46 protein-coding genes and 1 other annotated feature are annotated in these 43,133 nt (G+C 30.7%); of the genes, 38 read left to right on the top strand and 8 right to left on the bottom strand.

The features are described from left to right. Positions 1 to 419 precede the first annotated feature (419 nt). The 5 genes from B5G32_RS06665 (at position 420) to B5G32_RS06685 (ending at position 4,584) form a co-directional block, all read left to right on the top strand. Complete coding sequence (locus tag B5G32_RS06665) at positions 420 to 1,820, top strand: TrkH family potassium uptake protein (RefSeq protein ID WP_087936221.1); 1,401 nt, start codon at positions 420 to 422, stop codon at positions 1,818 to 1,820. A 5-nt stretch (positions 1,821 to 1,825) separates the two neighbouring features. Next, positions 1,826 to 2,491 carry a potassium channel family protein gene (locus tag B5G32_RS06670; protein ID WP_087245533.1) on the top strand — a complete coding sequence of 222 codons (666 nt, stop codon included), beginning with the start codon at positions 1,826 to 1,828 and terminating at the stop codon, positions 2,489 to 2,491. A 17-nt stretch (positions 2,492 to 2,508) separates the two neighbouring features. Then, positions 2,509 to 3,081 carry a TetR/AcrR family transcriptional regulator C-terminal domain-containing protein gene (locus tag B5G32_RS06675; protein WP_158093985.1) on the top strand — a complete coding sequence of 191 codons (573 nt, stop codon included), beginning with the start codon at positions 2,509 to 2,511 and terminating at the stop codon, positions 3,079 to 3,081. Between the two features lie 106 nt (positions 3,082 to 3,187). Next, complete coding sequence (locus tag B5G32_RS06680) at positions 3,188 to 4,009, top strand: MBL fold metallo-hydrolase (RefSeq protein WP_087936223.1); 822 nt, start codon at positions 3,188 to 3,190, stop codon at positions 4,007 to 4,009. Further along, complete coding sequence (locus B5G32_RS06685) at positions 4,009 to 4,584, top strand: histidine phosphatase family protein (protein WP_087245527.1); 576 nt, start codon at positions 4,009 to 4,011, stop codon at positions 4,582 to 4,584. The genes B5G32_RS06680 and B5G32_RS06685 overlap by 1 nt, the downstream gene beginning before the upstream one ends. A 103-nt stretch (positions 4,585 to 4,687) precedes the next feature. Here B5G32_RS06685 and B5G32_RS06690 read toward each other — a convergent pair whose 3' ends face one another. Then, the gene (locus B5G32_RS06690) at positions 4,688 to 5,377 is read right to left on the bottom strand and encodes a YoaK family protein (protein WP_087936224.1); all 690 of its coding nucleotides are present in this window, start codon (positions 5,375 to 5,377) and stop codon (positions 4,688 to 4,690) included. Positions 5,378 to 5,526: 149 nt separating this feature from the next. Between B5G32_RS06690 and B5G32_RS06695 the strand changes: the two genes are divergently transcribed. Further along, positions 5,527 to 5,799, top strand: coding sequence for a hypothetical protein (locus B5G32_RS06695; RefSeq protein ID WP_087297546.1), 273 nt, complete (start codon positions 5,527 to 5,529; stop codon positions 5,797 to 5,799). 56 nt (positions 5,800 to 5,855) lie between these two features. Here the strand turns inward: B5G32_RS06695 and B5G32_RS06700 are convergent, their stop codons facing one another. Beyond that, the gene (locus B5G32_RS06700; RefSeq protein ID WP_087297545.1) at positions 5,856 to 6,260 is read right to left on the bottom strand and encodes a MerR family transcriptional regulator; all 405 of its coding nucleotides are present in this window, start codon (positions 6,258 to 6,260) and stop codon (positions 5,856 to 5,858) included. 232 nt (positions 6,261 to 6,492) lie between these two features. On the opposite strand from B5G32_RS06700, the gene B5G32_RS06705 reads away from it, so the two are divergent. Together B5G32_RS06705 and B5G32_RS06710 are read left to right on the top strand one after the other, a co-directional pair. Next, positions 6,493 to 7,374, top strand: a complete 882-nt coding sequence (locus B5G32_RS06705; protein ID WP_087936225.1) for a LysR family transcriptional regulator — start codon at positions 6,493 to 6,495, stop codon at positions 7,372 to 7,374. A gap of 101 nt (positions 7,375 to 7,475) precedes the next feature. Beyond that, the gene (locus B5G32_RS06710) at positions 7,476 to 8,222 is read left to right on the top strand and encodes a carboxymuconolactone decarboxylase family protein (RefSeq protein WP_087936226.1); all 747 of its coding nucleotides are present in this window, start codon (positions 7,476 to 7,478) and stop codon (positions 8,220 to 8,222) included. A 15-nt stretch (positions 8,223 to 8,237) separates the two neighbouring features. Here B5G32_RS06710 and B5G32_RS06715 read toward each other — a convergent pair whose 3' ends face one another. After that, on the bottom strand, positions 8,238 to 9,551 hold the full coding sequence (locus tag B5G32_RS06715) for a replication-associated recombination protein A (RefSeq protein WP_087936227.1): 1,314 nt from the start codon (positions 9,549 to 9,551) through the stop codon (positions 8,238 to 8,240). A 119-nt stretch (positions 9,552 to 9,670) separates the two neighbouring features. On the opposite strand from B5G32_RS06715, the gene B5G32_RS06720 reads away from it, so the two are divergent. The 4 genes from B5G32_RS06720 to B5G32_RS13805 are packed head-to-tail and all read left to right on the top strand — an operon-like array spanning position 9,671 to position 13,858. After that, positions 9,671 to 10,504, top strand: coding sequence for a DUF5685 family protein (locus B5G32_RS06720; RefSeq protein ID WP_087303830.1), 834 nt, complete (start codon positions 9,671 to 9,673; stop codon positions 10,502 to 10,504). Further along, the gene (locus tag B5G32_RS06725) at positions 10,505 to 11,107 is read left to right on the top strand and encodes a J domain-containing protein (RefSeq protein WP_087303829.1); all 603 of its coding nucleotides are present in this window, start codon (positions 10,505 to 10,507) and stop codon (positions 11,105 to 11,107) included. Positions 11,108 to 11,120: 13 nt separating this feature from the next. Beyond that, complete coding sequence (dnaK, locus tag B5G32_RS06730; RefSeq protein WP_087936228.1) at positions 11,121 to 12,884, top strand: molecular chaperone DnaK; 1,764 nt, start codon at positions 11,121 to 11,123, stop codon at positions 12,882 to 12,884. 44 nt (positions 12,885 to 12,928) lie between these two features. Next, positions 12,929 to 13,858 (top strand): GNAT family N-acetyltransferase, encoded by a 930-nt coding sequence (locus tag B5G32_RS13805; protein ID WP_158093986.1) that lies wholly within the window; start codon positions 12,929 to 12,931, stop codon positions 13,856 to 13,858. 74 nt (positions 13,859 to 13,932) lie between these two features. Here B5G32_RS13805 and B5G32_RS06740 read toward each other — a convergent pair whose 3' ends face one another. After that, positions 13,933 to 14,529 (bottom strand): LexA family protein, encoded by a 597-nt coding sequence (locus B5G32_RS06740; protein WP_087245870.1) that lies wholly within the window; start codon positions 14,527 to 14,529, stop codon positions 13,933 to 13,935. Between the two features lie 138 nt (positions 14,530 to 14,667). Between B5G32_RS06740 and B5G32_RS06745 the strand changes: the two genes are divergently transcribed. After that, positions 14,668 to 15,573: a Y-family DNA polymerase gene (locus B5G32_RS06745; RefSeq protein ID WP_087936229.1), complete on the top strand. Its 906-nt coding sequence runs from the start codon at positions 14,668 to 14,670 to the stop codon at positions 15,571 to 15,573. A gap of 34 nt (positions 15,574 to 15,607) precedes the next feature. Next, positions 15,608 to 15,874: a hypothetical protein gene (locus B5G32_RS06750; protein ID WP_087245866.1), complete on the top strand. Its 267-nt coding sequence runs from the start codon at positions 15,608 to 15,610 to the stop codon at positions 15,872 to 15,874. A gap of 132 nt (positions 15,875 to 16,006) precedes the next feature. Here the strand turns inward: B5G32_RS06750 and B5G32_RS06755 are convergent, their stop codons facing one another. Beyond that, complete coding sequence (locus tag B5G32_RS06755) at positions 16,007 to 17,359, bottom strand: MATE family efflux transporter (RefSeq protein ID WP_087245864.1); 1,353 nt, start codon at positions 17,357 to 17,359, stop codon at positions 16,007 to 16,009. Between the two features lie 216 nt (positions 17,360 to 17,575). On the opposite strand from B5G32_RS06755, the gene B5G32_RS06760 reads away from it, so the two are divergent. The 4 genes from B5G32_RS06760 (at position 17,576) to B5G32_RS06775 (ending at position 21,391) form a co-directional block, all read left to right on the top strand. Next, the gene (locus B5G32_RS06760; RefSeq protein ID WP_158093987.1) at positions 17,576 to 18,322 is read left to right on the top strand and encodes a prepilin peptidase; all 747 of its coding nucleotides are present in this window, start codon (positions 17,576 to 17,578) and stop codon (positions 18,320 to 18,322) included. Between the two features lie 77 nt (positions 18,323 to 18,399). After that, positions 18,400 to 18,636 (top strand) — a binding site (T-box leader). Between the two features lie 119 nt (positions 18,637 to 18,755). Next, positions 18,756 to 19,730, top strand: a complete 975-nt coding sequence (locus B5G32_RS06765; protein ID WP_087936232.1) for an ABC transporter substrate-binding protein — start codon at positions 18,756 to 18,758, stop codon at positions 19,728 to 19,730. Between the two features lie 15 nt (positions 19,731 to 19,745). Next, positions 19,746 to 20,612 carry an ABC transporter permease gene (locus B5G32_RS06770; protein WP_087936233.1) on the top strand — a complete coding sequence of 289 codons (867 nt, stop codon included), beginning with the start codon at positions 19,746 to 19,748 and terminating at the stop codon, positions 20,610 to 20,612. Continuing rightward, positions 20,606 to 21,391: an ABC transporter ATP-binding protein gene (locus B5G32_RS06775; RefSeq protein WP_087936234.1), complete on the top strand. Its 786-nt coding sequence runs from the start codon at positions 20,606 to 20,608 to the stop codon at positions 21,389 to 21,391. The genes B5G32_RS06770 and B5G32_RS06775 overlap by 7 nt, the downstream gene beginning before the upstream one ends. Positions 21,392 to 21,450: 59 nt before the next feature. Here the strand turns inward: B5G32_RS06775 and B5G32_RS06780 are convergent, their stop codons facing one another. Then, on the bottom strand, positions 21,451 to 22,200 hold the full coding sequence (locus B5G32_RS06780; protein ID WP_087244940.1) for a MurR/RpiR family transcriptional regulator: 750 nt from the start codon (positions 22,198 to 22,200) through the stop codon (positions 21,451 to 21,453). A 106-nt stretch (positions 22,201 to 22,306) separates the two neighbouring features. Between B5G32_RS06780 and B5G32_RS06785 the strand changes: the two genes are divergently transcribed. From B5G32_RS06785 to trhA (B5G32_RS06820), 8 genes are all read left to right on the top strand, one after another. Then, entirely contained in the window at positions 22,307 to 22,591 is a 285-nt protein-coding gene (locus B5G32_RS06785; RefSeq protein ID WP_087244941.1) for a ParB N-terminal domain-containing protein, read from the top strand. Further along, positions 22,560 to 23,285: a 16S rRNA pseudouridine(516) synthase gene (locus B5G32_RS06790; RefSeq protein ID WP_239386219.1), complete on the top strand. Its 726-nt coding sequence runs from the start codon at positions 22,560 to 22,562 to the stop codon at positions 23,283 to 23,285. Before B5G32_RS06785 ends, B5G32_RS06790 begins: the two co-directional genes overlap by 32 nt. Before the next feature lie 51 nt (positions 23,286 to 23,336). Next, entirely contained in the window at positions 23,337 to 24,770 is a 1,434-nt protein-coding gene (gene pepD, locus B5G32_RS06795; RefSeq protein WP_087936235.1) for a beta-Ala-His dipeptidase, read from the top strand. Positions 24,771 to 24,779: 9 nt separating this feature from the next. Next, positions 24,780 to 25,904 (top strand): 23S rRNA (uracil(1939)-C(5))-methyltransferase RlmD, encoded by a 1,125-nt coding sequence (gene rlmD, locus B5G32_RS06800; RefSeq protein ID WP_087936236.1) that lies wholly within the window; start codon positions 24,780 to 24,782, stop codon positions 25,902 to 25,904. A 102-nt stretch (positions 25,905 to 26,006) separates the two neighbouring features. After that, positions 26,007 to 26,858, top strand: a complete 852-nt coding sequence (locus B5G32_RS06805) for an undecaprenyl-diphosphate phosphatase (RefSeq protein WP_087936237.1) — start codon at positions 26,007 to 26,009, stop codon at positions 26,856 to 26,858. A gap of 38 nt (positions 26,859 to 26,896) precedes the next feature. After that, a complete protein-coding gene (locus B5G32_RS06810; protein ID WP_087936238.1) occupies positions 26,897 to 27,379 on the top strand; it encodes a GNAT family N-acetyltransferase in 483 nt (160 codons plus the stop codon). Continuing rightward, a complete protein-coding gene (locus tag B5G32_RS06815; RefSeq protein ID WP_087936239.1) occupies positions 27,376 to 29,133 on the top strand; it encodes a MutS-related protein in 1,758 nt (585 codons plus the stop codon). The genes B5G32_RS06810 and B5G32_RS06815 overlap by 4 nt, the downstream gene beginning before the upstream one ends. A 16-nt stretch (positions 29,134 to 29,149) precedes the next feature. Beyond that, entirely contained in the window at positions 29,150 to 29,797 is a 648-nt protein-coding gene (gene trhA / locus B5G32_RS06820; protein WP_087936246.1) for a PAQR family membrane homeostasis protein TrhA, read from the top strand. Positions 29,798 to 29,835: 38 nt separating this feature from the next. On the opposite strand, the gene B5G32_RS06825 is transcribed toward trhA (B5G32_RS06820), so the two are convergent. After that, on the bottom strand, positions 29,836 to 30,390 hold the full coding sequence (locus tag B5G32_RS06825; protein ID WP_087303814.1) for a DUF1836 domain-containing protein: 555 nt from the start codon (positions 30,388 to 30,390) through the stop codon (positions 29,836 to 29,838). Between the two features lie 129 nt (positions 30,391 to 30,519). On the opposite strand from B5G32_RS06825, the gene trhA (B5G32_RS06830) reads away from it, so the two are divergent. The 4 genes from trhA (B5G32_RS06830) (at position 30,520) to B5G32_RS06845 (ending at position 33,115) form a co-directional block, all read left to right on the top strand. Then, the gene (trhA, locus tag B5G32_RS06830; protein WP_087298179.1) at positions 30,520 to 31,170 is read left to right on the top strand and encodes a PAQR family membrane homeostasis protein TrhA; all 651 of its coding nucleotides are present in this window, start codon (positions 30,520 to 30,522) and stop codon (positions 31,168 to 31,170) included. 72 nt (positions 31,171 to 31,242) lie between these two features. Further along, positions 31,243 to 31,749, top strand: a complete 507-nt coding sequence (gene lspA, locus B5G32_RS06835; protein ID WP_087244963.1) for a signal peptidase II — start codon at positions 31,243 to 31,245, stop codon at positions 31,747 to 31,749. Further along, positions 31,725 to 32,645, top strand: a complete 921-nt coding sequence (locus tag B5G32_RS06840; RefSeq protein WP_087936240.1) for an RluA family pseudouridine synthase — start codon at positions 31,725 to 31,727, stop codon at positions 32,643 to 32,645. The genes lspA and B5G32_RS06840 overlap by 25 nt, the downstream gene beginning before the upstream one ends. Before the next feature lie 2 nt (positions 32,646 to 32,647). Next, positions 32,648 to 33,115: a deoxycytidylate deaminase gene (locus B5G32_RS06845; protein ID WP_087244965.1), complete on the top strand. Its 468-nt coding sequence runs from the start codon at positions 32,648 to 32,650 to the stop codon at positions 33,113 to 33,115. Positions 33,116 to 33,246: 131 nt separating this feature from the next. Here the strand turns inward: B5G32_RS06845 and rnhC are convergent, their stop codons facing one another. Further along, on the bottom strand, positions 33,247 to 34,155 hold the full coding sequence (gene rnhC, locus B5G32_RS06850; protein ID WP_087244966.1) for a ribonuclease HIII: 909 nt from the start codon (positions 34,153 to 34,155) through the stop codon (positions 33,247 to 33,249). A gap of 96 nt (positions 34,156 to 34,251) precedes the next feature. Here rnhC and B5G32_RS06855 point away from each other — a divergent pair, with 96 nt between their 5' ends. The 8 genes from B5G32_RS06855 (at position 34,252) to B5G32_RS06890 (ending at position 43,002) form a co-directional block, all read left to right on the top strand. After that, positions 34,252 to 35,025 carry a CvpA family protein gene (locus B5G32_RS06855; RefSeq protein WP_087936241.1) on the top strand — a complete coding sequence of 258 codons (774 nt, stop codon included), beginning with the start codon at positions 34,252 to 34,254 and terminating at the stop codon, positions 35,023 to 35,025. Positions 35,026 to 35,029: 4 nt separating this feature from the next. Then, on the top strand, positions 35,030 to 37,339 hold the full coding sequence (locus tag B5G32_RS06860) for an endonuclease MutS2 (RefSeq protein WP_087936242.1): 2,310 nt from the start codon (positions 35,030 to 35,032) through the stop codon (positions 37,337 to 37,339). Next, positions 37,339 to 39,111, top strand: a complete 1,773-nt coding sequence (gene uvrC / locus B5G32_RS06865; RefSeq protein ID WP_087297828.1) for an excinuclease ABC subunit UvrC — start codon at positions 37,339 to 37,341, stop codon at positions 39,109 to 39,111. The genes B5G32_RS06860 and uvrC overlap by 1 nt, the downstream gene beginning before the upstream one ends. A gap of 33 nt (positions 39,112 to 39,144) precedes the next feature. Beyond that, positions 39,145 to 39,348: a helix-turn-helix domain-containing protein gene (locus tag B5G32_RS06870; protein ID WP_087244970.1), complete on the top strand. Its 204-nt coding sequence runs from the start codon at positions 39,145 to 39,147 to the stop codon at positions 39,346 to 39,348. A gap of 65 nt (positions 39,349 to 39,413) precedes the next feature. After that, positions 39,414 to 40,562 carry a M15 family metallopeptidase gene (locus tag B5G32_RS06875; RefSeq protein WP_087936243.1) on the top strand — a complete coding sequence of 383 codons (1,149 nt, stop codon included), beginning with the start codon at positions 39,414 to 39,416 and terminating at the stop codon, positions 40,560 to 40,562. A gap of 2 nt (positions 40,563 to 40,564) precedes the next feature. Continuing rightward, the gene (murI, locus tag B5G32_RS06880) at positions 40,565 to 41,350 is read left to right on the top strand and encodes a glutamate racemase (protein ID WP_087297826.1); all 786 of its coding nucleotides are present in this window, start codon (positions 40,565 to 40,567) and stop codon (positions 41,348 to 41,350) included. 262 nt (positions 41,351 to 41,612) lie between these two features. Beyond that, positions 41,613 to 42,497, top strand: coding sequence for a GerMN domain-containing protein (locus B5G32_RS06885; RefSeq protein WP_087297825.1), 885 nt, complete (start codon positions 41,613 to 41,615; stop codon positions 42,495 to 42,497). 34 nt (positions 42,498 to 42,531) lie between these two features. Further along, positions 42,532 to 43,002 (top strand): metallophosphoesterase family protein, encoded by a 471-nt coding sequence (locus tag B5G32_RS06890; RefSeq protein ID WP_087936244.1) that lies wholly within the window; start codon positions 42,532 to 42,534, stop codon positions 43,000 to 43,002. Positions 43,003 to 43,133: the final 131 nt, after the last annotated feature.

Genomic DNA, 43,133 nt, shown 5'->3' on the forward strand with positions numbered 1-43,133 from the left:
TCATCAAACCTCCAATAAAAAGTGAGGTTTATAGTATAACAGGATTATTTGATAATGTCCCAACATGTTGGGACATTATCAATCTTGATACATTGAGACATTATCATATTTGAATCAGACAAAATAAGATAAAACCTATTGTTTTGGTTGACAAAAAAGTTAACTGTGTTACAATGGAGATCGAATAAGTGGTGGAGTCTGTCATAAAGCTAATACGCTTTATTTATTCGAGAGTTTTACTTTATATGTGTAAAATAAAATATCTTGACAGATTCTTTTAGGAATCTGTTTTTTTATAAACAGATTTGAAGGGAGTTGTCATATAGGAAAAGATATGTGTTGAAATAGATTATTTTATAATTGTTTTATAAAAATATATGATATTTTATATCAAATGTTAATATTTATGGAGGAGAAAGATGGAAACGGTTGATTTTCATAAATCAAAGAAAAAGAAAGTCTTTTCACCTATGCGACGTATTGCTTTTAGCTTTTTTATGGTAATACTGGTAGGTTCTTTGTTATTGGCTTGTCCATTTTCAAATCAAGGAGCAGTTGCTCCATACATTGATCATTTGTTTATTGCAACATCAGCGACTTGTGTAACTGGCTTGGTGCCAGTTGTTGTCGCTGATCAATATACACTCATTGGACAACTTATTATTATTTTGCTTATTCAAATTGGTGGATTGGGATTCTTGACCTTATTGAATATGTTCATTTATGCTTTAAGGAAAAGGTTAACATATACAAATAAAATTATTATGCAGGAAGCATTAAATCAGAATTCTATGGCTGCCATTGGCGTTTATATTAAAAGAGTTATTAAATATACAGCTTTTTTTGAAATTGTTGGCGCATTATTATTATGTATTGTTTTTGTTCCTGAATTTGGTCTTGTGAAAGGAATTTATTATGGATTCTGGCATTCAATTTCAGCTTTCTGTAATGCTGGTTTTGATATTCTTGGTCCTAATTCTTTGATTCCTTATCAAACAAATGTTCTAATGAACTTGACGATTGCTGGTTTGATTATTGCTGGAGGTTTGGGATTTGTTGTTTGGATTGATTTAAGAATGTCTTGGCGTCACTATAAAGAAAATTTTAAATTTTTTAGGATAAAGACATTTTTCTCATCATTATCTCTTCATACAAAAATTGTTCTTTTCGCAACAGTCTCATTATTGCTAGGGGGAACATTAGTCATTTTATTCCTTGAATATAATAATCCAGGAACATTAGGACCACTATCATGGGGTGATAAAATTTTAGCAAGTTTCTTCCAGTCTACGACAACGAGAACTGCTGGATTTGCTTCTGTTGATATGGCCTCTTTACATGATTCGACAAAATTATTTATGTCTATTCTCATGTTTATTGGTGGTTCACCAGCAGGAACAGCTGGGGGAATTAAAACAGCTACTTTAGTCATTGCATTAATGTATTTACATTCTTTACAGAATGGTTATGAAGTTGTCACAATGTTTAAACGTCGTATTGATGATCAGGTCGTGAAACGTTCATTGACTATTGCTATATTAAGTTTCTTTGTTTGTTCGTTGGGATTATTTATATTGTCGATGAATGAAGGTGCAGATTTTATTGATTTAATCTTTGAAGTCTTCTCAGCATTTGGAACAGTTGGTTTATCTGCATCACTCACACCAACTTTGACTGTCATAGGAAAAATAGTTATTATTATATTAATGTATATTGGACGTATTGGGCCAATGACAATGGTATTAGTCTTTGCAAAGAAATATAAACAAAAGAAAGGAAAGGACATCGTTTATCCAGTTGGTGATGTTCTGATAGGATAGGGAAAATGAAAAGTAAACAAGTTGTAGTATTAGGGTTAGGTGTTTTTGGTTCAACAATTACCAAAACATTATCACAGTATGGTTGTGAGGTTGTGGCAGTAGATAAATGCCCTGAATGTGTACAAAGAGTTTCAGAATTTGCTACAAAGGCAGTTATTGGAGATATTACTGATAAAGATTTTTTGATTGATTTAGGAATCGAAGAATTTGATGTTGGTATTGTTGCTATTGGTAATCATTTAGAAGAAAGTCTTTTAGGTGTTTTGAATTTAAAAGAAATTGGTATTCCATATATTATCGCAAAAGCTAAGAATAAAAGATTTAAATCTATCTTAGAAAAAATTGGTGCTGATCGTATTATTCGTCCTGAAAAAGAAATGGGAGAAAGACTCGCACGAACATTGCTTAGAAAGAACATAACTGATTTGGTTGAACTTGATGAAAATTATAGCTTAGTGGAAATGAAAGTACCACAGGCATGGGTTGGACATACGTTATCTTCTTTAGATTTAAGAAAAAAATATGGAATCAATATTTTAGGACAACGTGATATGGAAACACAGAAAATTGAACTTTATGTTAATCCGGAACATGTCTTACGTGTAAATGATCATTTCTTAATGGTCGCCGAAACTGAAAAAATTGAAAGGTTTGATTATTTAATTGTTTAATGTTGGCAGGTGAATATATGTCTATTGATGTAAAAAGAATATTAGGAACAGCTTTGTTAGAATTGACTCAAAAAAAGCCTTTAGAATCTTTGACAGTATCGCAAATTTTAAAAGAAACAGGTGTCAGCAGACAAACATTTTATAATCATTTTAAAGATAAGAATGATTTGATTTGCTATGTTTATGATACATTTATTGTTCCTGATTTTCATGATCAGAATATGAATATTGATTTTCATGATTCACTATTAGTGACTTTTGAAAATATAAAAAAATATCACTGGTTTATGAAACAGGCGTGTCAAATGGAAGGGCAGAACTGTTTAAAGGATTATATTGTTGATCATTGTCAAGCTTTTGATTTAAAGTGGCATCAGGAGCTTTATGGCAAAGAACCTATGCCAGATGCTTTAAGGTTTGCAACAATCTATCATGCTCATGCATCTAGCAGTATGACATTATCTTGGATTCTTTCTGATATGCCAGTTCCATGTGAAGAGATTGTTCAAATGATTGTTGAGATGCGAGGACTAGGCATGGATAAATTATTTCAAGATAGTGACAATTCAATTCATCCTTATCAGAAATAGACAAATTCATAGAAATGTCCATTTTTAGACAAAACAAAAAATATATAAATAGAAATCTCCTTCTTTTTATACTAAAATAAAAGTATAAAAGAAAGGAGATTTTTTGATGAGAAATATAGTTAAGAATAATAAAGGGCAGGCGGTTGCTCCTGCTTCCATTCCTATAACAAAGGAAGCCTTTTATAGTGACCAGGAAACACGTATTTATTGGCTAGGTGGTGCAGGCATTATGATACACAGTTATCAGACAAATGTTATGATTGACCCTGTATTAGAAGGATTTGATATACCTTTGTTGTATGAAGTGCCTATTTTATCACAGGATGTTCCACAATTAGATGGTATATTGATTACTCATATAGATAATGATCATTTTTCTCGACCTACTTGCCGTCATGTACAAAATGTTTGTCAAAAATATTATGCTCCTAATTATGTTGCAGATGTTATGAATGAAGAAGGATTTCAAACTGAAAAGCATGATATTGATGATGTTTTTCAAGTACAGGATTTATCTGTTCAATTAACTCGAGCACAACATAACTGGCAAAATGGTTCGAAAAAATGGCAATATCGTTATTGGGAAGAGAAAGATTATTGTGGTTATTGGTTAAAAACGCCTGATGGAACAATTTGGTTACCTGGTGATTCACGTTTATTAGATGAACATATGCATATGCCTGAACCAGATGTTATATTATTTGATTTTGCTGATAATGATTGGCATATTACTTTGGATGGAGCAATTCAATTGGCTAATACATACCCTCAAGCTCATTTGATTTGTATACATTGGGGTAGTGTTGATGCTCCAGATATGACACCATTTAATGGTAATCCTGAAGATTTATACCAAAGAGTCATCAATCCTGATAGAATACATGTGTTGGCTCCAGGTGAAGCATTTGTTTTAAAGGGTGAACATTAATGAAAACATTATACCTCATGCGTCATGGTGAAACCTTGTTTAATGTTCTTCATAAGATTCAAGGATGGTGTGATTCTCCATTGACATCGAAAGGAATTCAACAAGCCCTTTTAGCAAAAAAATGGTTTGAGGAACATCAGATTCATTTTGATCATGCTTATAGTTCAACAAGTGAAAGATGTTGTGATACATTAGAATTAATAACGTCCATGCCATATCAGCGATGTAAAGGACTTAAAGAAAATAATTATGGCTTACTAGAAGGAGAACATGATTATTTGGCAGAAAATGATCCTCAAAAATGTGAAACCTATTATTTGCAATTTGGTGGTGAATCTAATAATACTTTAAAAGAGAGAATGGTTGATACATTAACTGCCATCATGGAAAAAGAAGATCATTATTCTGTTTTGGCAGTAAGTCATGGTGGCGCCTGTTTTAATTTTTTAAGAGCATGGCAAGATCCAACAGAAGAATTAAAAAAAGGATTTGGAAATTGTTGTATTTTTGTATATGAATATGACAATCATCAATTTTATTTAAAAAATGTGATTAGACAAGACGATAAGTCATAAGAACTCTATGATGAATTTAAGTTGAAATAACAGTAAAAAATATATATTGAGATTTCATTGAATATAGGTAATAGTGATAGATATGAAAAAAGATGATTTGGTGTCAAATCATCTTTTCTATATGTTGAATTGGATAAGCATATTTTTCAATATATATTAAATATCCTAAATTAATGGAAACAGGAATCATTAAAAACCAAATGGCTGCTAAAGAAAAAATGGACCATAGAAGATACGACAAAGCAACACCACAATGAAAACCTAATAAAGTGCCACCAAAAAAACAACCTTTTTTGAGTTTTTCTTGTTTGATTGTGGTGTCCTGTATTAAAAAATATTCTGTCAATGATACAACAGTCTGTTTGATATTATTGGTTGAAAAAATAGTAGAACTTGTATATCCCATAGCGCCTTTGAAAATACACCATTGAAATGCTGTAACAAAAAAACAAGGATACAAAGCAATGATTGGCGGTATGTCTTCAGGAATAAATCCCAATATAACAATACATATCATTTCAAGATATAAAACAAGGTGTTTAAGATTCCATTGAGATTTATATGTTAAAACTGTGGCAATCATTATTGCTAGAATATATATAAGAAGGGCACCTATTCGCATTAAAGATTCCACATAATTAGCTCCAAATATATTTTTGATCAGTTCAATTAAATTGGCAGTTTGTGCAGATCCAAAAATATTCATTCTAGCAAAAATAGCATATCCACCTAAGAAACCACCTATCATAGCCATCAAAAAATGAAGAATAGCATCTTGATGATCTTTTTTCATTGATAACACTCCCTTAAATGCTTTTTTATTATATCACTCGACATCTATTTGACAATATATATTGATAAAAAATAAAAAAAATTTAAGTTTTTTATTGTTGAAAGGGCTTTTATTTTATATAATAGAAATATGAAAAGAGGCGAGGTTAGGTGTATTATATTTCACCATATGCTTTATATAAACTCGTAAAGCAATTGTTTCATGATGTCAATGATGTTAATGATATGACATTATATGCTTATCGTGAAAACAAATGTTGGAAAATTGGTTTTTCTAATGAGTATATTGATCAAATTCCTGATGATTCTATAAATATCAGTTATGAATTTAAAGATGGATTTTTAAAAAATAGTCCACAGCAGGCAACTGAGGAAATTATGAAAAGTTTAAGGCGTTATGAACAAGATCGTATATCTATATAAAAGCATAAGGAAAGCTGGTAAATGAAATGTTATCAGCTTTTTTATGTGAAAAAACATCATAGTGATTTGTTTTCATCACTATGATGTTTATTTTGATTATAAGTTTTGAGCGCTTTTTGATAATATTCACATTTATAATCAATTAAATCAAGTTGTTTTTGTAAATCTTGCATTTGTTTTTCAACAGTTTTTTTACGTTCTACAAACAATTCATAACGTTGTTGTAAAGAAATATCGCCTTGTTTGACTAATTCGATGAAATGCTTTATTTCTTTGATAGACATACCCGTGTTTTTAAAGCATTCAATAATTTCAAGCATACGAATATCATCCTCTTTAAAAATACGATAACCGGAATCTTTACGTTCAATATAAGGAAGCAACCCTTCTTTATCATAATATCTTAAAGTGGAAACAGGTAAATTCATGATTTTAGAAACATCACTGATAGAATAATTCATATGTTTTCATCTCCTTGTTTTTTATCATAATGTTTTTGAGTATAAAATGCAATATATCTTTATAACATAAGAAAGTATGAAATGATTTTTTGATACTTTCTCCTGTGTTATAAAGCCAATAAAGCCAATAAAGCCAATAAAGTCAATTGAAATCATTTGCGTAGTTATCCATCAAAAGAAAAGGTATAAAAAAGTTATTTTTTTTAGTACAATAGTAAAAAGGGGGCTTATCATGGAAATTAGAATATTGAGATATTTTTTAACAGTTGCAAGAGAAGAAAATATTACACGTGCAGCAGCAGTATTGCATATTACACAACCGACTTTATCAAGACAGCTTATACAATTAGAAGAAGAATTGAATACGCAATTATTAATTAGGGGAAAAAATAAGGTTACCTTAACAGATGCAGGCATGTTGTTAAGAAGAAGAGCAGAAGAAATTATTAATTTAGCTGATAAAACTGAAAAGGAATTTTTAGCGGCTGATGAATTAATAGCAGGGGAGATTTTTGTTGGTGCAGGAGAAATTAATGCTATGCATCAGTTAGGAGAATTTATGATGGATTTTCATCGTCGCTTTCCGCGTATTCAATATCATTTGTATAGTGGCAATGCTGATGATGTTAAACAGAAAATTGATCAGGGATTTTTAGATATAGGGTTACTTACAGAACCAGTTGATATTGAAAAATATGATTTTGTACGTTTAAAATATAAAGAAGCATGGGGTATTATTGCACCTTTAAATAGCGAAATCGCTAAAAAAGAGTATGTAACACCTGAAGATATACAAAAATTACCACTCCTTATAGGACATCGTTTAATTGTCCAAAATGAACTGGCACATTGGATGGGATTGGATATTAGTGATTTAAATATTGTTGCGACTTATGATTTGATATATAATGCTGCTATTTTAGTAGAGAAAGGGTTAGGATATGCGTTGTGTCTAGACAAAATTGTATATATGTCAAATCAATCATTGGTTCGTTTTGTTCCTTTAAAACCAGCCTATGAAACTGGAGCGGTTATTGTATGGAAAAAACATCAAGTTTTTTCGGCTACAGCGACGCGTTTTATTCAAGAACTTTATACATATTTTCATAAATAAATATTTCATGCTTAAAAAGTATGGCTACAAATACATAATAAGTATTAGACAGGTTATTTTTAAAGTTTTAAAATAAAATTATCAAGGAGGAAAATTTATTTATGAGAGATATTGAAAAAGCAAAAGAATTATATCAGTCATTGCATAAAAATCATTTTTGTCCTCATGACTTAGCATACGAGGAAATGATGATTCATTATATTTATGGTGATGTTTATCAGCATGGTAATCTTGATTTGCGTCTTAGAGAATTGATTTTAATTGTTGTTAATACAACGAATATGACTTTAGAATCTTTAAAAGAACATGTTTATGCAGCTTTAAAGGCTAATGTGACTCCAGTTGAAATGAAAGAAGCCATTTATCAATGTACTCCATATATTGGTGTAGGCAAAGTGAAAGAAGCTCTTGATGCTGTTCATGATGTTTTTGTTGAAAATCAAATTGAATTACCTTTGGAAGATCAATCAACAGTAGAAGAAGAAACAAGATTCCAGGCTGGATTTGATGTTCAAAGTGAAGCGTTTGGTCGTGAGAATATTCAAGCTAATCATAATCATGCACCTCAAGAATTAAAACATATCCAAGATTATTTATCTGCACATTGTTTTGGAGATTTTTATACACGTCAGGGGCTTGATTTAAAAATAAGAGAAATGTTAACTTTTGTTATGTTGGCAACTTTAGGTGGCTGTGAAAATCAGTTGCGTGCTCATACTATGGCTAATATACAAGTTGGAAATAGTAGAGACATGTTAATTGATGTGATTACACAATGTCAACCTTATATTGGTTTTCCAAGAACTTTAAACGCTATCAATATTATTAATGAAGTTACACAAAAATAAAAGGCCATTAACCTTTTATTTTTGATGTTTACGTTTCCATTGTTGAATTTGTTGAAGTCGCAGTGCGACTTTTTTTTCATTTCCTTGATTTGTTGGATGATAATATTCTCTGTCTTGAAGTGATTCAGGTAAGCAAGTCATAGTTGTCAGTTTATCTTGAAAGTCATGTGCATATTGATAACCTTTACCATAATTTAAATCTTTCATTAAACGGGTAGGAGCATTGCGTAAATGTAAGGGAACTGGTTTGGCGATTGTTTTTAATGCATCCTTTTTAGCAGCTTCATAAGCGACATATAAAGCGTTAGATTTAACTGATAAAGATAAATAAGTGACAACATGAGTAAGATGGACACTGCATTCAGGCATTCCAATAAAATGACAAGCCTGATATCCTGCAATGGCAATTTCTAATGCTCTACTATCAGCCATACCAATATCTTCACTTGCAAATCTAACAAGTCGTCGTGCAATATATAAAGGGTCTTCACCAGCTTCCAGCATTCTGGCTAACCAGTAAATAGCAGCATTGACATCACTATTACGCATTGATTTGTGTAATGCAGAAATCAAATTATAATGCTCTTCACCATTTTTATCATATAATAATGATTTTTGACTTGTCATTTGTTCGATAATTTGAGGAGTAATAGTGATGTGATCATGATCACGAGGAGCATTATAAAAAGCCATTTCTAATGTGTTAAGAGCAACTCTAGCATCTCCATTTGCAAAATGAGCGATCATTGATAAACTGGAAGAATCAATATCAACATGAAAGTGACCAAAACCTCTAGGATCTTCAATAGCATGTTGCAAAAGTTCCATGATATCATCAACATTTAAAGCATTTAAGACAAAAACTTTACAACGTGATAATAATGCTGAATTGATTTCAAATGAAGGATTTTCAGTTGTTGCACCAATGAGAGTAATACTTCCTTGTTCTACATATGGTAAAAAAGCATCCTGTTGTGCTTTATTGAAACGATGAATTTCATCGATAAAAACAATTGTTTTAATTCCTTGAAGATGTGTCTGTATGGCATCTTGCATGACTTTTTTTATTTCTCTAATACCACTATTGACAGCACTAAAATCAATGAAATGTGCTTTTGTTGTTTGGGCTATAATTTTTGCCAGAGTCGTTTTTCCAACTCCTGGAGGACCCCAGAATATCATAGAAGGAATCTGATCATTTTGTATAAATTGCCATAACACTTTACCTTTACCAACAAGATGTTTTTGTCCTACATATTGGTCCAATGTCAGAGGTCTTAAACGATTGGCCAAAGGTTCTAAAACAGGCTGTTCTTTTGAGATTTTCATACCATTCACCAGCTTTCATTTTTATTTTAACATTTTTAAAATAAAGTTTCTATAAGTTCATGTTTCGTTCATATCTTCACACTATACTAATCATGATTTATTATGATAAGGAGATTATGATGTTTGGATATATAGTAATCAATAAACCAGAAATGAAATTTAAAGATTTTGATATCTATCAGTCATATTATTGTGGGCTATGTCGAACTATAAATGATAATTATGGTTTAAAGGGACGTGTGGCTTTAAATTATGATATGACATTTTTAGCTATTTTATTATCTGGTTTATATGAACCACACAATCAATCAAGCTATCGTAGATGCTTTTTACATCCACTGAAAAAGCATCTGGAAATACAAAATGAATATGTTGAATATGCTGCTAAAATGACAATTGCTTTAACATATCTTAAATGTGATGATGATTGGATTGATGATCAAAAGATGTCAAAACAGGTCTATAAGAAAATTTTGAATCATAGTTATCAATCTATAAAAAAAGAATTTCCACAAAAGATAGATATGATTGAAAAACAATTGGACAAGATTCATGAGTATGAAAAAATGGAAGATGTTCGTATTGATGATATTTCCGGATGTTTTGGAAAAGTCATGGCTGAAATTTGCTGTTTTCAAGATGATCTCTGGCAAGATTATTTGAGGGAATTTGGATTTTTTTTAGGTAAATATATTTATTTACTAGATGCCTATGATGATATTGAAAAAGATCTAAAAGACAATAACTATAATCCATTTATTTCTCATTTTCATGATGAACATTTTGAAGAGAGATGCCATGATTTATTAGAAATGATGATTTCAAGAGCTGCCGAAGCTTTTGAATATCTTCCAATAGAGGAAAATGTTGAAATTTTAAGGAATATCATATATAGTGGTGTTTGGAGTCAATATGAATTACGTTATCAAAAAAGAATGGAGGATAAGAAGTAAATGGACCCATATCAAGTATTAGGAATTTCTCCAAATGCATCAGATGATGAAGTCAAACATGCTTATCGAACATTAAGTAAAAAATATCATCCTGATGCTAATATTAATAGTGAACATCAGGCTGAATATACTGAAAAGTTTAAACAGGTACAAAATGCATATAAAACGATCATGGATAATCGAAAAAAAGGATTTACGAATCAAACATATGGTCAAAGTTCACAGTCGACTTATCAATATCAGGGTAATGATCAGGCGGCTTTTCAAGATGTTGCGGCATTTATTCAAGCTGGTCGTTATCAGGATGCTCTTCATATTTTGGAACAGCTTCGTAATCGTTCATCAATATGGTTTTATTACAGTGCTTTAGCTATGAATGGTATAGGAAATAATGCAACAGCATTAGAATATGCACAAACAGCAGCGCAAATGGAACCTGGTAATTTACAATATATTTTCTTGGTTCAGCAATTGCAGGCTGGAAGTGGTCAATATCGTCAGACACAGCAAACTTATACGTCACCATATGCTAATATGGCTAATTGCTGTTATTCGTTATTGATGTTTAATATTTTTATGAGTTGTTGTTGTAGATGTTATTAAAGGAGAATGATTTATGAGTAAGATTATTGGTATTGATTTAGGAACAACAAATAGTTGTATGTCTTTTATTGAAAATGGAAAAACAACCATTATTCCTAATAGTGAAGGAGCGAAAACAACACCAAGCGTTGTAGCATTCACACGTGATGGACAAAGACTTGTAGGGGAAAGTGCTAAGCGACAGGCTGTTACAAATCCAATGGGGACAATTTCATCTATTAAACGTGAAATGGGAACTGATTATAAAAAGAAAATTGGCAATCGTGAGTATACACCCCAGGAAATTTCTGCCATGATTTTACAGAAATTAAAAATAGATGCTGAAAATTATTTAGGAGAAGAAGTCAAACAGGCTGTTATTACAGTACCTGCTTATTTTAATGATGCCCAACGTCAAGCTACAAAAGATGCTGGAAGAATTGCTGGATTGGAAGTTATGCGTATTATTAATGAACCAACTGCAGCAGCATTGGCATATGGTTTAGAAAATAGTTATGGGCAAAAAATGATGGTTTTTGACTTGGGTGGAGGAACTTTTGATGTTTCTATTATTGAAATTGGTAATGGAGTGATTGAAGTACTATCAACATCAGGAGATAATCATCTAGGTGGTGATGATTTTAATGAATTATTAGCACAACATATTTTAACTGAATTTGAGAAAAGCTCAGGGATTTCATTGAGAAATGATTTAATGGCTATGCAACGTATCAAAGAAGCCGCTGAAAAAGCAAAAATTGAATTATCTTCAATGACTTCTACTGTTGTATCTTTACCATTTATTACAACGACATCTGCAGGACCACAAAATTTAGAAATGACAATCACAAGAGATTTATTTAATCGTATTACTAGAGAATTAGTTGAAAGAACAATTCTCCCAATGCAAAATGCGTTAAATGATGCACGTTTATTACCTGCTGAATTGAATAAGATTATTCTTGTAGGTGGGTCTTCACGTATTCCAGCAGTTCAAGATAAAATCAAAGAAGTTACTGGAATTACACCAAGTAAATCATTAAATCCTGATGAATGTGTCGCTATGGGAGCAGGAATTCAAGGTGGTAAATTATCTGGTGATGTGACTGCAATGGGAAATTATGATGTCTTATTATTAGATGTGACACCATTGACATTATCTATTGAAACAGTAGGGGGAGTTGCAACTCCATTAATTGATCGAAATACACCAATTCCAACAAGTCATAGTCAAATTTTTACAACATCATCTAATTTCCAGACACAAGTTGAAATTAATGTTTTACAAGGGGAAAGACCTTTAGCTAAAGACAATAAAAGTTTAGGTAAATTTAAACTTAAAAAGATTAAGCGTGCAATGCGAGGAGTTCCACAAATTGAAGTCACTTTTGATATTGATGTTAATGGTATCGTAAGTGTTTCTGCAAAAGATTTGGCTAGTGGAAATATGCAAAGTATTACTATTGAAAATGGTTCTCATATGTCTGATGAAGATATTGAAAGAGCTATTCATGAAGCTAAACAATTTGAACAGCAGGATGCTAAAACAAAAGAAAGACTTGTTTTTAAAAATGATTTAGAAACATTAATGTCAAGAGTAGAAGCCAGTTTAGCAAAACATCATAAAGAAATAGATAAAACTGTAAGGACACAAATTAAAAATGAATTGAATCAATTAAAGAAATTAACAAAAAAAGTGCAGTTTGAAACATGCCCAGATGCACAATTTCAGGAAATTAAAGAAGCAAAACAAAGATTGGAAGATAGTGCAGCATTCTTGCTTTCTATGGGTGAATAAAGACATTGATCAAACATTAATGTCTTTTTTTATAAAAAGTATATATGGAAATAAGATTAGCCAAAGAGCAAGATTTAATAAAACTTGCTGAAATTGAAAGAATTTGTTTTCCTGCTCAAGAAGCTGCAACTAAACAACAATTTCAACAAAGATTTCTTGCTTTTCCTGATTGTTTTTTAGTAGCCGTTATAGAAGGACAGATTGCTGGATTTATCAATGGGGCAATGATTTCAACACGTTTTTTAATTGATCAATATTATGAAGATGCATCCTTACATGATTTCAATCATCCATATCAAAGTATATTTGGTTTAGCTGTTTTACCAACTTTTCAACATCATGGGATTGCTCAAAAATTAATGAATGCTTTTATTGATTTGGCTCTTACAAGAGGTAAAAAAGGCTTGGTACTGACTTGTAAAAAAGAGTTAATAGATTTTTATAAACAATTTGGTTATAGTTGCTTGGGAGTTTCTCAATCTATCCATGGTGGAGTGACATGGTATGATATGTTTTTAGAACTTGAAAGTCATGAAATGTGTTTTATTCCCATGCAATATTATCATTTAAATAAGTGTTCAATATTATTTCAGCAATGTTTTATGCAAGAACCATGGAATGAAACGTGGACTTATGAGCAGTCTTATCAGCGATTGAAAGAAATGCTACTTTCACCATATGCTTTGGGATATGTTCTATATCGAGATAATCAGTTGATAGGTATGATACTAGGGCGTCAAATGACTTATTTAGAAAAGAAAGAGCTATGGATTGATGAAGTCTGCATTTTACCAGAATTGCATGGGCAACATTTAGGAAGTTATCTATTACAACAAACAAAAAAAGAGTGTATCAAATTGCATATAGAGAGAATGGTTTTACAGACAATTCGTGGTTTTTTAAGTGAAGGATTTTATAGTAAAAATAATTTTGTTGAAGAAAAGCATTTGATTTGTATGTCTTGTGATATATAAAAAATCTCATAAATGGAGTGAACCCTTAAAGTTAGATTAGCTTTAGAGTTCAAAACATGAATGAGATTTTTTGTTTAAAAATAAGTTTTTGTATAAACGACTTTACCAATGATACGAACAGGAAGTTGTTCAACTTCTTCATTAGAAAAATATCTATTTTCAACAAGTGGGTTTGTGGCTTCCAAAATAAGCATATCTGGTTTTTTGATAATACGCTTCACTGTTACTTCTTCACCACCAATCATGACAACTGCAATATCACCTGTTGAGGCATAGGAACATTGTTTAATAAGGGCTAAATCTCCATCCATTATTCCTGATCCAGTCATGGAATCACCTTGAATCTGCAAAAAATAATCTCCCTTATAAAAATCTTCTTCTGTGACTTCTTCTTCACCCATATAGTTATTTTCTCCATACATATCATATCCGGCTTTTGCATAACCTAAAATAGGACGCTTTAAATGAATGGACTTTCCTTTGATAACGGGTTCAATATCATAACCAAGGAGTTCATTCAATCTTTTTAATGTTTCATCTTGAATTCTTTTGACATCTCCTGAAATCCAACGACTGACAGTAGATTTCGTGACTCCTAGTTTTTGAGCAATTTCATCATTTGTAAGTTGATGCCTATATTTATAATCCTTAATAATGTCTTTGAGTTCCATAGTCAACCTCCTATATGCATATTATAGTATAAAATACATCTAAAATAAAGAAAAAATCAAAAATAATAAAATAAGTTGCATAAAAATATTGAAATATGCAACAAGGTCATATATAATAATTGACGAGGAGTGAGAAATATGTGGAAAACTTTAATTGGATATATTTGTTTTGAAGAATGCATAGATCAAATAGAGAAAAAGAGAAATTTCATTATAAAAAAGAGATTGATTCATCAAGAACTCATCAACAAACAAAGAAACATGGATGAATATTGTTTCTATAAAGAGCAAATAAAAAATATTTTATATGAATATTGTAATGATGTCTTTGAAGAAGAAAGAAATGATATATTTTTTGATTTAACAAAATCTCAATATGTATTTGGTATGGATTCTATCAAACTTATGAAATGTATTCAGCAAAGAATAGCAGATGAACTTTGTATTTCAATACATATAGGATTCAGTTTTCATCAAGAATTTGCCAAATGGATTTATATGCACAGTTATGAATCATATAGAATTTTAAGTTTTTATCAGGCAGTAAAAATATTCGGGAAGAATATATGCTCTCAAAAAAGAGATGAAATGTCTCAAATACATAGAACAGTTCATACCCTTCCTCAATCATTCGGTCAAGATAATCAAGATACTTTTTTAAATGCCAGAGAAGCTTTAATAATAGCACAAAATCTAAGCTTCAATTTAGTCAAGCAACTTAAAGAAAAAGACTATGGAATTCGTTGTATTCAAATTCAATTCTATGACATGCAGTTGAATTTTTATAAAAAAGAAGAGAAATTAAGAAATTATACAAATATTCATAGTGAGATTATGTATGTTATTGGAAAATTATTAAATGAATTTGCTTATCAGGGTCAATATTTTGGATTAAGAATAGTGTTATGCGATTTTAAAGATTTTCAGGATGAATCATATATATTACCAAATAAAGTGGATTTACATCATGTTAAAAGAAAAATATTTGGACAGCATAATCATTTGCCATTAAAAAATTGCTCATTGTTTGAAAAAACAGTTTAGTTCTTATGATCATCTCAGTAAGGAGAAGAGAACTATGTGTGATATGGATAATGTTTTAAAAGATATATATTCTTCTGATATTATTTTAAATCAAGATGAAGAAATGATGCTGGAACAGATACATATTCGTTATTTTGATTTAATGGATCAATTTCATGAACGTATTATAAATAGAAAATTAATACTGAGTGAAGAAGAAGTTGAAGAATTAGAAAACTGTGTGAATGAATTTGTTTATGAGTATGGATTTATACAGTTTAAACGAGGTGTTCATTTAGCTGTAGCTATTATACATGGATAATATTATGTATATAAAACTGTTTGTTTTTATAACTTTGTTTTATTTTGAATATCATTGAAAAATGGTAAGAAAAGAATCAAATGTACAACATTATCATATATTAAATTTTTGTAAAAAAAAGGAAATGAATCATTAATTTTCATTTCCTATTTTTATTTTTTTATAAACTTTTTGATATAAAAGAAAAGCAATGAATGAGGCAATCAGCTCTGATAAAGGAAATGTTAACCAGATACCAGTTACGCCAACAAGTGGTAAAAGAATAAGGGATAATGGGATAATGATGATAAATTGTCTTGTGAGTGTAATGATTAAAGAAATAGGTCCTTTTCCTAATGATTCAAAAACTCCAGACATAACAATGGCAAATGTAGAACAGATAAAACTTAATGATAAAATACGTAATCCAGTTATTCCAACCATAAGCATATCTTGATTGGCATTAAACATTTGAAGAATTTGAGCTGGGAAAATAAAGAATAGACATGTACCAAATAATAGAATAGTTCCAATAGTAAGAGTTGCCATTTTTAATGTCTGATCCATACGATTTCTTTGATGAGCTCCATAATTATAACTCATAATTGGACGCATTCCTTGTACAACTCCTGTTGTTGGCATATTAACGAATGTTTGCAGTTTATAATAGATACCAAAGAATGCAACGGCAGTTTGAGACACAGGAGCAAGGATACCATTTAATGCTGAAACTAAAACAGAAGGTAAACACATCATAACTCCAGATGGAATAGCTATTGAATATAAGTTTTTAAATGTATGCCAATCAATACGAAAATGACGGAATGAAATATGGATATGTGAATTATAGCGTAAGAATAAATATATTGATAAAAAGCAGGCACTAAATTGTCCAATAATAGTTGCTAGAGCTGCACCACTTACACCTAAAGCAGGTAATCCAAAATATCCAAAGATAAGTATTGGATCTAAAATAATATTAACAATTGCTCCAACCATTTGCATAATCATGGGAATGATCATATTTCCACAAGCCTGAAACATTTTTTCGATGGCTAAGTGAATAAATGTTGAAAATGTAAAAGTAATAACAATAAAACCGTATTCGATTCCATATTGTATGACATCCTGATTTTGAGTAAAAAGAGTTAAAAAAGGTTCTATAAGGAATAATCCAATTCCAACAAAAAGAATGGAATGTAAAAGTGTCATAACAATGCCTTGAGTAGCGACAAATGATGCTTCTTTATCATTATGTGCACCTAAATGTCTTGCGATAATGGCGTTTAAAGCAATACCTACACCACAAGAAAATGCTAATGATAAGTTTTGTAAGGGGTAGATTAACGAAACAGCTGTTAAAGCTTCTTCGCCAAGCTGTGCCACAAAAATACTATCAACTATATTGTATAATGATTGAATAAGCATTGAAATCATTGGCGGAAAGGCCATAGACATCAAAAGGGGAAAAATAGGTTTATAAGCCATTGGATTTCTTTTTTCCATAATTTGAGATTCTCCTTTCGTAAAAAAAGCTATAGAATTTTCTATTTGTTAATCAGAAATAGAGAAATCTATAGCTTTACAGCACTCCATATTTTATAGAAAAAATAAAAAATGTCAAATATTTTTTTGTTGAAAATGAATATATTTTAAGATAGAATAATATCGAAATATGAAACAAAGCCAACTATAAAAATATCTATGAAAGGGGACATGAAGATGTTTTTATATGTATGGTTTTTTATTTTGGGTGCTGTTATAGGAAGTTTTTTTCAAGTGTGTAAAGATCGATTGCCACTTGGTTTGGATATTGTAAAAGGAAGAAGTTTTTGTTTTGATTGTTTGCATCCTTTACAATGGTTTGATTTAATACCTATTGTCAGTTATGTGATGTTAAAAGGAAGATGTCGATATTGTCATCACCGCATTTCACTTTTTTATCCTATCTTTGAAATGATGAGTGGTTTTTTGCTTGTCTTACTTGTCTATTATGAATCTCAAATGATAAAGGCTATTCTTCTTTTTTTATTGATAATGGATTTTATAACCATTTCATTAATAGATAGACAATGGCAAATTATACCTGATGAAATGATTATTTTAGAAATATTTATTGTATTAGGATTAATGCCTTATAGTGATGTTTCATTGTGGGAACGTTTGATAGGTATATTGATTATAAGTATGCCATTATTATTACTCAATTTTTGGATTCCAGATAGTTTTGGTGGCGGGGATATCAAATTATTGATGGTTAATGGCTTTATGTTAGGATATATAAAGATTATACTTGCTTTTACGATAGCGGTTTTATTGGGTGGAATCTATGCATCATATTTACTTTTTTATAAAAAAACACATCGCCATCATCATATCGCATTTGCTGGTTTTCTTTGTGTGGGAATTCTTATTTCTTTGTTTTTTGGAGAATATATTTTATATTTTTACAGCTATTTGTTTATTTAATTAACAAAAAAATAGATATTATTTATTTTTTATCTAAAAATATTGACAATTTAATAAAGGTGTGATAATTTGATATAAACAAACCAATGAGTAGGAGATAAAACTTGAAAATGTACTTAAAGAGAGTCCAGGATGGTGGAAGCTGGATAGTGGCAGTTAAGTAAATGGACCTATGAGGGCAAAGGGGAAAGGTAACGAGTATCCTGCGACGTGAGCTTACGTTACAAAGCAAAAATGTGTTGGCATTTTAATGAGGTGGGTTATTTTTATAACCAATAAAGGTGGTACCGCAGATTATAACATCTGTCCTTTGATGGACAGGTGTTTTTTGTTTATATGCCAATAAGAAAGGAGCTTTCTTATGAAAATGAAACGATGGTGTCTTATTTTCTAGTTAAACATGAATAAAATACAATATAAAGGAGATAAGACTATGAAAAAAATTTTAAAAAACGTATTAATAGGAATATGTATATTATCAATGACAATGGGTTGTCAAGGTGATAACTCAACTGTGAAAAAAGTTGCTGTTGTTCAATATATGGAACACACATCATTAAATACAATTAAGGATGCTTTTGATAAGCAAATGGAGGAGTTAGGTTATCAAGATAATCAAAATATTGAATATATTTTTAAAAATGCACAAGGGGATAATAGTATTGCAGCTAGTATTACACAAACATTTGCATCAGAAAATCCTGATGTCGTTGTTGCGATAGCAACTCCTGTTGCTCAGTCAGTTGCATCGCTTTCTTCAACAACACCTGTTGTTTTTGCAGCAGTGAGTGATCCAATTGGAGCTAAACTGACAACTTCTTTAGAAAAACCAGATAAAAATATAACAGGAACCAGTGATGAGATTCAAGTAGATTTGATTCTTGATAAAGCCCTTGAAATAAATCCGAATTTAAAAACTTTAGGAGTTATTTACAACAAAGGAGAAGCTAATTCAGTAACAAATATTCAAAAAGCTAAAAATTATGCACAAAAGCATGGTTTTGAAATTAAAGAAGCAACTATTACAAATGTTAATGAAGTTCAAAGTGCAATTGATGTTCTTGCAACTCAATGTGATGCTGTTTTTGCTCCTAATGACAATACAATTGCCAGTGCTATGAACGTTGTCAGTCATTCATGTATTCAGTCACAAGTTCCACTTTATGTAGGAGCAGATTCTATGGTACAGGATGGTGGATTTTTAAGTGTAGGGATTGATTATGAAGAATTGGGAAGGGAAACTGCCAATATGGTTGATCAAATTCTTAATGGGGCAAATGTAAGTGATATTCCTGTTAAGGTTTTTAAGGATGATTTAAAGATTTATGTGAATCAGGATGTCATGACACAAATTGATGTTGAATTACCTGAAAACATCATTCAAGATTCTTCATTGGTTATGATGTAGAGGGGTGGTCATGTTATGAATATGATAGTTATTATTGGAGCATTAGAACTTGGTGGTATATTTGCGATTATGTCTTTAGGATTATATTTGAGCTATAAGATTTTAAACTTACCTGATTTAACAGTTGATGGAAGCTTTACATTGGGTTGTGCAGTTAGTGCTGTTTTGACACTTTCTGGGCATCCTTACTTGGCATTATGTGCAGCTTTTATTGCAGGAATGCTGGCTGGTCTTGTGACTGGGTTTTTAACAACAAAGTTGAAAATTGCATCTTTACTTGCAGGGATTTTAACTATGACTGGACTTTATTCTATAAATTTAAAAATTATGAATGATTCACCTAATTTGTCATTGTTCGGTTCTACAACCATATTTACACCATTGACCAATTTCGAACCATATTCACAGTTTTTATTGATTATCATGTTTGTAGCTGTTATTTTTGGAGTTCTTTATTATTTTTTAAAAACACAGCTTGGTTTAGCGCTGCGCGCATGCGGCGATAACGAAGATATGGTTAAAGCTTCATCTATAAATGCTGACTTGATGAAAATTTTAGGTTTATCTTTATCCAATGGACTTGTGGCTTTGTCTGGAGCTATATATGCTCAGCATCAATCCTTTGCGGATAGTCAAAGTGGCACAGGAATGATGGTCATTGGTTTAGCAAGTATTATTATTGGAATGGCATTTATAAAAAAAGATCAGATTCATTATCAATTATTAGCAGTTACGATAGGTGCATTTATATATCGTGGAATTCTCACTTTAGCCTTACAAATGGGGATTCCATCAACAGATTTAAAACTGTTGTCTGCTTTATTAGTTGTATTGGCTTTGATTTTGACAAAATTAAAAGTAAGGAGGAAAAAAGTATGTTAGAATTACAGGACATATCGGTTGTTTTTCATCCTGATACAATTCATGAAAAGAAAGCTTTATCACATGTCAATTTACAAATTCAACAAGGGGATTTTGTAACAATTATTGGTAGTAATGGAGCTGGAAAGTCAACATTGTTTCAAACAATAAGTGGAGCGATTCTTCCAGCTCAGGGTCATATTTATTTGAATCATCAAGATATTACAAATTTAAAAGAATACAAACGTTCACGCTTCATCGGTAGACTTTTTCAAAATCCTTTAAAAGGAACAGCACCTACTATGACTATTGAAGAAAATTTAGCATTAGCTGGTTGTCAGGGACATTACTTCAAATTAAAACCAGTTTCTCACTTACAACGCCAACAAATGAAGGAAGCATTGAAAGAGCTGGGATTAGGATTAGAAAAACGTATGGATACAAAGGTTGGTGTTCTTTCTGGAGGACAACGTCAGGCATTGTCTTTATTAATGGCAACATATGCAAAACCACAGCTTTTACTATTAGATGAGCACACTGCTGCTCTTGATCCACAAACTGCAAAGACAGTCTTAGATTTAACAGCGAATATTGTCAGAAAAAATCAGATGACAACATTAATGATTACTCATAATATGGAAGATGCTATTCAATATGGACAAAAAATCATTATTATGAGTGAAGGGCGAATTCTTGATTTCATTGATGAAAAACGCAAACAAAATTTAACGGTGGAAGACTTGATTCATCTTTATACTCAACATACTCATGATTATACTGATCATATCTTATTACAATAAAAAGTAAGTCAAATGGATAAAATATAAAAAAGGCTGTTTTGAGTAACAGTCTTTTTGTATTATAAGTAATATTGTTGAAAATAGTGTAGACGAATTAAATCACAAATTGTCATAATTTGATAATTAAAATTAATACTATCAAATTTACCAGGAACATAAATAACTTTACAATTTGGTGAAGTTTCTGTTCTCAGATATTTTTTATTTTGGGTAATTAAAATCTGCTGGGCTTTATCAATATGTACATCAGCTTTTGATTTTTTAAATCCTTCTAAGTATCGACCTGTTGCACTAATAACAATGGCCACATCATGTTCATCCATAACAATAGGATCATAACTATGATATTGAATAAAAGGTTTACCAAATGTAATCATATCAGTTTGTAGTTCAATAGCAATAGATATTGGATATAAAGCACCAAATACAACAATTCTTTTGGCACGATAAAGCTTTTGACAAATATCACTTATGATTTTTTGCATTTCATCATCACTACAGTCTTTATCCATTTTTTCAATGAATTCACGACTATCAACACCAATCATTCTGACACGAATTTGATTAAGACGTGTCTGATGATGATTGACTAAGGTTTCCTTAAATTCTTCATATTCTTTAAAGCCTAGTAAGGCAATAAAAGAATATAATTCTTCTTTTTTAAAACATCCTTTTTTTAAAAATTCTTCTTCACTCATATCTTCCATTTCAAGGTAATGAAAAATAATGAATGTACAAATTTTATAATTATAATCATGAAAAAGGGTTCCATTTAAATAGGTTAAAATACGGCTCAATAATATATTCATAAGATACCTCCCTATTTAACATTATATCATGTTTAAATAGAAATAGATAAAGATTTTGCTTTTTTGAAAAAAATGATATAATCAATAAAATAAAGGAGATAACAAAATGCGTATAATGAAAATAGATATATCACAGATAGAATTTAACTATCAAAAATATCCTCAAACACTTTATCAATCAGTTTTAAGAATTGGTTTTTCATTTCCTATTTCTGTCAATCAGGAAAATCAACATTACATTTGTGTGGATGGACATAAACGTTTATCAGCTTTAGCTGATATTTTAAAGGACAATCCACAGTATTCACGTGGCACATTGGTACCTGTTATTATTAAAAATAATGGAAATGTACGTTCCAATGATTGCTGGAGAGGAAGAAATACCCATTAAAAAATATTTATATCTTATCTTAATGAAAAACCAATTGGGCAATGTGAAAGAATGTAAAACATTGATCAAAAAAGGTTATGTGATGATTAATGATCAATGTGTGAAAGATCCACATTACCTTGTTTGTAAAGAGGATAAAATTAGAGTTCAAGGTAAAGTGATTGAGGCAATGCCATTTGTTTATTATATGATCAATAAACCAGTGGGATATATATGTGCTGCGCATGACCAGAAATATCCTTGTCTATTAGAATTAATAGATCGAGATGATTGTTATTGTGTTGGACGTCTGGATAAAGATACAACAGGTTTTGTGTTATTAACTAATGATAAATCTTTATCTAAAAAGCTTCTATTGCCACAGAATCATGTAGAAAAAACATATGAAGTGCAGACAAAATTGCCAATAACGGAAAACTATGTTGAGGCTTTTCAAAAAGGAATGATGATTGATAGGACATATCAATGTTTACCAGCAGAGCTAGAAATAAAAGATGATTATCATTGCCTCGTTACAATATGTGAAGGAAGATATCATCAAATCAAAAAAATGTTTTTATCGATGTCTAATGAAGTTGTTAGTTTAAAACGAATAGCATTTGCGCATATTGTTTTAGATGAACAATTGAAATATGGACAATATCGTCAACTTAATGAAGATGAAATGAAATTATTGCAGAATGCTTTGGCATAGACATCTGATAGGGAAGTTGATATAATTGTGACAAGATTGGAGGAAAATAGAATGTCAGTATTAGATACAAATATACTTATATATCGTTATTTTGAAGAAATTTCACAAATTCCGCATGGTTCATACCATGAAGAAAAATTGGCGGATTATATTGAAGATTTAGCTAAACAACATCATCTTCGTTATATGCGTGATGACATGCATAATTTGATTGTGTTTAAAGAAGCCAGTCAAGGTTATGAAGATCATGAACCAGTCATGTTGCAGGCACATATAGATATGGTTAATGAAAAGAATAAAGAAAGTCAGCATAATTTTGATACTGATCCATTAAAGCTTTATGTGGAAGATGGTTTTTTACATGCCAATGAGACAACTTTAGGAGCTGATGATGGTTGTGGTGTATGTTATATGTTGGCATTGTTGACAGATAACAGTTTATCTCATCCAGCATTGGAATGTGTCTTTACTGTTCAAGAAGAAGTTGGACTATGTGGAGCAATGGCTTTAGATACAACATCACTTAAAGCTAAACGTTTAATTAATTTAGATAATGAAGCAGAAGGGGAAACTTGTGTGTCATCATCAGGAGGAAATGATGTTTTGATTACCAAAGAAATCACGGGTGAAGATAATCATTCTCCAGTTTATGTTTTGGAAGTGAAAGGTTTAAAAGGAGGACATTCTGGTGGATGTATTCATTTAGGTAGAGGAAATGCTAATAAGATTGCGGGACGCATTTTATATCATTTATTGAAAAATGGGATGGATATTCGTTTGATTGATATTACAGGAGGATTAAAAAACAATGCAATTCCTAGAGAGTGTACAGTTGCTTTTGCAAGTCAGCAATCTTATGAAGAATTAGCACAATATATTGGAAAGTATGAAACAGATATTCGAAAGGAATTAGAAATCAGTGATCCTGAATTTTATGTGGAATTGCATTGTGATGAATGTCATGTCTGTGTGAATGCAAAAGATAGTGAAGCTATGATTTCAATTATGTATTTAGGTTTGAATGGAATGCTGGAAATGTCACAGGCAATTGAACATCTACCAACTTTATCATTGAATATGGGGGTCATACGTACACATGATAATAGCTTTACAATTGATTATTCATTACGTTCACCTTTAAAAAGTTTACGTAATGAGTTATGTCTACAACTGGAAACAATTGCTTTATTATATGGAGCTTCTATTCAGGTATCTAATGATTATCCGGGTTGGGATTATGATCCTCATTCACGCTTTAGAGCACAGTTTAAAGAATTTTATCAAACCTATGCCAATCAGACATTAAAAGAAGAGGCAACACATGGTGGATTAGAAACGGGTATTTTTAAACAAAAAATTCCTGATTTAGATATTATAACTTATGGACCACATATGGAAAATGTTCATACACCTGATGAAAAATTAGATTTGGCTTCTTATTTAAGATGTTATGATTGTTTAGTTGCCTTTTTAGCAACTTTATAGAGGAATTTTATGGATTGTTCAATCAAAAAACAATGTGGTAGCTGTCAGTATATTGGAATGGATTATCAAAAACAGTTGCTTATAAAAAAAGAAAAGTGTCAAAAACTATTTCCTCATCATTTCGTTCATGATGTTGCTGGAATGGAAAAACCATATTATTATCGTAATAAAGTCATTGTCGCTTTTAATCAAAAATATGAATATGGTTTATATGAAGAAACATCTCATCGCATTGTACCAATGAAATCATGTTTGTTGCATGATGATGAAACACATCAAGTTTTATCAACCATACAGAAGATTCTCAAAAAATATCGTGTATCCATATATGATGAAAAGAAAAATAGAGGATTTTTAAGACATGTTTTAATACGTAGGGCAGTCATAACGAATCAGACACTCGTTGTTCTGGTTGGAACAGATCATGTCATGAAGGGAAGTAAAAATTTTTGTCAGGAATTAATAAAATCCTGCCCATCTGTTCAATCGGTTGTTTTAAATACAAATCGTAGACAAACAAGTGTAGTTTTATCTAAACAAGAAAAAGTGCTATATGGAAAAGGATTTATTGTTGATCAATTATGTGGCTTAACATTTAAAATATCAGCACAATCATTTTACCAGATTAATCATGAACAGTGTACAGTTCTTTATCATCGCATTTTATCGTTATTGAATTTACATCAGGATGATACCATTTTAGATACTTATTGTGGTATTGGAACGATTGGAATGTTTTTGGCTCAATATGTTCAAACTGTTATTGGGGTGGAAATCAACAAAGAAGCTTATAAAGATGCTATTAACAATGCAAAAATGAATCATATTTCAAATATTCATTTTGTTAATGGGGATGCTTCTGAGTTTATGCATCAATTGGCTATTCAAAAACAAAAAGTGGATTGTGTTGTTATGGATCCACCACGTGCTGGGAGTACAAAAACTTTTATTGAAGCAATTCGTACTTTACAGCCTAGACAGGTTGTCTATGTATCATGTGATCCAACAACGCAGGCACGTGATTTGAAAATGTTTGCTAAAATTGGCTATCAAAGTCATGATGTTTATCCAGTTGATATGTTTCCACATACTGAGCATATTGAAAGTGTCGTACTTTTGAGTCGAGATCTATAGAAAAAGATTGATGAAAATAATTATTTTTATCAAAAAGCATATACAAAAGAGTATATTTCATATATAGTAATACAAGTAGACAATCAATCAGGAGGGTTAATAATGATTGAAATAATAAAAGCGATAATGTTCGGTATTGTAGAAGGTGTGACAGAATGGCTTCCTATCAGCAGTACAGGACATATGATTTTACTTGATGAATTTATTAAATTGGATGTAAGTCCGGAATTTTATAGTTTGTTTCAGGTTGTCATTCAGTTAGGTGCAATTATGGCTGTTGTTATTTTGTTTTGGAATGATTTTTTTCCTTTTGGAAAAAAAGACAATCCATATCCATTAGCTAAAGATGGTCTATTATCTTATGTAAAAGTTGATAAGGTTGTCTTATGGATTAAAATATTAGTAGCCTGTATTCCAGCAGCAGTCGTTGGGGTACTCTTTGATGAACAACTAGAAGCAATGTTCTATAATTATCAGACAGTATCTATAGCATTGATTGTTTTTGGGATTGCGTTTATTGTGATTGAAAATAGAAATGCGCATCAACATAGTCGCATCCATTCATTACGAAATATTACAATTCAGACAGCTTTACTGATTGGTGTATTTCAGCTGATTGCAGCGATTTTCCCTGGAACATCACGTTCAGGTGCAACGATTGTAGGAGCTTTATTATTAGGCGTATCTAGAACCGTTGCAGCTGAGTTTACATTCTTTTTAGCGATTCCAGTTATGTTTGGAGCTTCACTATTAAAGATTGTTAAATTTGGTCTGTCTTTTACAATGCAGGAAGCAACAATTCTTATTGTTGGTATGGTTGTCGCCTTTGTTGTTTCTGTATTTGTTATTAAGTTTTTAATGAGTTATATTAAAAAACATGACTTTAAAGTTTTTGGATGGTATCGTATTGTTTTAGGTATCATAGTTCTTGTATATTTTATGTTTTTAGGATAACACGATTTCTGTCGTGTTTTTCTTTATATGGAGGAAATATGAAGTATCAGTTAGTGCATTCATGTGATGAAGAACTTTATCAGTTTTATTTGCGTCAAAGAACGTATTTTTCATTGGATGTTCAAGAAATAACTTATGATTATATCAATCAGGATATGTTAGGTCCTGAAGGATTTGATGAAAGAAATCATTTTCACTATAAAGTATATGAACATCAAACAATGATTGCTTATATAGATTATATGCTTGGCTATCGTTTTTCTATGAAACATGATCAGTCGTATTTATGGATTGGCTTGTTTCTAGTAGAAGAAAGCTTATGGCATCATCATTATGGTCAAAGAATTATTCAAAGATTATGTCAGAATTATTCTCAATATACGATACAGCTAGCTTGTTTATCTCAAAATAAAAACGGAAAGGCTTTTTGGCAAGCTATGGGCTTTAAAGAAATAGCTCGTTCATATTGGGGTCATGAAGAAGTTATAATATTTGAAAAACAGTCTGTGGAGGTATTATGAGTTTTATTGATTTTGAAAAAGAATATATGAATACAAAAAAAGAGAGTCAATATATTCATCGTTATTGCAATATGTTTGCTGTGTTGAGGCTTGTCTTTTTTTGCGCGATGATTGTATTGTTGCTATTGGGATATTATTGGCAAAACATTGGCTATGTTTTAGCAGGAATTTTCTTTATTGGATTTATAGGCATGGTTATCATTCATAATCGTTATAAAAAACAAGATCTTTATATCCAATCCCTTTTGAAAACATATAAGCATCATATAGATAGAAAAGAGGGGAAATGGAAAGAATTCGAAGAGAATGGAGAGGCTTTTTTAAGTGATCAGGACTATAAAAGCCTTGATTTGGATGTTTTAGGTCAAAATTCATTATATCAGATGATTTGTGTAGCATTTACCCAACAAGGGAAAAAGCAATTAGTAGATTATCTGATTCAGGATAGTAGCTATGATCAAATGATGGAACGTCAAAAAGCAGTTAAAGAATTGGCAGATATGCCAGAATTTGTTGTTCGATTAGAAACATTAGGTTCAATGATTCCAGAACAAAAAAAGAATGGCATTGAAAAATGGATGGCATATATTCAAAATCAGTCCATTCCAACATTATCACGATTTTTATTTATTATACCTTTGATTATCTGCTGTAGTTTGATTTGTGTCTGTTTTGGATGGGGCACACCATATAGCCAAGCCATATTGGAAGTAGGAGTCGTTTTACAATTGTGTTTTACGTTTTTAAAATATCGTTATCATCAGGAAATGTTTGAACCAATTGCATACTTATCCACAGGTTTGGAAAGTTATGCACAGAGCTATGCACAAATTGTGAACAACTCATTTTCTTCATCTTATCTAAAATCATTACAATCAAATATAATGCATCAAGAAGATGCTATAAAGGCTATTTTACAACTTTCGCGTATAAGTCAAAAGGTTATCTATCGTCAAAATATTTTTGCTTTTCTATTTTTAAATGGTTTAGGATTATTTGATTATTATATTCAATATCAATATGCCAAGTGGCTCAAGCAATATAGTCATGCTGTTCCAAAATGGTTTGAAAGTTTAGCGCATATAGAAGCATTAATGAGCTTGGCAATTTTAAAAGTGGATCAGTTTGATGTTGTCTTGCCCGATATTCAGAAACAGAAAACATTATCATTCCATGATTTGCGTCATCCTTTAATTGATCCTTATCATGTTGTTGGAAATGATTTTGAAATGCAGGAATCTTTATGTGTGATTACAGGTTCTAACATGTCTGGAAAAACAACATTTATGCGAACTATTGCTTTAAATTTAATTTTAGCATATGCCGGGGGATTTGTTTTTGCTAAAAATATGAGCTGTTTTCCAATGCATATTATGACCTCTATGCGTGTGAAAGATAATGTGGAAGAAGGTATTTCTACTTTTTATGGAGAACTTTTACGTATTAAGGAAATGATTGAATATTCTCATAAGAAACAACCAATGATTTGTTTTATTGATGAGATTTTTAAAGGAACAAACTCTTTGGATCGTATTGCTGGAGCAAAAGTAACGATTGAAAAGTTATCCTTACCTTATGCTTATACCTTTTTAACAACGCATGATTTAGAACTAGGTCAGCTAAAAAAACAGAATTATCATTTTGATGAATACTATGAAGATGAACACATATATTTTGATTATAAAATCAAAAAAGGCATATCAAAATCAAGCAATGGGCAATTTTTATTAAAACAGGTTGGTATTCTTGATTGATAGGGGGTTAATGGAAATGAAAGAAAAAACAATGAAAGATATGTTTAAATTAACTTTTGGCGAAGAGGTTGGAAATGCTGTCAGTCATGGTGTGATGGCTTTACTATGTTTATTATCCTTGCCTTTTGTAGCTGTATATTCATATATTAAAGGTGGAGTTGTTCGTAGTGTAGGTGTTTCTATTTTTGTTATTTGTTTATTTTTAATGTTTTTGATTTCAACAATATATCATAGTATGGCTTATGATTCTAAACAGAAATATGTCTTTAGAAAATTAGATCATATCTGCATCTATTTAGCGATTGCTGGAAGTTATACACCCGTAGCTTTATGTGTCGTTCAAGGCTGGGTAGGTATTTTAATTTTAGTTATTCAATGGTCTGCAGTTTTAGCTGGAATTTTATTGAAAGCTATTGCGAAACGATCTTTTCCCGTTTTATCTACGACTATTTATTTAGTCATGGGATGGATAGCCATTATCTTTATTCCATTTCTTATTCATTCTTCTTTCTGGTTTTTGTTTTTTATTGTTATGGGTGGAATCATGTATTCCGTAGGTGTTTTCTTCTATACTAAGCATAAAAAATATTTTCATTTTGTCTGGCATTTATTCATTAATTGCGCAAGTATTTTACATTTCATAGCAATTGTTTTTCTCATGTAATAAAAACCCCAGGACAGAGCTTTGGCTTGTCTTTGGGGTTATTTTTCTTCATCTGTTTCATAAAAAGTATCAAGTATTCTTTCGGCAATCATTTTATATTGATTACTTAAAGAACAGATTAATAATAAAATGAAAACAAGTTGGTAAGAGTTATCTAAATCTATGTGTTGATTTTTAATTAAGTTTTGAATAGAAACTGTCACATCATGAGATAACTCTTTTTGTATGTTTAAATAATTATTATAAATGGGTTCAATTTCTTCCATATGATCATGGAAAGGTTGTAAAATCTTTTTGATTTCCTGGATAGAAATAGTATTTTTTAGTGAATAAATAAGTAACATTTGTAAAATATGATTTTTTGTATATTTCTTTCCTTTGATAGGTTTTAATAATCCTTCTTTAGAATAATTATTAATCATCGTTTTGGTTAAAAGCTTATCATCATCATGTCGCTTATTATCAGCAAGATTAATATCAAATAAAGTCATAATTTGATCCATATACAAATCAAGAGAAGGTATATCTTCCGATTTTAAATGACTCATGTTTTCAATCTGATCTAAAATCATATCTAATTTTTCATTGTTCATAAACTCACCTCATAAATAACTATACATGAATTTATACAAAATAACAATATCTCGTTGACAAATGATTAAAATAAAATATAATAGATGTATAAAGTAGTATTAAATACTACATATAAAGGAGTTGATATTGTGAGAAAGTTGTTTCAGAAAGCTATGGATCCTATTAGCAGTGAAACTCATTTTATAGGGGCATGCTTATCTTTCATTGGTTTATTGATTATGATTTTTATTGGAATACAGAAAGATACGTCACCGGCTGTTTTATGTGCTGGAATCATTTTTGGCATATCATTGATTGCTTTATATAGTGCCAGTTCAATTTATCATTTTTTTAGTGGCAGTCAAAGAATAAAAACGATTTTAAGAAAATTAGACCATTCAATGATCTATGTATTAATAGTTGGAACTTATACTCCAGTTGTTATTGCATGTATGCCTGCGCCTCATTCATATTATTTTCTTGCTGTTTTGTGGAGTGTTGCTATTATTGGAATTATTTTAAAAATCTGTTGGTTAAATGCACCTCGTGCAGTTGCAACAGCTATTTATTTGATTTTAGGATGGTCTATCTTATTTGATTTTCAATCATTTAGAGGTATTCCTTTACCTTGTTTGTTCTTAATTGCCTGTGGTGGTATTGCATATTCTATTGGTGCTTTTATTTATATTTTTAAAAAACCTAATTTAACGAAAGATTTTGGCTTTCATGAACTTTTCCATATATTTGTCATTATGGGTTCAGTATTTCATTATCTGGCAATTGTTATTTTTATTTTATAAAAAGCATATCTATGCTTTTTTTCTTTGCTTTATATGTCATTTTTGCTTATAATAGGAACTGGTGATAAAAGAATGAAAAAATTAAAATTAACATATCAGACTATGATATTATATGTTTTGACCTTTTTGGTCATTGTTATTGGAGATCAGGTGACAAAAATCATTGTTGATCATACATTATCTCTAGGAGGTAGTTATTCCATTATAGATAATTTCTTTTATTTTACATATACACATAATACAGGGGCAGCCTGGGGAATGTTGGCAGGTAAAATAAATCTATTCGTGATTGTATGGATAGTTGCTGCGATTGGAATTGTTTATTATTTTATCAAATCTGAACCCTATCAAAAATTGACACGTTTTGGATTGGTACTTGTTTTTGGGGGATCAATTGGCAATTTAATTGATCGTATTGCCTTTGGATATGTAAGAGATTTTATTGATTTTATTATTTTTGGATATAATTTTCCTATTTTTAATGTTGCTGATATGGCGATTACTATTGGTATGGCGTTAGTCATCTTAGAAATATGTATAGAGGAGTATAAAGCATGGAAACTATCAAAATCACAGTAGATGAAGAACATAAAGGTCAAAGGCTGGATAAATTGTTGTCTGGTTATTTGAAAGATATGTCAAGAACACAGATTCAACAATTAATTCGTCAACAAAATGTGACTGTGAATGATGTCATTGTTAAATCAAGTTATAAAGCCGAAATAGGAGATATTTGTTGTGTATCTATTCCTGACCCAGAAAATACAGATATATTACCAGAGAATATTCCACTTGATATTGTTTATGAAGATCAGGATGTCATTGTGGTCAACAAACCAAGTGGTATGATTGTTCATCCATCAGCAGGTATTTATTCAGGAACTCTTGTGAATGCTTTATTATATCATTGTCAAGATTTATCAGGTATTAATGGCGTGATGCGACCAGGTATTGTTCATCGTATTGATAAGGAAACAAGTGGTTTATTAATGGTTGCAAAAAATGATTTGGCACATCAAAGTTTAAGTGAGCAGTTACAGGAGCATACAGTTACAAGACGTTACTATGCATTAGTTCATGGTTTGATTCCTCATGAGTTTGGACGAATTGACGCACCTATTGGACGTGATCCTCGTGATCGACAGAAAATGACTTGTACTGATAAAAATGCCAAGGAAGCAATCACAAATTTTAAAGTGATTGAACGTTTTCGTGATATGAGTTTGGTTGAATGTCGTTTAGAAACTGGACGTACACATCAAATTCGTGTTCATATGCAATATATTGGACATCCTGTATATGGTGATCCACAATATGGACTTAGACGTGATGATACAAGTCATGGTCAATATTTACATGCTAAAATTTTAGGATTTATTCATCCGCGAACACATGAAGAATTATATTTTGAAAGTGAGTTACCAGATTTCTTTTTAAATAAACTTTCACAATTAAGAGAAGAAATGGGGGAATAAAAATGTCTAAAGTGATTAGTTGGGATCAGTATTTTATGGGAATTGCAAAATTATCAGCATATCGTTCAAAAGATCCTAATACACAAGTGGGGGCTTGTATTGTGAGTCCTGAAAATAAAATCGTAGGTGTTGGATATAATGGATTGCCTTGGGGATGTGAGGATACGGAATTTCCTTGGAACAGTCGAGAAGGGGATATGTATGATACAAAATATCCATATGTTGTTCATGCTGAGTTGAATGCAATTTTAAATAGTATTCAAAATCTCAAGGGATGTCGTATCTATGTATCATTATTTCCTTGTCATGAATGTGTGAAAGCTATTATTCAAAGTGGTATTCAAAAGATTATTTACGAAGATGATAAATATAATGATACACCTAGTGATCGTGCTGCAAAGCGTATGCTGGATGCTGCAGGTGTTGCTTATCAAAAAATGCAACGCTTCGATATAGAGATTAAAGATTAATAAAAAAGCTGAGTTATATTGTTTTTAATCATTCCAATATAGCTCAGTTTTTATATTTTATAAACTTATTCAAAATTGGTTTTATCAAATATCAAAAGGTAATAATAAAAAAGAATGGTTCATTTCCATTCTTACTGTTCTTTCAATAATGCCTTAACACGTTTTGTGTTTGTAAAATTGAGTTTGACAACTTTTGTTAAAATATTTTCGCCATATTTAGCAGCAATCTTTGCAGCAACAACATCAACTTGAGAACTTGATCCACGGATTAAATTCATTTTTAAACTCTTTGTCATATTTGCAAAATACTGTAAATATGCATATCTTGATAAAATTTCAGCAGCTAATACAGCCATGTATTTTTGTTCGGCATCTGAAACAAACATTAAATCTTTTACAACAATAACTTCATTTTTCAGATAATTAAAATATGTTTTTGGAGAAACAAATTGATTGATCACTTTTACCTTTACATTTTGTTTGACTTTCTGCATAACATTCACAGTTGCCTGATTGTAGAGTTTTGATTTAATATTAGCTTGATTAAAACCATCACTTACCATTTTATTATAATGTGAGTTATCTAAAATTAATAAACTATAAATAAGCTTGTCTTTAATGAGCTTTGCACATTGAATAATTTCACGATTACTTAAAGTTGTTATATCATCAATTTTGAGCTCTTTTAATAACTCAATATCTTTTTCCTGTACATAACATGATACAACACAAATTGGACCTAAATAATCAGTAGAACCTGTTTCAGCACATCCAATATGATGATACGGAAAAATATCTTCAATGTTCGTTGTCATATTAGCTAATTGTTTCGCTATTTTCTTAGACCAATGTTTGGCTTCCTGAAAAGCATTAGCACCCGAAAACTCAACTGTATGATTATCTTTAGCGATAATATCGCAACCAATAGCATGTGCTTTAAATATAAGGTTTGTGTCATCAACTGGAACCATTTGACTATCATAATATTTTTTCATTTTCTCCAATGTAATTTGTTCAACTTTTAAAATAATTGGTTCCACGTTAATCACCTCATTATTATTTTAACATAATTTTGTTAATTTTGACAGAACATTTTTCAAATGTTATAATATCGGCGTTTATAAGGAGGGTTTTTCTTGGATTTTTTTTCAATAGACATCATTTGTGTCATATTTTTAGTGATAACTGCGATTATTGGGTATAAAAAAGGATTCATTATTCAGCTTTATGATATTGTATCTTTTTTGTTCGTTTTATTGTTAGTCTATTTTTTAAGTGATCCATTATCATCAATATGGACAATTTATCAATATGACAGTCATGATTTTATTGCTTCACTAATAGGTTCTACAATTAATCGTATAGTCGTTGGTTTCATCCTATTTATTGTTTTCATGATCATAAAAAAAATCATAGGAGTTTTGGTAAAACCACTATTAAAAGGTATTATGCATACTTTTTCTTTAACTGCTTTTGCAGATCGTTTATTAGGTTTATGTTGTCATGTGGTTGAAGGAATATTGATTATTTATATCTGTCTGGTTTTTCTTTTCATTCCATTTGTAGCTAATGGAAAAGAAGTGATTCAAAATTCCTATATCGCAAATGCCATTGTCGATATGATTCCCGATGTCACTCAAACCGTTATGAATATGAGTGATCTTATGCAAGATAATAATAGTCTGGATACTTATTCAAAAGAATTTATCACTGAATTTACATTGAATGCCATGAATGCTCATTTTATCAATGAACAAGATGCACTTCAATTATTTGAAGATTATGTATTTCATCAAAATCAGACCATTCAGTTGAATCCTTCACAAATTCAGCAGTTAACACAATTATTAGAAGATTCAAACTATTCAACACAACAGATTCAAGACGTTCTATCTCAAATAAAGGGGTGATAAAATGAAAAATATATATGAAACATTAGAAATGAACATCATTCAGGATAAAATCATGCGTTTTTGTGCTTCATCATTAGGGAAACAAGAAGTTCAAAAATTACAGATATTTGATGATGAAGATGATGTTAATGAGGCATTAGATAAAGTTGATGAAGCCATGAAATTTATTGATCGACAAGGAAGATTACCATTAGGTGGACTTAGTGATATTTCTTTGAGTTTAAAAAAAGCTAATAGAGATGGTCAATTAACAGGTGAAGAATTGTTACATGTCCAAACTCATCTGGAATGTGTTGTTAATGTCCAAAATTATTTTGATAATAGCGAAATAACAGCTCATTTTTTAAATGAACTTAACACTGGTTTAGTAGCTCAACCCCGTTTATTAGAGGAAATAAGAAAATGTATAACTCCAGATGGTCAAGTCGATGATCATGCCAGTCCTAAGCTTTTTCATATTCGTCAACAGATAAGGCATACTCAGTTACAAATCCGTACAAGAATGGAACATCTTGTGAAGGAAAGTCAGGATTATTTATCTATTGATCAAATGACATCAAGAAATAATCGGCTGGTATTGCCAGTTCAGTCGCATCATAAAAATCAGATTCAAGGACTTATTCATGCTCAAAGTGCGACCGGGCAAACTGTTTATATTGAACCAGCAGAAGTTGTAAGTATGAACAATCAGATCAGTTTATACGAGGCTCAAGAAAAGGAAGAAGTGGAACGTATTCTTTTTTATCTTTCTCAACTTGTTAAAAATCATTATTATCACTTTCATTTCAATTTAGAGATTCTTACTGAATTAGATTTTATTTTTGCTAAAGCACAGTTTGGTGTGCTTTATCATTGTTGTCGACCAACGATCCAAAAAGATGGCAATGTTTTGTCTTTTTTAGAAGCACGTCATCCATGTATTGATCAAGAAAAAGTGATTGCGAATGATATTATATTAAAACAGCATCGTATTTTATTAATCACTGGAAGCAATACTGGTGGAAAAACAGTGACATTAAAAACAGCTGGTTTATTATCGTTTATGGCGTTATGTGGACTACCAGTCCCAGCTCGAGAAGCTGTTATTCCTTTATTTGATCAGATATATGTCGATTTGGGGGATGAACAGTCTATTGAGCAGTCACTTTCAACATTTTCTAGTCATATGATGAAAATTATAGATATTTTATATCATGCAACTGCATCAAGTTTAGTTATATTAGATGAAATTGGATCTGGAACTGATCCTCAAGAAGGAGAAAGTCTGGCTGAAGCTATTTTATCACGTTTTGTAGATATGAAATCTTTTGTTTTAGCCACTACCCATTATGGTCGACTCAAAACATTTGCTAAAGAGCATCCAGAGATATTGATGGCGGCCGTTGCTTTTGATGTGGAGTCAATGAAACCAACATATCATTTGAAATTGGACAGTGTTGGACAATCATATGCTATTGAAATTGCAGAACTTTTAGGTTTAGACAAAAACATTGTTCAAAATGCACGAAATATTAAAAATGAATCCATGTCTGAACATGAAAAATTAATGGAAACACTGCAAATGAAAGAGGATATTTTAGAACAAAAGGAAAAACAACTTATTGAATCTCAAGAAGAAGTTCAAATCTTACAAAACAAATATGAAAAACAGTTACGTCAGATAGAAAATCAAAAAGATCAAATGATTCAAAAAGCTAAAGACGAGGCTAATGCAATTATTGATAAAGCCAAAACAGAAGTTCAGGATATGATGAACATTATGAAACAATCGACATTAAAACCTCATGAAATGAATCAAATACGTCATGATTTAGATCAAATGAAATATGTTAATCAGGAGGTTGTTCATAAACAGGGTCATCAATTGCATATTGGAGATCATGTTCGTGTGTTGAAGATGAACAGAGAAGGGGATATTGTGGAAATTTTAAAGAACCATATGGTTATGGTTTCTATATCTGGACTCAATGTTAAATTACATGAAGATGAAGTGCTTTATTTACATCCTCAAACAAAAGTGAAAAAAGTTGAAAAAGCAAAAATAAAGAAATCAACCGTTTCTAAAACAGGAAATTATGAAATCAATATTATTGGCAAAAGATATGAAGAGGCAATGGCATTGGTTGATAAATTCTTGGATGATGCTTTGGTGATGGGATATCCGCATGTCCGTATTGTACATGGAATGGGAACTGGTGCACTTCGAAAAGGAGTAAGGAAAATTTTAGATAAGAACAAACACGTTGTATCATATCGAGATGGTGGACCTAATGAAGGTGGATTAGGGGCTACACTGGTATATTTTGAATAATGAATGATCTTATTAGAAATAAGCTCTCTTTATTACCTGCATCACCAGGATGTTATTTAATGAAAAATAAAGAGGGAACTGTGATTTATGTTGGTAAAGCTAAAAAATTAAAAAATCGTGTTCATTCTTATTTTGTTGGTGTTCATAATTATAAAACGACAAAACTGGTAAGTGAAATTGAGGATTTTGATTATATTGTAACTGATAGTGAAAAGGAAGCACTACTTTTAGAAATTAATCTGATTAAAGATTATACCCCTCAATATAATATAATGTTTATGGATAATACCTATTATCCTTATATTCAAATGACAAATGAAACACATCCTCGCTTACGTATTGTTAGAAATGCCAAAGAAAAAAAAGCCAAACATTTTGGTCCATTTCCAGATGCTACTGCAGCTAGAGAAACTTTTAAATTATTAAATCGTTTATATCCTCTTAGAAAATGTAATCATATTCCTAAAAAACCTTGTCTTTATTATTCATTGGGACAATGTCTGGCGCCATGTATTCAAGATGTTGATGAGAATATATATGTTGATATTAAAAAATCTATTACTAAACTTCTTAATGGGGATATCAAAGAAAAAGTTAATGAGTTAACTGAAAAAATGATGAAGGCTAGTGAGGAATTGAATTTTGAGCAAGCTAAAGAATATCGTGATTTAATTTCACATATTCGTTATGTGACAGCTAAACAGCATGTTCAATTTAATGATCAGATTGATCGTGATATTTTAGGATATTATGTTGATCATGGTTATTTAAGCATCCAGTTATTTTTTATGCGTCACGGTAAACTGTTATCACGTGATTTGAATTTAATACCTATTGAAGATCATGTTCAAGAGAGTTTGCAGCAATTTATGGTTTCGTTTTATCAAAATAATACCTTACCAAAGGAAATTCTTGTTCCTATGGATATGGATATAGATTTGCTTTCACAAATTATTGAATGTAAAATTCTAAAACCTCAAAAAGGTAATAAGGCTTCTCTTGTTCAAATGGCGATTGAAAATGCTAAAGAATCATTAGAAAAGAAATTCCAATTAATGGAAAAAAATGAAGCGGCGACTTTAGGTGCTATCCAACAGTTAGGTGAACTTTTGCATATGAAAACACCTCATATTATTGAATTGTTTGATAATTCTAATATTCAGGGTGCTTATGCAGTTGCTGGAATGGTTTGTTTTAAAGATGGCGTTCCTTCTAAAAAGGATTATCGTAAATTTAAAATCAAAACTGTTGATGGACCAGATGATTATGGAAGTATGCGAGAAGTGATTTATCGTAGATATTACCGTGTCTTGATGGAAAATCTGACACCTCCTGATATGATTATTGTAGATGGTGGATTAGGACAAATTCATGCGGCTAAAGAAGTTATTGATTCATTAGCAATGAATATACCTGTTTATGGGTTGGCTAAAGACGATAAACATTCGACAGCCATGTTGTTGGACCAGGATGGGCAGCCAATACCTATTCATCCAAAAAGTGAACTTTTCTTTTTATTGACACGTATGCAAGATGAAGTTCACCGTTATGCTATTAGTTTTCATAAAAATGTACGTTCTAAATCTTTATTTGCTTCTACGTTAGATGATATTGAAGGAATCGGACCAAAACGTAAGCAACAATTGTTGCATCATTTTAAAAGTGTAAAACGAATGAGAGAAGCAACTATAGAAGAACTTCAGGAAGTTTTACCCGAAAAAGTTGCGAAAGAACTTTTTCAATCTTTGCATACAAATGAGCACAGCTCATAACCTTTACTCATATATTAATGTGGGAGGGTTATGATGCATTCCTTATTGACAAAGCGTGAAAAAGAGATATTTACACTCTTGATACAATCTTATACAACAAAAGAAATTGCAAAACAATTATATATTAGTGAAAAGACAGTTCGTAATCATATTTCCAACGTGATTCAAAAACTAGGTGTTGAATCTCGTATCCAGGCTGTCTTGGAACTTATTAAAATGAAAGAAATTGATCTTTAGAAATCAATTTCTTTTCTTTAAAAATATAACAATATGTATTATAATAGTCGAGAAAGGGTGATGACATGAAATTAAAAACATGGCACTTATTTCTTGTAATCATTATTTTGTTTGGTTGTTCTTTTTATGTTGTTAATCTTCATTTTGATAAATTTTATAGACTTAATGGCATTAATAATGATAATCGTGTCTTAATTGAAAAATATTTAAGTGATGACGAACAGGAATATTTAATAGATAATCAGATTTCAATTGATCTATTTATTGACTACATAGAATATGATGATTTTCAATTAGTCAATTATCAATATTATAACCTTTTAAAAGAAACTCATCGTTATTCAACAATAACAGATATTCTAGAAACTGGAAATTCTTTAGCTACACGATTAGATTATCTTTATCGTCAACAGGCTTTTGATCAGGCCAAAGTATTAGTACATAATGTTTTGGAAGAAGCTTTTTTAAATACTGACAATTTTAATTTTGACTATATTGATATCTACACATCAATGAAATCATTATATCAGGAAAATGATTATTCATTTGTACAGGATAGCGAGAAATATATCCTCATTTTACAGGAAATGGGCTATGATGATTTAAATCAGATTAGTCAGATTATGGAAATGTTAACACGTGCTTATAATCAGCAGACTTTAGCTGATTTAATGGCGACAACATTACCAGCAGGAGTACAAATGGTTTTTGCACCTTATGAGTTAGATACCTTAGTGAATCAACAAAACTATATTGGAAAATATGAGCCACGTGAATTACTTCTCGTACAGGATATACCTAGGGTAAGTTATACGATGTATTTACAAAAGGATGCATATAATGCTTTATTAAAACTTTATACAGATTTAAGCAAAGAATACAAAGGCTTTTTATTGCGCAGTGCTTATCAGTCACCACAGACATTAGATGAAAAAGAAGTGGGTTATAATGAAATGCAGCTAGGATTGACAATTGAAGTTACACAATCTGAATTGGCTTATCAGGAATTTGAAAATACTGAGATGTCAAAATGGCTTGAAGAACATGCTTATGAATATGGTTTTATTTTAAGATATCCACAGCGCAAGGCTTCTATTACAAATCATGCCTATGATGCTCATATTTATCGATATGTTGGTAAATCTTTAGCTAAATCTTTGCATGATTCAAATTTAACATTAGAAGAATATCAATTACAAAACAAGGGAGAATAATTATGAATAATCCAATTGGAATCTTTGATTCTGGAGTAGGGGGACTTACAGTTTTAGACTATATGCGTCAACAGTTTCCGCATGAAAATATGATTTATATTGGTGATAATGCACATTGTCCTTATGGTGATAAAACGAAAAGTCAACTTTTAGAATATACACGTCAAATATGTGATTATTTTGCAAAGCAACATGTTAAAATGATTGTTTTGGCTTGTAATACAACAAGTGCAAATGTCTTGGATGAATTACAGAAATTATATCCACATATTCCCATCGTAGGTGTCATTCATTCAACAGTACATGAGTTTTTAGCACGTCATCATCAAAGAGTCTTGGTGATTGCGACATCAGCAACAATTCAATCTCATAAGTATCGTCAAATGCTTTTACAATACAATCCTGAATTAACTGTTTATGAATTGGCGACACCACGCTTAGTTCCAGTCATTGAGTCTGGTGAATACAAATATGGAATACAAGAACTTTTAGGAGAATATTTGTTACCATATCAAAATAAAATAGATGCTTTAATTTTAGGGTGTACACATTATCCTATTCTATTAAAACAGTTTCAAGACGTGATGGAAGATATTGATTATATTTCCAGCAGTGCATCTATCTGTCAGGAAGTGGCTTCATATCTTAAAAACCATCATCTAGAAAATACGTCTTCATTACCTCAGACAATTACAATTTATACAACGGGAGATACACAAACTTTTGTAGAATCTTCACAAGGATTTTTTGATTATCAGGATTTATCTGTTTCACATCTTCATTTATAAAATTTATAGATGTTATTTTAAACATGGCAGGGAAGTAACAAATAACGTTACTTCCTTTATTGTATAACATGGAATTGAAGACTAAGTAAAAAATACAGCAATATATTCTGTTGTTTATGTTTTTTATAAATTCTATTTGAGATTTTGATAATGAAATATACATAATAGTCTTGATTGAAAGTCAAAGATCATATTTTTTATAGAAATATGATTCATTGGAATCTTTTTTTTATATTTTCATATATTGTTTTGAGGTGGGAACATGAAAAAGAAGATTATCATTGTGTCTGTTTCAATTATTTGTTTAGCTATTGGTTCTTTTATATATTTACAGATGGATGATTCAAAACAGGTCAGTGAAACATATTTACAAACTCTCATATATCAGGATGCTAATCATGATCTTGTTCCTGTAAGCTTAAATGTGCATAATCAAATGGAATTAGAAACTGATATTAGAAATAAAATTGATTTAATGCAATCGTCTCAATTGCAGGCATATGGATTATATCCTGTTATTGATTCACAATTAGAAGTTCAATCAGTAGAACTTCAAGATCATATGTTAACAGTGAGTTTTAATGATTGTTTATATTCTAATCAAGATGCTTTAAATATTATTGAAGCTTTGACTTATGTACTCACTGATTATGATGATGTTAATCAACTTAAAATACAAATAGATGGAAAAGATGTAACATATTTGCCAAATAGCACTGTTCCATTAAATCATCTAACACATGATTTAGGGTTGAATAATTTTGAAGAAGCATCAACTTTCTTACATCAAAGTGTACCTGTGATGGTTTATCAGGAAAAGACAATAGCTGATTATCTTTATTATGTTCCAACAACATTACGTATTAGTGAGTCTGATAGTTTAGAAGAACAAGTTCAAACTATTTTAAGTCATATCAATAGTAAAATTCATTTATTAAATGCATCACTCGATAATCAGGTTTTAACACTGGAATTAGATTCAAATCTTTTATTAGACAATGAAAGAATAGATAAGACTTTAGAAGAACTTATCATTTTATCTTTAACATCTTTAGATAACGTCAAGGATGTAGACATTCTCATTAATGGAGAAAGTGTTAGAAATCAGGAAACTTCACAAATTCATTATAATTATATTAAAATTTAGATTTTTTTGGTATAATAGTGTCTAGGTGATGTAAATGAAAAAAATTGTAATTATGTCTGATAACCACGGCGATCAGTCTATGATCGATTATGTAAAAGAACATGAACAAGATGGGGACTATTATATTCATTGTGGAGATAGCGAGGCTTATGATCCAAGAGTATTAGAAGGTTTTATCTGTGTCAAAGGAAATAATGACTGGTCTTTAGATTTACCTAAAGAGGCACGTCTTGTTGTAGAAGGTGTATCTATTTTCATTACTCATGGTCAGTATTTTGGCTATTTTAATAGAGAATTAGCTATGAATGATATACTGACAAGGAATCATTGTCAGGTTTTAATATCAGGTCATACGCACATGCCAATGTTTCAAAAAGATGGATCGTTCTATTATATTAATCCTGGATCTACAACCTTACCACGTGGAGGGAGTGCCAGAAGCTATGCTGTATTATTCATTGATAATGGGAAACTGGATTTTAGACTGAAAGAGATACAAAAATAAAAATGTATCTTTTTATTTAATTTGAAAAGTAAATTCTACTTTTTTTAAGACTAAGTTCTACTTAAAAAACATTGATAAGTAGAACTTAATCTTGGAAATGTCATGATTTATATTTTTAATCTTTGTATTTA

The sequence above is a fragment of the Massilimicrobiota sp. An80 genome, from assembly GCF_002159255.1.
In the GTDB taxonomy this organism is placed as follows: domain Bacteria; phylum Bacillota_I; class Bacilli_A; order Erysipelotrichales; family Coprobacillaceae; genus Allocoprobacillus; species Allocoprobacillus merdigallinarum.

Coding starts and splice junctions, on each gene's coding strand:
- B5G32_RS06890 (WP_087936244.1), top strand. CDS start 42,532: ATGAAAAAAATTGTAATTATGTCTGATAACCACGGCGATCAGTCTATG.
- B5G32_RS06860 (WP_087936242.1), top strand. CDS start 35,030: ATGAAAAATATATATGAAACATTAGAAATGAACATCATTCAGGATAAA.
- B5G32_RS13805 (WP_158093986.1), top strand. CDS start 12,929: ATGGAAATAAGATTAGCCAAAGAGCAAGATTTAATAAAACTTGCTGAA.
- pepD (WP_087936235.1), top strand. CDS start 23,337: ATGTCAGTATTAGATACAAATATACTTATATATCGTTATTTTGAAGAA.
- B5G32_RS06805 (WP_087936237.1), top strand. CDS start 26,007: ATGATTGAAATAATAAAAGCGATAATGTTCGGTATTGTAGAAGGTGTG.
- B5G32_RS06680 (WP_087936223.1), top strand. CDS start 3,188: ATGAGAAATATAGTTAAGAATAATAAAGGGCAGGCGGTTGCTCCTGCT.
- B5G32_RS06670 (WP_087245533.1), top strand. CDS start 1,826: ATGAAAAGTAAACAAGTTGTAGTATTAGGGTTAGGTGTTTTTGGTTCA.
- B5G32_RS06710 (WP_087936226.1), top strand. CDS start 7,476: ATGAGAGATATTGAAAAAGCAAAAGAATTATATCAGTCATTGCATAAA.
- B5G32_RS06870 (WP_087244970.1), top strand. CDS start 39,145: ATGCATTCCTTATTGACAAAGCGTGAAAAAGAGATATTTACACTCTTG.
- B5G32_RS06790 (WP_239386219.1), top strand. CDS start 22,560: ATGATTGCTGGAGAGGAAGAAATACCCATTAAAAAATATTTATATCTT.
- murI (WP_087297826.1), top strand. CDS start 40,565: ATGAATAATCCAATTGGAATCTTTGATTCTGGAGTAGGGGGACTTACA.
- B5G32_RS06720 (WP_087303830.1), top strand. CDS start 9,671: ATGTTTGGATATATAGTAATCAATAAACCAGAAATGAAATTTAAAGAT.
- B5G32_RS06750 (WP_087245866.1), top strand. CDS start 15,608: ATGTGTGATATGGATAATGTTTTAAAAGATATATATTCTTCTGATATT.
- B5G32_RS06785 (WP_087244941.1), top strand. CDS start 22,307: ATGCGTATAATGAAAATAGATATATCACAGATAGAATTTAACTATCAA.
- B5G32_RS06725 (WP_087303829.1), top strand. CDS start 10,505: ATGGACCCATATCAAGTATTAGGAATTTCTCCAAATGCATCAGATGAT.
- B5G32_RS06885 (WP_087297825.1), top strand. CDS start 41,613: ATGAAAAAGAAGATTATCATTGTGTCTGTTTCAATTATTTGTTTAGCT.
- B5G32_RS06715 (WP_087936227.1), bottom strand. CDS start 9,551: ATGAAAATCTCAAAAGAACAGCCTGTTTTAGAACCTTTGGCCAATCGT.
- B5G32_RS06755 (WP_087245864.1), bottom strand. CDS start 17,359: ATGGAAAAAAGAAATCCAATGGCTTATAAACCTATTTTTCCCCTTTTG.
- B5G32_RS06705 (WP_087936225.1), top strand. CDS start 6,493: ATGGAAATTAGAATATTGAGATATTTTTTAACAGTTGCAAGAGAAGAA.
- B5G32_RS06760 (WP_158093987.1), top strand. CDS start 17,576: ATGTTTTTATATGTATGGTTTTTTATTTTGGGTGCTGTTATAGGAAGT.
- B5G32_RS06665 (WP_087936221.1), top strand. CDS start 420: ATGGAAACGGTTGATTTTCATAAATCAAAGAAAAAGAAAGTCTTTTCA.
- B5G32_RS06700 (WP_087297545.1), bottom strand. CDS start 6,260: ATGAATTATTCTATCAGTGATGTTTCTAAAATCATGAATTTACCTGTT.
- B5G32_RS06840 (WP_087936240.1), top strand. CDS start 31,725: ATGGAAACTATCAAAATCACAGTAGATGAAGAACATAAAGGTCAAAGG.
- B5G32_RS06690 (WP_087936224.1), bottom strand. CDS start 5,377: ATGAAAAAAGATCATCAAGATGCTATTCTTCATTTTTTGATGGCTATG.
- uvrC (WP_087297828.1), top strand. CDS start 37,339: ATGAATGATCTTATTAGAAATAAGCTCTCTTTATTACCTGCATCACCA.
- B5G32_RS06825 (WP_087303814.1), bottom strand. CDS start 30,390: ATGAACAATGAAAAATTAGATATGATTTTAGATCAGATTGAAAACATG.
- rlmD (WP_087936236.1), top strand. CDS start 24,780: ATGGATTGTTCAATCAAAAAACAATGTGGTAGCTGTCAGTATATTGGA.
- B5G32_RS06745 (WP_087936229.1), top strand. CDS start 14,668: ATGTGGAAAACTTTAATTGGATATATTTGTTTTGAAGAATGCATAGAT.
- B5G32_RS06675 (WP_158093985.1), top strand. CDS start 2,509: ATGTCTATTGATGTAAAAAGAATATTAGGAACAGCTTTGTTAGAATTG.
- B5G32_RS06685 (WP_087245527.1), top strand. CDS start 4,009: ATGAAAACATTATACCTCATGCGTCATGGTGAAACCTTGTTTAATGTT.
- B5G32_RS06845 (WP_087244965.1), top strand. CDS start 32,648: ATGTCTAAAGTGATTAGTTGGGATCAGTATTTTATGGGAATTGCAAAA.
- B5G32_RS06765 (WP_087936232.1), top strand. CDS start 18,756: ATGAAAAAAATTTTAAAAAACGTATTAATAGGAATATGTATATTATCA.
- B5G32_RS06775 (WP_087936234.1), top strand. CDS start 20,606: ATGTTAGAATTACAGGACATATCGGTTGTTTTTCATCCTGATACAATT.
- B5G32_RS06815 (WP_087936239.1), top strand. CDS start 27,376: ATGAGTTTTATTGATTTTGAAAAAGAATATATGAATACAAAAAAAGAG.
- B5G32_RS06770 (WP_087936233.1), top strand. CDS start 19,746: ATGAATATGATAGTTATTATTGGAGCATTAGAACTTGGTGGTATATTT.
- dnaK (WP_087936228.1), top strand. CDS start 11,121: ATGAGTAAGATTATTGGTATTGATTTAGGAACAACAAATAGTTGTATG.
- lspA (WP_087244963.1), top strand. CDS start 31,243: ATGAAAAAATTAAAATTAACATATCAGACTATGATATTATATGTTTTG.
- B5G32_RS06780 (WP_087244940.1), bottom strand. CDS start 22,200: ATGAATATATTATTGAGCCGTATTTTAACCTATTTAAATGGAACCCTT.
- B5G32_RS06810 (WP_087936238.1), top strand. CDS start 26,897: ATGAAGTATCAGTTAGTGCATTCATGTGATGAAGAACTTTATCAGTTT.
- B5G32_RS06740 (WP_087245870.1), bottom strand. CDS start 14,529: ATGGAACTCAAAGACATTATTAAGGATTATAAATATAGGCATCAACTT.
- B5G32_RS06875 (WP_087936243.1), top strand. CDS start 39,414: ATGAAATTAAAAACATGGCACTTATTTCTTGTAATCATTATTTTGTTT.
- trhA (WP_087936246.1), top strand. CDS start 29,150: ATGAAAGAAAAAACAATGAAAGATATGTTTAAATTAACTTTTGGCGAA.